This window comes from Microbacterium gallinarum, from assembly GCF_014837165.1.
Classification (GTDB): domain Bacteria; phylum Actinomycetota; class Actinomycetes; order Actinomycetales; family Microbacteriaceae; genus Microbacterium; species Microbacterium gallinarum.
The window spans coordinates 284,480-342,150 of the sequence record NZ_JACSPM010000003.1; the positions used below are offsets into that span (position 1 = coordinate 284,480).

At 69.8% G+C, this 57,671-nt stretch carries 54 protein-coding genes and 4 tRNA genes (2 of these 58 running past the window's edge); 45 read left to right on the forward strand and 13 right to left on the reverse strand.

All coding sequences use genetic code 11. The features are described 5' to 3' along the window. A protein-coding gene (pepN, locus tag H9622_RS10860) for an aminopeptidase N (protein WP_191766405.1) crosses the window boundary here: on the forward strand, positions 1–2,268 show its 3' portion. It extends 243 nt beyond the left edge of the window; 2,268 of the gene's 2,511 nt are visible here — the last part of the coding sequence; its start codon lies off the left edge, out of view; the stop codon is at positions 2,266–2,268. Positions 2,269–2,374: 106 nt separating this feature from the next. Then, positions 2,375–2,998 (forward strand): hypothetical protein, encoded by a 624-nt coding sequence (locus tag H9622_RS10865; RefSeq protein ID WP_191766406.1) that lies wholly within the window; start codon positions 2,375–2,377, stop codon positions 2,996–2,998. 66 nt (positions 2,999–3,064) lie between these two features. Here H9622_RS10865 and H9622_RS10870 read toward each other — a convergent pair whose 3' ends face one another. The 4 genes from H9622_RS10870 to H9622_RS10885 all read right to left on the reverse strand — a co-directional run bounded on the left by H9622_RS10870 (position 3,065) and on the right by H9622_RS10885 (position 8,286). Continuing rightward, positions 3,065–5,212, reverse strand: coding sequence for a 3-hydroxyacyl-CoA dehydrogenase NAD-binding domain-containing protein (locus H9622_RS10870; RefSeq protein ID WP_191766407.1), 2,148 nt, complete (start codon positions 5,210–5,212; stop codon positions 3,065–3,067). Between the two features lie 13 nt (positions 5,213–5,225). Next, positions 5,226–6,431: a thiolase family protein gene (locus H9622_RS10875; protein WP_191766408.1), complete on the reverse strand. Its 1,206-nt coding sequence runs from the start codon at positions 6,429–6,431 to the stop codon at positions 5,226–5,228. A 72-nt stretch (positions 6,432–6,503) separates the two neighbouring features. Next, the gene (locus H9622_RS10880) at positions 6,504–7,703 is read right to left on the reverse strand and encodes a ribonuclease D (protein WP_191766409.1); all 1,200 of its coding nucleotides are present in this window, start codon (positions 7,701–7,703) and stop codon (positions 6,504–6,506) included. Continuing rightward, on the reverse strand, positions 7,696–8,286 hold the full coding sequence (locus H9622_RS10885) for a DUF3000 domain-containing protein (protein ID WP_191766410.1): 591 nt from the start codon (positions 8,284–8,286) through the stop codon (positions 7,696–7,698). The genes H9622_RS10880 and H9622_RS10885 overlap by 8 nt, the downstream gene beginning before the upstream one ends. Before the next feature lie 25 nt (positions 8,287–8,311). Here H9622_RS10885 and H9622_RS10890 point away from each other — a divergent pair, with 25 nt between their 5' ends. Continuing rightward, positions 8,312–9,532, forward strand: a complete 1,221-nt coding sequence (locus H9622_RS10890) for an alpha/beta hydrolase family protein (protein ID WP_191766411.1) — start codon at positions 8,312–8,314, stop codon at positions 9,530–9,532. A gap of 15 nt (positions 9,533–9,547) precedes the next feature. Here the strand turns inward: H9622_RS10890 and H9622_RS10895 are convergent, their stop codons facing one another. Continuing rightward, a complete protein-coding gene (locus H9622_RS10895; protein WP_191766412.1) occupies positions 9,548–9,988 on the reverse strand; it encodes a SufE family protein in 441 nt (146 codons plus the stop codon). 35 nt (positions 9,989–10,023) lie between these two features. After that, positions 10,024–10,926, reverse strand: a complete 903-nt coding sequence (locus H9622_RS10900; protein ID WP_191766413.1) for a sulfurtransferase — start codon at positions 10,924–10,926, stop codon at positions 10,024–10,026. 120 nt (positions 10,927–11,046) lie between these two features. On the opposite strand from H9622_RS10900, the gene zapE reads away from it, so the two are divergent. The 3 genes from zapE (at position 11,047) to H9622_RS10915 (ending at position 14,120) form a co-directional block, all read left to right on the forward strand. Next, on the forward strand, positions 11,047–12,075 hold the full coding sequence (gene zapE / locus H9622_RS10905) for a cell division protein ZapE (protein ID WP_191766414.1): 1,029 nt from the start codon (positions 11,047–11,049) through the stop codon (positions 12,073–12,075). Between the two features lie 206 nt (positions 12,076–12,281). Further along, positions 12,282–13,523 (forward strand): ammonium transporter, encoded by a 1,242-nt coding sequence (locus H9622_RS10910; RefSeq protein WP_191766415.1) that lies wholly within the window; start codon positions 12,282–12,284, stop codon positions 13,521–13,523. Positions 13,524–13,589: 66 nt separating this feature from the next. Next, the gene (locus H9622_RS10915; protein ID WP_404802870.1) at positions 13,590–14,120 is read left to right on the forward strand and encodes a type II toxin-antitoxin system PemK/MazF family toxin; all 531 of its coding nucleotides are present in this window, start codon (positions 13,590–13,592) and stop codon (positions 14,118–14,120) included. An 84-nt stretch (positions 14,121–14,204) separates the two neighbouring features. Here H9622_RS10915 and H9622_RS10920 read toward each other — a convergent pair. Next, positions 14,205–14,277 (reverse strand) — tRNA-Val (locus H9622_RS10920). Positions 14,278–14,430: 153 nt separating this feature from the next. On the opposite strand from H9622_RS10920, the gene H9622_RS10925 reads away from it, so the two are divergent. From H9622_RS10925 to H9622_RS10935, 3 genes are all read left to right on the forward strand, one after another. Further along, positions 14,431–14,503, forward strand: a tRNA-Gly gene (locus H9622_RS10925). 56 nt (positions 14,504–14,559) lie between these two features. After that, positions 14,560–14,633 (forward strand) — tRNA-Cys (locus H9622_RS10930). 23 nt (positions 14,634–14,656) lie between these two features. Beyond that, a tRNA-Val gene (locus H9622_RS10935) sits at positions 14,657–14,731 on the forward strand. A 65-nt stretch (positions 14,732–14,796) separates the two neighbouring features. Here the strand turns inward: H9622_RS10935 and H9622_RS10940 are convergent. After that, complete coding sequence (locus H9622_RS10940; RefSeq protein WP_191766417.1) at positions 14,797–15,009, reverse strand: KTSC domain-containing protein; 213 nt, start codon at positions 15,007–15,009, stop codon at positions 14,797–14,799. A 226-nt stretch (positions 15,010–15,235) separates the two neighbouring features. Between H9622_RS10940 and thrS the strand changes: the two genes are divergently transcribed. Together thrS and H9622_RS10950 are read left to right on the forward strand one after the other, a co-directional pair. After that, a complete protein-coding gene (gene thrS, locus H9622_RS10945; protein WP_191766418.1) occupies positions 15,236–17,227 on the forward strand; it encodes a threonine--tRNA ligase in 1,992 nt (663 codons plus the stop codon). 65 nt (positions 17,228–17,292) lie between these two features. Continuing rightward, positions 17,293–17,865 carry an HIT family protein gene (locus tag H9622_RS10950; protein WP_318247089.1) on the forward strand — a complete coding sequence of 191 codons (573 nt, stop codon included), beginning with the start codon at positions 17,293–17,295 and terminating at the stop codon, positions 17,863–17,865. Positions 17,866–17,908: 43 nt separating this feature from the next. Here H9622_RS10950 and pdxY read toward each other — a convergent pair whose 3' ends face one another. Continuing rightward, positions 17,909–18,760 (reverse strand): pyridoxal kinase PdxY, encoded by an 852-nt coding sequence (gene pdxY / locus H9622_RS10955; RefSeq protein WP_191766420.1) that lies wholly within the window; start codon positions 18,758–18,760, stop codon positions 17,909–17,911. Between the two features lie 7 nt (positions 18,761–18,767). Then, entirely contained in the window at positions 18,768–20,111 is a 1,344-nt protein-coding gene (locus H9622_RS10960; protein WP_191766421.1) for an aminotransferase class I/II-fold pyridoxal phosphate-dependent enzyme, read from the reverse strand. Between the two features lie 117 nt (positions 20,112–20,228). On the opposite strand from H9622_RS10960, the gene pdxS reads away from it, so the two are divergent. From pdxS to H9622_RS11020, 12 genes are all read left to right on the forward strand, one after another. Next, on the forward strand, positions 20,229–21,119 hold the full coding sequence (gene pdxS / locus H9622_RS10965; protein WP_191766422.1) for a pyridoxal 5'-phosphate synthase lyase subunit PdxS: 891 nt from the start codon (positions 20,229–20,231) through the stop codon (positions 21,117–21,119). Between the two features lie 13 nt (positions 21,120–21,132). After that, positions 21,133–21,762 (forward strand): pyridoxal 5'-phosphate synthase glutaminase subunit PdxT, encoded by a 630-nt coding sequence (gene pdxT / locus H9622_RS10970; protein ID WP_225221958.1) that lies wholly within the window; start codon positions 21,133–21,135, stop codon positions 21,760–21,762. Continuing rightward, positions 21,759–22,280 (forward strand): hypothetical protein, encoded by a 522-nt coding sequence (locus tag H9622_RS10975; RefSeq protein ID WP_191766424.1) that lies wholly within the window; start codon positions 21,759–21,761, stop codon positions 22,278–22,280. Before pdxT ends, H9622_RS10975 begins: the two co-directional genes overlap by 4 nt. Before the next feature lie 4 nt (positions 22,281–22,284). Next, on the forward strand, positions 22,285–22,818 hold the full coding sequence (locus tag H9622_RS10980; RefSeq protein ID WP_191766425.1) for a DUF1697 domain-containing protein: 534 nt from the start codon (positions 22,285–22,287) through the stop codon (positions 22,816–22,818). 146 nt (positions 22,819–22,964) lie between these two features. Further along, on the forward strand, positions 22,965–23,723 hold the full coding sequence (locus H9622_RS10985; protein ID WP_191766426.1) for a YebC/PmpR family DNA-binding transcriptional regulator: 759 nt from the start codon (positions 22,965–22,967) through the stop codon (positions 23,721–23,723). Between the two features lie 63 nt (positions 23,724–23,786). Further along, on the forward strand, positions 23,787–24,365 hold the full coding sequence (ruvC, locus tag H9622_RS10990) for a crossover junction endodeoxyribonuclease RuvC (protein ID WP_191766427.1): 579 nt from the start codon (positions 23,787–23,789) through the stop codon (positions 24,363–24,365). Positions 24,366–24,414: 49 nt separating this feature from the next. Then, complete coding sequence (gene ruvA, locus H9622_RS10995; RefSeq protein WP_191766428.1) at positions 24,415–25,035, forward strand: Holliday junction branch migration protein RuvA; 621 nt, start codon at positions 24,415–24,417, stop codon at positions 25,033–25,035. Continuing rightward, complete coding sequence (ruvB, locus tag H9622_RS11000) at positions 25,028–26,056, forward strand: Holliday junction branch migration DNA helicase RuvB (protein ID WP_191766429.1); 1,029 nt, start codon at positions 25,028–25,030, stop codon at positions 26,054–26,056. The genes ruvA and ruvB overlap by 8 nt, the downstream gene beginning before the upstream one ends. Before the next feature lie 84 nt (positions 26,057–26,140). Further along, positions 26,141–26,584 (forward strand): preprotein translocase subunit YajC, encoded by a 444-nt coding sequence (locus tag H9622_RS11005; protein WP_191766430.1) that lies wholly within the window; start codon positions 26,141–26,143, stop codon positions 26,582–26,584. Between the two features lie 40 nt (positions 26,585–26,624). Further along, complete coding sequence (secD, locus tag H9622_RS11010) at positions 26,625–28,364, forward strand: protein translocase subunit SecD (RefSeq protein WP_191766431.1); 1,740 nt, start codon at positions 26,625–26,627, stop codon at positions 28,362–28,364. Next, the gene (gene secF, locus H9622_RS11015) at positions 28,364–29,356 is read left to right on the forward strand and encodes a protein translocase subunit SecF (RefSeq protein WP_191766432.1); all 993 of its coding nucleotides are present in this window, start codon (positions 28,364–28,366) and stop codon (positions 29,354–29,356) included. The genes secD and secF overlap by 1 nt, the downstream gene beginning before the upstream one ends. A 54-nt stretch (positions 29,357–29,410) precedes the next feature. Beyond that, positions 29,411–31,660, forward strand: coding sequence for a RelA/SpoT family protein (locus H9622_RS11020; RefSeq protein WP_191766433.1), 2,250 nt, complete (start codon positions 29,411–29,413; stop codon positions 31,658–31,660). On the opposite strand, the gene H9622_RS11025 is transcribed toward H9622_RS11020, so the two are convergent. The 3 genes from H9622_RS11025 to H9622_RS11035 form a co-directional block, all read right to left on the reverse strand. Further along, positions 31,647–32,201, reverse strand: coding sequence for a hypothetical protein (locus H9622_RS11025; protein WP_191766434.1), 555 nt, complete (start codon positions 32,199–32,201; stop codon positions 31,647–31,649). The two genes, H9622_RS11020 and H9622_RS11025, sit on opposite strands and share 14 nt — an antisense overlap. 84 nt (positions 32,202–32,285) lie before the next feature. Next, the gene (locus H9622_RS11030; protein WP_191766435.1) at positions 32,286–33,965 is read right to left on the reverse strand and encodes a DUF349 domain-containing protein; all 1,680 of its coding nucleotides are present in this window, start codon (positions 33,963–33,965) and stop codon (positions 32,286–32,288) included. Between the two features lie 100 nt (positions 33,966–34,065). Continuing rightward, positions 34,066–34,383 carry a dioxygenase gene (locus tag H9622_RS11035; protein ID WP_191766436.1) on the reverse strand — a complete coding sequence of 106 codons (318 nt, stop codon included), beginning with the start codon at positions 34,381–34,383 and terminating at the stop codon, positions 34,066–34,068. Positions 34,384–34,498: 115 nt separating this feature from the next. On the opposite strand from H9622_RS11035, the gene H9622_RS11040 reads away from it, so the two are divergent. From H9622_RS11040 to carB, 22 genes are all read left to right on the forward strand, one after another. Then, a complete protein-coding gene (locus tag H9622_RS11040) occupies positions 34,499–35,896 on the forward strand; it encodes a replication-associated recombination protein A (protein ID WP_318247090.1) in 1,398 nt (465 codons plus the stop codon). Positions 35,897–36,092: 196 nt separating this feature from the next. Next, a complete protein-coding gene (gene rpsD / locus H9622_RS11045; protein WP_191766437.1) occupies positions 36,093–36,722 on the forward strand; it encodes a 30S ribosomal protein S4 in 630 nt (209 codons plus the stop codon). A 107-nt stretch (positions 36,723–36,829) separates the two neighbouring features. Beyond that, complete coding sequence (locus H9622_RS11050; protein WP_191766438.1) at positions 36,830–37,114, forward strand: ATPase; 285 nt, start codon at positions 36,830–36,832, stop codon at positions 37,112–37,114. A gap of 61 nt (positions 37,115–37,175) precedes the next feature. After that, entirely contained in the window at positions 37,176–39,833 is a 2,658-nt protein-coding gene (gene alaS, locus H9622_RS11055; protein ID WP_191766439.1) for an alanine--tRNA ligase, read from the forward strand. Further along, positions 39,830–40,297 (forward strand): Holliday junction resolvase RuvX, encoded by a 468-nt coding sequence (gene ruvX / locus H9622_RS11060; RefSeq protein WP_191766440.1) that lies wholly within the window; start codon positions 39,830–39,832, stop codon positions 40,295–40,297. The genes alaS and ruvX overlap by 4 nt, the downstream gene beginning before the upstream one ends. Before the next feature lies 1 nt (position 40,298). Beyond that, complete coding sequence (gene mltG, locus H9622_RS11065; protein ID WP_225221959.1) at positions 40,299–42,032, forward strand: endolytic transglycosylase MltG; 1,734 nt, start codon at positions 40,299–40,301, stop codon at positions 42,030–42,032. Beyond that, positions 42,002–42,871, forward strand: a complete 870-nt coding sequence (locus H9622_RS11070; protein ID WP_318247091.1) for a shikimate dehydrogenase — start codon at positions 42,002–42,004, stop codon at positions 42,869–42,871. Before mltG ends, H9622_RS11070 begins: the two co-directional genes overlap by 31 nt. Before the next feature lie 35 nt (positions 42,872–42,906). Next, the gene (gene aroC, locus H9622_RS11075; protein WP_191766441.1) at positions 42,907–44,136 is read left to right on the forward strand and encodes a chorismate synthase; all 1,230 of its coding nucleotides are present in this window, start codon (positions 42,907–42,909) and stop codon (positions 44,134–44,136) included. After that, positions 44,120–44,665, forward strand: coding sequence for a shikimate kinase (locus tag H9622_RS11080; protein WP_191766442.1), 546 nt, complete (start codon positions 44,120–44,122; stop codon positions 44,663–44,665). The genes aroC and H9622_RS11080 overlap by 17 nt, the downstream gene beginning before the upstream one ends. Beyond that, positions 44,662–45,738 (forward strand): 3-dehydroquinate synthase, encoded by a 1,077-nt coding sequence (gene aroB, locus H9622_RS11085; RefSeq protein WP_191766443.1) that lies wholly within the window; start codon positions 44,662–44,664, stop codon positions 45,736–45,738. Before H9622_RS11080 ends, aroB begins: the two co-directional genes overlap by 4 nt. Positions 45,739–45,837: 99 nt before the next feature. Next, on the forward strand, positions 45,838–47,409 hold the full coding sequence (locus H9622_RS11090) for an MFS transporter (RefSeq protein WP_191766444.1): 1,572 nt from the start codon (positions 45,838–45,840) through the stop codon (positions 47,407–47,409). A gap of 12 nt (positions 47,410–47,421) precedes the next feature. Next, the gene (gene aroQ, locus H9622_RS11095; protein WP_191766445.1) at positions 47,422–47,880 is read left to right on the forward strand and encodes a type II 3-dehydroquinate dehydratase; all 459 of its coding nucleotides are present in this window, start codon (positions 47,422–47,424) and stop codon (positions 47,878–47,880) included. A 98-nt stretch (positions 47,881–47,978) separates the two neighbouring features. Then, the gene (gene efp, locus H9622_RS11100; RefSeq protein WP_191766446.1) at positions 47,979–48,539 is read left to right on the forward strand and encodes an elongation factor P; all 561 of its coding nucleotides are present in this window, start codon (positions 47,979–47,981) and stop codon (positions 48,537–48,539) included. A gap of 3 nt (positions 48,540–48,542) precedes the next feature. Further along, entirely contained in the window at positions 48,543–48,953 is a 411-nt protein-coding gene (nusB, locus tag H9622_RS11105; protein ID WP_191766447.1) for a transcription antitermination factor NusB, read from the forward strand. A 110-nt stretch (positions 48,954–49,063) separates the two neighbouring features. Then, a complete protein-coding gene (locus tag H9622_RS11110) occupies positions 49,064–50,638 on the forward strand; it encodes a Rieske 2Fe-2S domain-containing protein (RefSeq protein WP_191766448.1) in 1,575 nt (524 codons plus the stop codon). A gap of 172 nt (positions 50,639–50,810) precedes the next feature. Then, positions 50,811–51,350, forward strand: coding sequence for a DoxX family protein (locus H9622_RS11115; protein WP_191766449.1), 540 nt, complete (start codon positions 50,811–50,813; stop codon positions 51,348–51,350). 120 nt (positions 51,351–51,470) lie between these two features. After that, positions 51,471–52,001, forward strand: a complete 531-nt coding sequence (pyrR, locus tag H9622_RS11120; protein WP_191766450.1) for a bifunctional pyr operon transcriptional regulator/uracil phosphoribosyltransferase PyrR — start codon at positions 51,471–51,473, stop codon at positions 51,999–52,001. Then, positions 51,998–52,984 (forward strand): aspartate carbamoyltransferase catalytic subunit, encoded by a 987-nt coding sequence (locus H9622_RS11125; protein WP_191766451.1) that lies wholly within the window; start codon positions 51,998–52,000, stop codon positions 52,982–52,984. The genes pyrR and H9622_RS11125 overlap by 4 nt, the downstream gene beginning before the upstream one ends. Beyond that, a complete protein-coding gene (locus tag H9622_RS11130; RefSeq protein ID WP_191766452.1) occupies positions 52,981–54,327 on the forward strand; it encodes a dihydroorotase in 1,347 nt (448 codons plus the stop codon). Before H9622_RS11125 ends, H9622_RS11130 begins: the two co-directional genes overlap by 4 nt. Further along, entirely contained in the window at positions 54,324–54,833 is a 510-nt protein-coding gene (locus tag H9622_RS11135) for a PH-like domain-containing protein (RefSeq protein ID WP_191766453.1), read from the forward strand. The genes H9622_RS11130 and H9622_RS11135 overlap by 4 nt, the downstream gene beginning before the upstream one ends. Beyond that, positions 54,830–55,987 (forward strand): glutamine-hydrolyzing carbamoyl-phosphate synthase small subunit, encoded by a 1,158-nt coding sequence (gene carA, locus H9622_RS11140; RefSeq protein WP_191766454.1) that lies wholly within the window; start codon positions 54,830–54,832, stop codon positions 55,985–55,987. The genes H9622_RS11135 and carA overlap by 4 nt, the downstream gene beginning before the upstream one ends. After that, positions 55,980–57,671 carry the 5' portion of a carbamoyl-phosphate synthase large subunit gene (carB, locus tag H9622_RS11145; protein WP_191766455.1) on the forward strand. Its footprint extends 1,596 nt past the window's final position, so 1,692 of the gene's 3,288 nt are visible here — the first part of the coding sequence; the start codon lies at positions 55,980–55,982; its stop codon lies beyond the right edge, outside the window. Before carA ends, carB begins: the two co-directional genes overlap by 8 nt.

Sequence of the window (57,671 nt, forward strand, 5' to 3'; positions counted from 1 at the left end):
GTGGAATGGGACGGCGCCCGCGTCCGGATCACCGGACTGCGCGGGCGGCACACCGTGCGCGTCGTCGCGCGGGCGGCGTACAGCCGGTCCGGCGAGGGCATGCACCGCTTCGTCGATCCGGTCGACGGCCAGACGTACCTCTACACGCACGACGAACCCGCCGACGCGCGCCGGGTGATGGCCTGCTTCGAGCAGCCCGACATGAAGGCCCGCTACACGTTCGTCGTCACGGCGCCGGCGGGCTGGACGGTGCTCTCGAACCAGGCGGTCGCGGAGCGCACGACCGATGGTGCCGTGCAGCGTGCGGTGTTCGCCGAGACGCCGCCGATCTCGACCTACATCACCTCGGTGGCGGCAGGCCCGTATCACCGCGTGGAGGGGGAGTGGCGGCGAGGCGATCAGGTCGTGCCGCTGGGCGTCTACTGCCGCGCGTCGCTCGCCGAGCACCTCGATGCCGACGAGATCCTCGAGATCACCGGGCAGGGCCTCGACTTCTTCACCGACGCCTTCCGCTACCCCTACCCGTGGGACAAGTACGACCAGATCTTCGTGCCCGAGTACAACATCGGCGCCATGGAGAACCCCGGCCTGGTGACCTTCACCGAGGCGTACGTCTTCCGCGGCGCGGCGACGGTGGCACAGCACGAGGGCCGTGCCAACACGATCCTCCACGAGATGGCGCACATGTGGTTCGGCGACCTCGTGACGATGCGCTGGTGGGACGACCTGTGGCTCAAAGAGTCGTTCGCCGACTACATGGGCGCCCACGCCACGGCGGCCGTCACCCGGTTCCCGGATGCGTGGGTGACCTTCGCTGCGCGCCGGAAGGCATGGGCGTATCTGCAGGACCAGCTGCGGACGACGCATCCCATCGTCGCCGACATCGCCGACCTCGAGGCCGCCAAGCTGAACTTCGACGGCATCACGTATGCCAAGGGGGCGTCGGTGCTCAAGCAGCTGGTGGCGTTCGTTGGCGAGGAGGAGTTCTTCGAGGGGGCCCGGCAGTACTTCGCCGCACACGCGTTCGGCAACACCACCCTCGACGACCTGCTCCGCCACCTCGCGGCCGCCTCCGGCCGGGATCTCCACTCGTGGTCTCGCGCGTGGCTGGAGACCACCGGCATGTCGATCATCCAGGTCGAGCGCGACGGCGGGAGCGCCGTGCTCGCGCAGTCCGACCCGCGCCCGCACCGGCTGCGCGTGGGTCTGTTCGCGCTGCGAGACGGACGGCTGGTGCGCACCCGCACCGTCGACGCCGACATCGCGCACGAGCGCACCCCCCTCGGGGACATCGGACCAGCCGACCTCGTGCTGCCCAACGACGGCGACCTCACGTACGCCAAGGTGCGGCTCGACGCGGCATCGCTCGATGCCGTCGAAGCGGCGCTCTCGACGATCGACGACGCCCTGGCCCGCGGGCTCGTGTGGTCGGCGCTGTGGAACGCCACGCGTGATGGTGAGCTTCCCGCCGCGCGCTACCTCGACATCGTCCGACGCCATGCCGGGGCTGAGACGAACTCCGCGCTGCGTGCCGACGTGCTCGCGAACGCCTCTGCCGCGATCGGCCATTACGTCGCCGCAGCCCGCCGGCCGCAGGAGCGGTCAGCATGGCTCGAGATGGCATGGCAGCAGCTGAAGGCGGCCGACGCGGGCAGTGACGCCCAGCTGGCGTGGGCTCGCTCGCTCGGGTCGGCGGCGCTGTATGACGAGGGCAGGGCGGAGGAGCTGCGGGGGATGCTCGCCGGCACGACGGCAGTGCCGGACGGCCTGGAACTCGACCCCGAGCTGCGGTGGGCATGGCTCACGGCGCTGGCGACGACGGGCCACGCGACGGCCGCCGATGCCGACGAGGAACTGCGCCGCGACCCGACCGCGAAAGGCCGCACGGCGCATCTGACGGTGCTCGCGGCCCGGCCTGACCCAGACGTGCGCGCTGCCGCGTGGCACTCCGCGTGGGAGGACACGACGCTCACCAACGACCACCTCAGCGCAACCATCGCCGGGGTGCGCGCCGGTGGCCGGCGCGACCTCATCGCGGCGTTCGACGAGGAATACTTCGCGCGGATCCGCGGCGTCTGGACCGCGCGCAGCATCGAGATCGCCGCGCGCCTCGTGCGCGGGCTGTTCCCCGAGGGCGACTCGCTCGACCCCGTCGACGCCTGGCTCGCGCACAACGACGATGCGCCGGCAGCGCTGCGGCGCATCGTGATCGAGCAGCGCGATCACCTGGAGCGCGATCTGCGCGTCCGCGCGGCGCAGCCCTCCTAGCGCCCGGCGGCGGGACGGATCGCGTAGGTGCACGTCGCGGGCCGTCGAATCCGTGCCCACGCCGCGTCGTCCGTGGGCGGTCGCTCCGGTGGGGCAGGATGCTCTCATGCCTCGAGTGCGCCCGAAACCGACAGCCCTGAGCGCAGTCCTGCTCCTGGCCGGATCCCTCGCCGGGTGCGCGTCGGCGGCTCCTGGCGCCGGTCCGGCGGACCCCGGCGCGATCGCCGAGCACGCCGACGCGGTGGGCATCGCGCCGGATCTCGTCTACACGACGGAGGTGGACGGCTATGACCTGGCACCGCAGTCGGTGGGGACGGGGACGGCCGACGGGATGTCGGCCACCTGGGTCAACGGCGGCACAGGCGCCATGCTGACCATGCGCACCGACAGAGGCGAGATCACGACGGAGTCCTGCGGGGAGATGCCGCTGTGGGATGCTCCCGATGCAGCCGTCACGTGCGTCGAGGACGGTGCTCTCTGGCACCGGTCCGGCGGGGACGTCGACGAGTACATCGCGGTCCGCGACGGGTCGTTGATTCGCGTGACGGGCCTGAACGGCGCCCCGACGGTGGATCTGCGCGCCGCAGCCGACGGGGTGCGCGTGCCGTCGGATGCCGAGCTCGAACTGCTGTTCTCCGACCTCAAGGCTCCGGGCGATCCGGTGGAGCGGGGCGACCTGCCGGAGAACGGCGATGGCGCGCCCATCGACACGGTCGGACCGGGCGGCTGAGCCGCCCGGGGCCGGACGCACGAGCGGCCCCGGACCGAAGTCGGGGGCCGCTCGAGGGAGAAGGCGTCAGTTCGAGCCGATGCCCGTGATGACCGGGTGGTGGAACGTGTCGCCGAAGGCGCGCTCCGACGCCCCCTCGCGGTCGAGGTACGGCGAGGCGCCGCCGTCGATGAACGGCCAGCCCGCACCGAGGATGAGGCAGAGGTCGATGTCTTCGACCTCGGGCACCACGCCTTCGTCGAGCATGATCTTGATCTCCTGTGCGAGTCCGTCCTGCACTCGGCGGAGGATCTCGTCGGCCTTGGCCGGCGTCGAGCCCACGGCGGGCTTGAGCACCTTCTCGGCGGCCTTGGTCCAACCGGTGACGCGCCCGCCCTTGTCCTTCTCGACGACCTCGGGAAGCTCCGCGAGCGCGTGGAAGTTCTCGTTCGCGTAGAACCGCTCGGGGAAGGCGCGCACCATCGTGTCCTGCACATGCGCGGCGACCTTCCAGCCGACCAGGTCGATCAGCTGGAACGGTCCCATCGGCAGGCCGAGCGGCGCGAACGCCTTCTCGACGTCTGCCACCGGCGTGCCCTCGTAGACGGCGCGAGCTGCCTCGCCCATCACCTTGGCGAGAAGCCGGTTCACGACGAAGCCGGGCGCGTCCGCCGTGAGCACGGCGTTCTTGCCGAGGCTCTTCGCGACGACGAAGGCCGTCGAGAGCGCGGCATCCGACGTCTGGGGCGTCTTCACGATCTCGATCAGCGGCATGACAGCGACCGGGTTGAAGAAGTGGAAGCCGACGAGGCGCTCGGGGTGGGCGAGCTTGGCGCCGATCTCCTCCACCGACAGCGACGAGGTGTTGGTCGCGAGGATCGCATCCTCGGCGATGATCTGCTCGATCTCGCCGAACACCTGCTGCTTGACGCCGACCTCTTCGAAGACGGCCTCGATGACGAAGTCGCAGTCCGCGTAGAGGCTCTTGTCAGTCGTGCCGGTGACGAGTCCGCGCAGCCTGTTGGCCGCGTCGCCGTCGAGACGACCCTTGGCCTCGAGCTTGCCGATCTCTTCGTGGATGTAGGCGATGCCCTTGTCGACGCGCGCCTGGTCGAGGTCGGTGATCAGCACGGGCACCTGCAGCTTGCGCACGAACAGCAGCGCGAACTGGCTCGCCATGAGACCGGCGCCGATGATGCCGACCTTGGTGACCTTCTTGGCTAGCGCCTTGTCGGGGGCGCCGACCGGACGCTTCGCTCGCTTCTGCACGAGGTCGAACGCGTACATGGACGCCGCGAACTGGTCGCCGCTGACGAGCTCGGCGAGCGCCTCGTCCTCACGGGCGAAGCCCTCGGCCTTGGTGCCGCTCTTCGCCTTGTCGAGCAGGTCGAGTGCGACGTACGGCGACTTGGGCATCGTGCCGATCTTCGACTCGAGCATGCCGCGCGCCATCTTGATGGCGATGGGCCACTTTGTGAGCCGCTCGATCTTGCCCGGCTCGTTCTTGCGCTCGACCTTCGTCTTGCCGGCGAGCACGCGGTCGGCCCACGCGAGGGAGTCCTCGAGGTAGTTCGCCGCAGGGAAGATCGCGTCGACGATGCCGTACTCGAACGCCTGCTGGGGCTTCAGCATGCGATTCTGCTTGAGCGGGTTCGAGATCACGACCTCGAGAGCGTTCTCGATGCCGATGAGGTTCGGCAGCAGGTACGCGCCACCCCAGCCGGGGATGATGCCGAGGAACACCTCGGGAAGTGCGATCGCGGCTGCCGAGGCATCCACCGTCCGATAGGTGGAGTTCAGCGCGATCTCGAGTCCGCCGCCGAGCGCGAGCCCGTTCACGAAGGCGAACGACGGCACGCCGAGGGTGCCGAGCTTGCCGAACACGTGGTGGCCGAGCTGCGCGATCAGGCGGGCGTTGTCTTTCGAGCCGACACGCGAGATATCGGACAGGTCGGCTCCGGCGGCGAGGATGTACTGCTTGCCGGTCACCGCGACGGCCTGGATCTCGCCGGCGGCGGCACGGGCGGAGAGCGCGTCGAGCGTCTCGCCGAGCTGCGTCAGCGTGGTCGGTCCGAGGGTGTTCGGGCGGGTGTGGTCGCGGCCGTTGTCGAGCGTGATGAGCGCGAGCACCTTGCCGGAAGGGAGGCGGATGTCGCGCACGCGGGAGTGCGTCACCACCTCGCCGTCGGCGAGGGCGTTCAGCGGCGAGAAGTCGATCTCGTCGTAGTTCGTCATGGGCGGCGGGCTCCTACTTCTTCTTCTTGCCGTCGTAGTGCGGGTTCTCCCAGATGACCGAGCCGCCCTGTCCGAGGCCGACGCACATCGCGGTGAGGCCGTAGCGGACGTCGGGGCGCTCGGCGAAGTGGGCCGCGAGCTGGATCATGAGGCGCACGCCCGAGGCGGCGAGCGGGTGGCCGAACGCGATCGCGCCGCCCCACGGGTTGACGCGAGGGTCGTCGTCGGCGATGCCGAAGTGGTCGAGCAGCGAGATCACCTGGATGGCGAACGCCTCGTTGAGCTCGAACAGGCCGATGTCCTCGATCGTCAGGCCGGCCTTCTTGAGCGCCTTCTCGGTGGAGGGGATCGGGCCGATGCCCATGATCTCGGGCTGCACGCCCGCGAACGCGTACGACACGAGTCGCATCTTGGGGGCGAGCCCGAGCTCCTTCACGGCGCCGCCGCCGGCGAGCAGCGACATCGTCGCGCCGTCGGTGAGGGGCGACGACGTGCCGGCGGTGACGCGGCCGTGCGGACGGAAAGGCGTCTTGAGACCCGCGAGGTCTTCCATCGTCGTCTGCGGACGACGGCCCTCGTCTTCGGTCGCCAGGCCCCACGAGCCGTCGGCATCCTTGATCGCGACGGGCACGAGGTCGGGCTGGATCTTTCCGGCGTCATACGCAGCCTGCACCTTGTGCTGGCTGAGCATGCCGAACCGGTCGGAGCGCTCCTTGGTCAGATGCGGGAAGCGGTCGAAGATGCGCTCCGCGGTGACGCCCATGTTGAGCGCGCCCGGGTCGACCATCTTCTCGGCGACGAAGCGCGGGTTGGGGTCGGCGTTCGCGCCGATCGGGTGGTGACCCATGTGCTCGACGCCTCCCGCGAGGGCGAAGTCGTACATGCCCATGCCGATCGACCCGGCCATCGTCGTGACGCTCGTCATCGCGCCCGCGCACATGCGGTCGATCGCGAAGCCGGGGACCGACTGGGGGAGGCCGGCGAGGATCGCCACGCTCCGGCCGAGCGTGAGCCCCTGGTCTCCGGTCTGACTGGTCGCGGCGATGGCGACGTCGTCGATGCGCTCCTTCGGAACGTTCGGGTTGCGCTCCATGAGCCCGATCGTCGCCTTCACGGCGAGGTCGTCCGCTCGGGTGTTCCAGTACATGCCTTTCTCGCCGGCGCGCCCGAAGGGGGTGCGCATTCCATCGACGAAGAAGACGTCCGAGATCTCGGCCACTCTGCCTCCAAATTTAGGGATGCCGCCAGCCTAGGATCGCGGCGGAGGGCAGAAAAAACGGGTGGCGGAAACCTACGAAGCCGTTTCCGTCGCCTTCGTCGGCTCTTGCACGGAATCCACAAAGGCATCGACGATTACCTGTGCAGTCTGCGCAATCTGCCAGTCTCGGGCGCCGAGCGCAGAGAGAGCCTCGCCGAGGGATGCCGCGGTCAGCGGCTCGGGCGGAGCCCACGCGACACGGCGCAGCAGCTCGGGGGTCAGCAGATTCTCGGTCGGCATGCGCAGCGTTTCGGCCAGCTGCTCGACGGCAGGCCGTGCGGCCTTCAACCGGGCGTCGGCCTCGGGGTTGCGATCGGGCCAGGCGCGGGGCGGGGGGAGCGAGTCTCCGCCGGTCGCCCGCTCGAGCGGGAGGTCGTCCGAGGCGCGGCCCTCCTCGATCGCCGCCCACCACCGGTCGAGCTGCGATCGGCTCGCCCGGCCGGTGAACTCCTTCACACCGGCGAGCTCCTGCTTCGACTTCGGGTCCGCGAGGACCGCGGCGACGAGCGCGCGGTCCGGCACGAGCCGGCCAGGCGCGACGTCCTCGTTGCGGGCGTAGTCCTCGCGCGCCGTCCAGAGCGAGCGAGCCACCGCGAGCGCCTTGCGACCTCGAACGGTGTGCAGGCCGCTGAGCCGACGCCAGGGCTCATCGCGCGGAGGCTTGGGCTCGCGGTCGAGCACCGCCCGGAACTCCTCGTCGGCGAACGACGTCTTGCCCTGCTCCTCGAGCTCGGCCACGAGGACGTCGCGCACGTCGACGAGGTGCTCGACGTCGAGCGCGGCGTATTCGAGCCAGGACTGGGGGAGCGGCCTGGTGGACCAGTCCGAGGCGGAATGCGCCTTCGCCAGCGTGATGCCCAGCGTGTCTTCGACGACGGCGCCGAGGCCCACCCGGTCGTGCCCGAGGAGCCGGGCGGCGAGCTCGGTGTCGAACATCGACGCGGGCTCGAGTCCGAGCTCGCGCAGTGACGGCAGATCCTGGCTCGCGGCGTGCAGCACCCATTCGGTGTCGCCGATCGCGGCCTGGAGCGAACTGAAGTCGCCGATGGGCGGCGGGTCGAAGAGGAATACGCCGGCCCCACGACGGAAGACCTGGATCAGGTACGCCCGCTGCGAATAGCGGAAACCGGACGCGCGTTCCACGTCGACGGCGACGGGTCCATGCCCCTCGCCGAGGCGCCGAGACGCGTCGATCAGGTCGTCGAGTCGATCGATGACGAGGTACTCAGTCACGCGTCGCCTTACGAGAACCCAGCATTGCAATCCCTTCCGAGCCCGGCGGAAGACCCGCGAGCATGCACACCAGCTCTGCCCATGCTTCCACGTGCGGAGCGATCGCGCCCTCCGGAGACCACGAGGCGCGCAGCTCGATCTGCGCGCCGTCGCCCTCGTGCTCCAGCGAGCCGAAGCCCTTGGAGAGGGTCTTGGTCGCGGTGCCCGAGGCCGAGTGGAAGCCGGCGCGCCGCGACCGGAGGGCATCGGTCAGCCATGACCAGGCGACGTCGGCGAGAAGCGGATCGACTCCGATGTCGGGCTCGAGGGGCGCCTGCGCGAAGCAGACGATGCGCCAGGAGCCGTTCCACTGCGGATGCTCCTCGGGATTGTGGAGCAGGATGAAGCGGCCCGTGCCGTAGGCGGAATCGACGCCCTCCTGCTCGGGGCGCACATCACCGGCGAGAGCGAGCGCGAACGGTGCGAGTCCCGACGGCGCGGGGATCTCGCGGACGGCCATGTCGGCGCGGAAGTCGATCGCCCGAACCTGGTCGGCCACCTGCTCGAACGGCGTCGCAGCCGCGGGGGGACGATGCTCAGCCACGCGGACAGACTAGAGTGAGGCCTCGATGGTCGCCTCCAGGCGCGCCGCGATGAGCGGCGCATCCCCCAGTCTCGTCGCCGGGATCCGGGCCGCGCTCACCGTGATCAGCGTGGCCCTCGCCGGCGTGCTCTCCGCTCTCGCCGTCGCGTCGGTGCACATGGCGCGTCGGGTGGTCACGCCGGCCGTTCGGCTGCCCGACACCCGCATCCTTTCGCTCGACACCGCCGCGCAGACGATCACGCTCACGCGCACGCCCGACACGGAGCTGCCCGGACGCTACGGGCTCTTCACGAGCGGGACGTCGAATTACGTCAAGCTCGGGTCGGTGCTGTCCGAAGACGAGACCAGCGTCAAGCGCAAGCTCCTCACCCACATCGGCTCGGACTCGCGGCTGTCGCCCGATGCCGCGTTCAGCGGGTGGTACTTCGACCGTCCCGACGAGCTGCACCTGCCCTACACGCCCGAGCTGATCGGCTCGGCGGTCGGACCGTGCCCGGCGTGGCTGTTCCCCGCGGGGGAGGGCGAGGTTTGGGTAATCCAGGTGCACGGCCGAGGAACCTCCCGCGCCGAGTGCCTCCGGGCGGTGCCCCTCTTCCACCAGGCGGGGATCACCTCGCTCGTGGTGTCGTACCGCAACGACGGCGAGGCGCCGCGCAGCCGCGCGGGCACCTACACGCTCGGCGCAACGGAGTGGCGCGACGTCGATGCGGCCGTGGGGTTCGCGCGTCGCCGCGGCGCGAAGCGCATCATCCTCATGGGTTGGTCGATGGGCGGTGCGATCTCGCTGCAGGTCTCGCTGAACTCGGCTCACCGTGATGCGATCGCGGGACTGATCCTCGAGTCGCCGGTCGTCGACTGGCGACTCGTGCTCGAGTACCAGGCGCGCATGATGAAGGTCCCGCCGACGGTGAGCGGGCTCGCCATCGGGGCGCTGAAGAGCGAATGGGCGACGCCGATCACGCGGGCCGGCAGCGCGATCCCCTTCGACCGCCTCGACGTCGTCGCGCGCGCGGGAGAGCTGCGGCATCCGATTCTCATCCTTCACAGCGACGACGACGGCTTCGTCCCCTCCGACGCGTCGCACGACCTGGTCACGGCGCGTCCCGACATCGTCGAGCTCGAGGTCTTCGAGGTGGCGCGCCACACCAAGCTGTGGAACTACGACCAGGAGCGCTGGAGCGCGCGCATCCGCACCTGGCTCTCCGCTCACGACCTCAGTGCAGTGACGACCCCCGCTGAGGACTGATCGCCGCGCAGCCGGTCAGTCGTGGCGCTTCGCCTGCACCTGGCGCTTCGCCCGCATGAGCATGCCGGTCATGCCGGAGATCCGCAGCGGCGAGACGACCCGTGTGAGGCCGATGCTCTGGGGGAAGTCCGCGGGGATCGCGAGCACTTCGTCCGACGTGAGCCCCGTGATCCCCTGGGCGAGGATGCTCGCGAAGCCGCGAGTCGTCGGCGCCTCGGGCGGCGCCGTGGCGTGCATCGCGACCACGTCGTCGTCGTCGACGTCGATCACGATGAACACGGGGGACTGGCACTCGGCGACGCGCTCGTAGAGCTCGGGGTGCCCCTCGTACTCGGCCGGGACCGGCGGGAGCTCCTGCGAGAACTCCAGCAGCAGCTGCAGCCGCTCGGATTCGGGCAGCTCGAGGAAGTCGTCGCGGATCTCGGCGAGGCTTGCAGGCAGAACTGGGTCGGACATCCCCGCCATCATTTCACGTGCAGACGAGCGCCGGCTCAGCGCGCGGGCGCTTCGCCCGGCTCGGAGCCTGCGACGATCGGAACGCGCACCGCGCTGCCCCACTCCGTCCAGGAGCCGTCGTAGTTGCGGACGTCCTCGAAGCCGAGGAGGTGCTTCAGCACGAACCACGTGTGGCTCGAGCGCTCTCCGATCCGGCAGTACGCGACGACGGAATCGCCGTCGGACAGGCCGACCTCGTCACGGTAGATTGCGTCGAGTTCCGCACGCGTCTTGAAGCCGCCGTCCTCGGCGACCGCACGCGCCCACGGCACGCTCTTCGCCGTCGGGATGTGGCCGGCGCGCAGCGCGCCCTCCTCGGGGTACGCCGGCGCGGACGTGCGCGAGCCGTCGTACTCCTCGGGCGAGCGCACGTCGATCAGGGGCTTGCCGAGGTGGGCGAGCACGTCCTCCTTGTATGCACGCAGCGCGCGGTCGTCGCGTTCCACGACCGGGTAATCGGTCGCGGGCCGGTTCGCCGGCTCGGTCGTGATCGGGCGTCCTTCGGCGATCCACTTGTCGCGGCCGCCGTCGAGCAGGCGCACATCCTCGTGACCGAAGAGCGAGAACACCCACAACGCGTAGGCGGCCCACCAGTTGTTCTTGTCACCGTAGATCACGACGGTGTCGTCGCGGCTGATGCCCTTGCGGCTGAGCAGCTCGGCGAAGCCGGCGCCGTCGACATAGTCGCGGACCACCGGATCGTTGAGCTCGGTGTGCCAGTCGACCTTCACCGCGCCCGGGATGTGACCGGTCTCGTACAGCAGCACGTCCTCGTCGGACTCGACCACGACCAGGCCGGGGGTGTCGAGCCGCTCCTGCAGCCATTCGCCGGTGACGAGCCGGTTCGGCTCGGAGTACTCGGCGAACTTCGCGGACGATGTGTCGGGCTCGACGGTCATGGGCTGCTCCTCGGGTCGGGGCGTCAAAGGGGGACGACTAGGGTTGAACCGTCCGATCTCACCCTAGATTCCCGGGCACGGACCCCGCCTCTTCCCGTAAGACACCGACACAGGATGCGCATGACCGCTTCGACCACCCGTACCGGCATCGTGCACCTCGTGGAGCGCGCGCCGCAGCTCGCCGGTGCCGACATGGTCGCAGCCCTCGTGCCGCCGCCGCAGTTCGCCGACGCGACGTTCGAGACGTACCGCGCCGACCCCGCCTACCCGTCTCAGCAGGAGGCGAAGGATCTGCTCCTCGCCTTCGCAGGCAACGGGCAGCCGGCGAAGGGCGGCTTCTTCCGCAAGGCGAAGCGGCCCGAGACGAAGCCGGGCGTCTACCTCGACGGCGGGTTCGGCGTCGGCAAGACGCACCTGCTGGCGGCGATCTACCACGCGCTCCCGGCACGCCGGAAGTACTTCGGTTCGTTCATCGAGTACACCGCCCTCGTCGGAGCGCTCGGCTACAAGAACACGGTCGAGCTGTTCCGCGGCGCCGACCTGCTGTGCATCGACGAGTTCGAACTCGACGATCCGGGCGACACGATGGTGATGACGCGTCTGCTCGGTGAGCTCGTGTCCTCCGGCACGCGGCTGGCCGCGACATCCAACACCCCTCCCAACGCCCTCGGCGAGGGACGGTTCGCCGCCCAGGACTTCATGCGTGAGATCCACGCGATGGCCTCGAGCTTCCAGACCATCCGCATCGACGGCACCGACTACCGTCATCGCGCGGTCGACGGACACGCCCAGGTGCTGACCCAGCCCCAGTACGAAGCGGCGGTGGCGGATGCCGCGGCCTCGGGCCTGGTGTCGGACGACACGTTCGCCGACCTGGTCTCGCACCTCGCGAAGGTCCACCCGTCCCGGTACATCCGGCTCATCGAGGGGCTCAGCACCGTCGGCATGCGCGAGGTGGCGCCGTTCAGCGACCAGTCCGCCGCGCTGCGGTTCGTCGCTTTCATCGACCGGGTCTACGACGCCGAGCTGCCGATCCGTGCGACCGGTGTCTCGCTCGATCTCGTCTTCCCCGAGGAGATGCTCGCCGGCGGGTACCGCAAGAAGTACCTGCGCGCCATCTCGCGGCTCGTCGCGTCGACGCTCGCCTGACGCACACCGCCTTCTGAACGGACTCGCGGCGCGTTCTCGTCGCGCCGAAACAGGATGTTTACACGTACGGGGCCGCTGTAACGATCGGGAAACACGACACGCACGGCCGGTGAAACGCTCGCTCGCCAGACTGACGGGACACGCAGCACCCTCCCGAGTGCTTCGTGGCTCTGTCACCACCGAACCCCGATGCGAGGTATCACCCCATGGACGCACCCGGCAACATCGCCTGGGCGGTAACCGCAACCGCTCTAGTCCTGCTCATGACGCCCGGTGTGGCGTTCTTCTACGGCGGCCTGGTCAAAGCGAAGAGCGTCGTCAGCATGATGATGATGAGCTTCGGCGCGCTCGGCCTCGTCGGCGTGCTCTGGATCCTGTACGGCGCCAACATGAGCGTGGTCGACGGGACCTGGAGCTTCGCCGGCAACCCCTTCAGCGATTTCGGGCTCGCGAGCCTCGCGTCGGGGGACGATGCGAACGTGGGCCTGCTCGGCACCGCGTACGGCGCCACCTTCGCGATCATCACGGTCGCCCTGATCTCCGGCGCCATCGCCGACCGTGCCAAGTTCGGCGCCTGGATGATCTTCGCGGGCCTGTTCGCGACGCTCGTCTACTTCCCCGTGGCCGCATGGGTGTGGGGTGGTGGCTGGGTCTACAACCTCGGCACCACGCTGTTCGGTGAGGAGAGCGGCGTCGCCGTCATCGACTACGCCGGTGGCACGGCCGTGCACATCAACGCCGGTGCCGCAGCCCTCGCGCTGGCTCTCGTTCTCGGCAAGCGCATCGGCTTCCAGAAGGGCATCCTCAAGCCGCACAACGTGCCCCTGACGCTGCTGGGCGCATCGCTTCTGTGGTTCGGCTGGTTCGGTTTCAACGGCGGCGCGGAGTGGCTGTCGGAGGACATGGGAGGCGTCGGCCTCATCACCATCAACACGCTCGGTGCGACCGCGGCCGCGGTCATCGGCTGGATCCTCGTCGAGAAGTTCAAGGACGGCAAGCCCACGTCGGTGGGCGCCGCCTCGGGTGCCGTCGCCGGTCTCGTCGCGATCACCCCGGCCTGCGCCAACCTCACCCCCGGATGGGCCCTGCTGCTCGGTGTCGTCACCGGTGCCATCTGCGCCCTGGCGATCGAACTGAAGTTCAAGCTCGGCTTCGACGACTCGCTCGACGTCGTGGGCATCCACCTCGTCGGCGGCCTCATCGGAACGATCTACCTCGGCTTCTTCGCGTCCGAGACCGGCCTCTTCCTCGGCGGCGGCCCGGAGCAGCTGGTCGTGCAGGTCATCGCCGCCCTCGGCGTGCTGATCTACTCCTTCGCGGTGTCGTTCGTGATCGGGTTCGTCATCGAGAAGACGATCGGCTTCCGCGTGAAGAACGAGGACGAGATCGCCGGCGTCGACACGGTCGTGCACGGCGAGGAGGGATACCTCCTCGACGAGCGCGTCTGACGCATCGACGGAAAGAGGGGCGCCGCGGGCAGACCGCGCGCCCCTCTTGGTCGTCGCTAGGGTGACCTGGTGACGCACTCCCGCCTGCTCAGCCGTATCGCGCAGCTCTTCCGTCCGGTAGCGGCGAGCACCCGACCCTCCGACGTCGAAGGCGATGAGCCCGGCCGCTTCGGAGACACTGCCACCGTCGAGATCGTGCCTCCGGGCCCGGGCGGCCTGCGAATCAGCTACGTCCCGGATGTGGACGGCGAGCCCGACGCCGGCGAGATCATCTGGACCTGGGTGCCGTACGACGAGCGCGACGGCCGCGGCAAGGACCGGCCTGTGCTCGTCATCGCACGCGAGGACCACGACTGGGTGTACGCCGTCCGGCTCACCAGCAAGTCGCACGACGGCGACCGCGACTATCTCGCGCTCGGCTCGGGATCGTGGGATGCGCGGGGTCGGCCGTCCTGGGTCGACATCGAGCAGATCTACCGAGTGCACCGGACCGGCGTGCGGCGCGAAGCGTCCGTCCTCGAGCCGGACCGGTTCGCCCGGGTGGCGGCGGCGCTGGGCAGCCGCTATGGCTGGAGCGCGGAAGGCACGACCGCGTAGATGGCCATGCGTGGGTACCGCGGCGGCACTGTCGCACCAACGGAAAAGCCCCGGAGGACCGGGGCTTTTCACGGGGCATTTCGGTGGGCGATACCAGACTCGAACTGATGACCTCTTCCGTGTGAAGGAAGCGCGCTACCAACTGCGCCAATCGCCCGTGGCCCCGAGGGGCCGAGACTCGATACTACCGGATCCAGGAGAGTGCCTGAGACCGGATTGGGAGACACGCGCGGGCCGCGCTCGGTTTTGCACTGCGCCGTTCGTGGGATAAAGTTCTTCAAGTGCCCGGGTGCGAATCCGGGAACGAAATGCGGATGTAGCGCAGTTGGTAGCGCATCACCTTGCCAAGGTGAGGGTCGCGAGTTCGAGTCTCGTCATCCGCTCGAGTGCAGGGGCTTCTTAATAAGGAAGCCACGGCACGTGGGGTCAAACCACACGCGGTGGCGTGGCCGAGCGGCTAGGCACCGGCCTGCAAAGCCGTTTACACGGGTTCGAATCCCGTCGCCACCTCCACTCGAACTGAATAGCCTTCACAGGCGCGATTGGCGCAGCGGTAGCGCGCTTCCCTGACACGGAAGAGGTCACTGGTTCGATCCCAGTATCGCGCACCACACAGAGAAAGCCCCCGGATGCCGGGGGCTTTCGCGTTTCCGGTTCGAACCGGTTGAGGCCCGCTTCAGCGCTTCTGACGGTCGGGATACCGCTCCCGGATCCGCGACTGGAAGAAGCGTCCCGGGCTCTCGGCGGCGAGCAGCCCGTCGTGCACCGAGGGCGGAACGGCGAAGAACTCGTACACGTCACCCGACGTGAACTCGATCTCCAGGATCGCCATCGCGGGGTCGTAGCCGACCGATGCGATGGCGGTGGACTCGATGCTCCGTCGCCTCATGCTGCCGAGCGTACGACGCGGCGCCCGCGGCATCCCGCCGCCCGCGCCGGGGGAGCGGTTCGCCCGGAGCGACTGGATAGACTCGACGAATGGAACTCGCCGTGTCGACGCACGCAGTCTGGGCCGTGACGGCCGGCACGCGAACGCTCGGCGCCTGAGCGGGCAGGACGCGTCCGGCGTCCGAAGCTGAGTAGTTTTGATCCGAGCCACCTCCAGGAGAGTTTCCGTGACTGACGTGTCGTACCCCGCCGACGGGTTCGCCCTTTTCCCCGACCGCTCTGTGGTCGCCCTCCGCGTGAACGGCGAGTTGAAAGGCCTCGCCACGCGCGTCGAGGACACCGATGAGGTCGAACCCGTCACCATCGACAGCCCCGACGGGCTGAACATCCTGCGGCACTCCGCAGCGCATGTCCTCGCGCAGGCCGTCCAGCGCATCAACCCGCAGGCCGACCTCGGCATCGGGCCGCCGATCACCGACGGCTTCTACTACGACTTCGGTGTCGAGCACCCGTTCACGCCCGAAGACGTGAAGGCCATCGACAAGGAGATGCAGCGCATCATCCGCGAGGGGCAGCGCTTCGTGCGCCGCGTCGTGTCCGACGAGGAGGCGCGCGTCGAACTCGTCGACGAGCCGTTCAAGCTCGAGCTCATCGGGCTCAAGGGCGGCTCGAAGGAGGCTGCCGAGGGCGCCTCCGTCGAAGTCGGCGCCGGCGAGCTGACGATCTACGACAACGTCGACCGCGACGGGCAGACGGTCTGGAAGGACCTGTGCCGCGGACCGCACCTGCCGAACACCCGCATGATCGGCAACGGCTGGGCGCTCCAGCGCGTCGCCGGCGCGTACTGGCGCGGCAGCGAGAAGAACCCGCAGCTGCAGCGCATCTACGGCACCGCCTGGCCGACGAAGGACGAGCTGCGCGCGTACCAGCAGCGCCTGGAGGAGGCCGCCAAGCGCGATCACCGCAAGCTCGGCAAGGAGCTCGACCTCTTCTCCTTCCCCGACGAGATCGGCTCAGGCCTGTCAGTGTGGCACCCGCGCGGCGGCATCGTGCGCGGCGAGATGGAGCAGCACGCGCGGCGGCGGCACATCGAGGGCGGCTACACCTACGTGTACACGCCGCACATCTCGAAGGAAGACCTCTTCCTTCAGTCCAACCACCTCGTCACGTACAAAGAGGGCATGTTCCCGCCCATCCACCTCGACGAGGAGCGCGACGCAGCGGGCGAGATCACCAAGCACGGCCAGGACTACTACCTGAAGCCGATGAACTGCCCGATGCACATCCTGATCTTCAAGGAGCGTGCGCGCAGCTACCGCGACCTGCCAATGCGCCTCGCCGAGAACGGCACGGTGTACCGCAACGAGCTGTCCGGCGCGCTGCACGGACTCACCCGCGTGCGCGGCTTCACCCAGGACGACTCGCACCTCTTCGTCACCCCCGACCAGCTCGAGGAGGAGACCACCCGGGTGCTCTCCTTCGTCATCTCGATGCTGCGGGACTTCGGCCTCGACGACTTCGAGCTCGAACTCTCGATGCGCGACGACGAGAAGGACAAGTGGATCGGATCGGACGAGTTCTGGGAGTACTCGACCAACGCCCTGCGCAACGTCGCCCTCCAGAGCGGGCTCAAGCTCACGGAGGTCCCCGGCGAGGCCGCGTTCTACGGCCCGAAGATCGATCTGAAGACGCGTGACGCGATCGGCCGAACCTGGCAGCTCTCGACGGTCCAGGTCGACCCGAACCTGCCCGAGCGCTTCGAGCTCGAGTACACCGATCGCGACGGCCAGAAGAAGCGGCCGATCATGATCCACCGCGCGCTCTTCGGCTCGATCGAGCGCTTCTTCGCGATCCTGCTCGAGCACTACGCCGGCGCCTTCCCGGTGTGGCTGTCGCCGGTGCAGGTCGTGGGCATCCCGGTTGCCGACGATTTCGCCGACTACCTCGGCGACGTCGTGGCGCAGCTGAAGAGCGAGGGCGTGCGGGCGGAGCTCGACCACAGCGACGACCGCATGCAGAAGAAGATCCGCACCCACACCACGCAGAAGGTGCCGCTCATGCTGATCGCGGGCGCGCAGGATCAGGCCGCCGGCACGGTGTCGTTCCGCTTCCGCGACGGCACGCAGGAGAACGGGGTGCCGATCGCCGACGCGATCCGCCGGGTGAAGGCCTCCATCGCGACTCATGCCCTGATCAACGGCGCAGAGGACTTCGCGTGAGCGACGACCCGCTTGCGGGGAGTCGGGATCGCGAAGTCCCGGTTCCTGAGCTTGTCGAAGGGCGCGTGAGCGACGACCCGGTTGACGCCGACCGGGTCCACGCAGACCCGGCGCTCATCGACGCGGCGACGCTCCCGGGTGTGCCGGACGGCTTTCAGCGCCTGTGGACTCCGCACCGCATGGCGTACATCAAGGCCGGGCCCGACCCGCTGCGCGAGACGTGCCCGTTCTGCGAGGCGCCGAACAAGTCCGACGAGGACGGGCTCATCGTGGCGCGCGGACGCACCGCGTACGCGCTGCTGAACCTGTTCCCCTACAACTCCGGCCACCTGCTCATCTGCCCGTACCGCCACATCGCGACCTACGACCAGGCGACTGAGGAAGAGGTCGCCGAGATCGGCGCTCTGACGCAGCAGGCCATGCGTGTGCTGCGGACCGTGTCACGCTGCGACGGCTTCAACATCGGCATGAATCAGGGGAGTGTCGCAGGAGCCGGCGTCGACGAGCACCTCCACCAGCACGTCGTGCCACGGTGGGCGTCCGACGCGAACTTCTTCCCGATCATCGCGCGCACCAAGGCGCTGCCGCAGCTGCTCGGCGACGTGCGCCGCGCCGTGGCCGAGGCCTGGACAGTGTGAGAACAGATGAGCGGATGCCTCGAGCGAGGCATCCGCTCATCTCTCATGCGACGCGCGTGACGTCGAACTGCATCCGCGGGCTGGCGTAGGCCTCCTGCGACTCGACGAGCTGCAGCTCGCGCTGTCCTGAAGCGTGCGTGCGCTCGAGGAGTTCGAACACGCTCGACGTGGTGCGCGCGAGCGCGTAGGCCAGGTCACCCGTGCCGCGATAGTGCGCCGTGAAGAGCGCCGCGGTGACGTCGCCCGAGCCGTTGGCCTTCATCGGGATGTGCGGGGTGCGCACGATCCAGGCGCCGGAGTCGTCGACGGCGAGCATCTCGATGGTCTCATCGGGCGCGTCGGGGCGCTCGACGCTGGTGACGAGCACCGTGCGCGGCCCGGTGGCGCGGATGAGCTCGACGGAGGCGAGCGTCGTCTCGAGCGTGTCGGGCTGGGTGTCGGTGAGGAACCCGAGCTCGAACTGGTTCGGCGTGATGATGTCTGCGGCCGGTACGACGCGATCGCGCAGCAGGATCGGGATGGCAGGGGCCACGAAGCAGCCCGACTTGGCGTTGCCCATCACCGGGTCGCACGAGTACACGGCCGACGGGTTGGCCTGCTTCACGCGCTGCACGGTGTCGAGGATGACGTCGGCGATCCCCTCGCCGCCCTGGTAGCCCGAGAGCACGACGTCGATCTCGGGGAACGCGCCCCGCTCCTCGATGCCGAGGATGACCTCGCGCACATCGTCGGGGCTGATGAGCGGACCGCGCCATGCTCCGTAGCCCGTGTGGTTCGAGAAGTTCACCGTGTAGACGGGGAGCACCTCGACGCCGATGCGCTGCAGCGGGAAGACGGCGGCCGAGTTGCCGACGTGGCCGTAGGCGACGGCCGACTGGATCGAGAGGATCTTCACCGCTCGATCATCCCACCTCGGCCAGCACGGGCCGGCCGCGGGCCGCGCGGACCGCGGCCGCGAGGTCGGCGGCGAGCTGCTCGGCGTCGTCGTCTTCGAGATCGTGCACGGTCAGGCGCAGTTGACGCGAGGGCGTGCCCACAGCGAGGACGAACTCGTCGCCGGTGCGGGCGAGCCAGCCGCGCCGCATCAGCTGCTCCGACACCGAGCGGGCCGGGGTCGGCAGCGACACCCACAGGTTCAGCCCGTCGCCCGCTTCGGCGGGGATGCCGTGCGCGGTCAGCCGCTCGGCGAAGGCGGCGTTGCGCACGGCGTAGTGCTCGCCGGCGTCCTCGATCGCCGCGACGGTGGCGGCGTCCGTGACCTGCGCGTGCACCAGGCGCTGCAGCAGGTGGCTCACCCAGGTCGTGCCGGGCGTGAGGCGCATCGCGAGCCGGTCGGCGGTCTCGGGGTCGGACGCGGTCACAGCGAGGCACATGTCGGGTCCGAGGAACTTCGACACCGACCGCACGAGCGCCCACCGGCGGTGCTCCGGCCCGATGAGCGAGTGGTACGGGCGTCGCGAGAGCATCGAGAAGTGGTCGTCCTCGATGACGAGCACGTAGGGGTGGTCGCGCAGCAGCGCGCGCAGGTCGGCGGCACGTCGCGCGGAGAGGCTCGCGCCCGTCGGGTTCTGCGCGCGCGGGGTGCACACGACCGCCCGCACGCCGTCCTCGAGCGCCCGGCGCAGGCCGTCGACGGTCATGCCCTCGCCGTCGACCGGAACCGGCACCGGCCGGTAGCCACCGAGCCGGACCGTGTGGATGCTCGCCAAGAAGCACGGATCCTCGAGCGCCACCGCATCATCGCGCGTGAGCGCCTGGGCGAGCAGCCGCTCCACCGCGTCGGCCGCGCCGCTGGTTATGGTGAGGCGAGCGGATGCCGCGGCCGTCAGCCCCTCGGTCATCCACTGCTGCGCCCAGACCTCGAGGTCGGGATCGATCACGGGCTCACCGTAGAGCACCGGCCGACCCGCCGCCCGCGCGAGCGCCTTCTCGAGCCGCGGGATCCGGTCGGGATCGGGGTTGCCGGTGCCGACATCGCGCAGCACGCTGTCGGCGGCGAACCCCTCCTGGGCGACAACGGCGTGGTCGGCGACGTGTGTGCCCCCGCGTCCGCGCGTGACCACGACACCCGCCTGGGTGAGCTGGCGGTAGGCGGCGACGGCGGTGTTGCGGTTGATGCCGAGCTCGTCGGCGAGCGCGCGCACCGACGGGAGCGGGTCGCCGGGCCGGAGCATCCCGCGCTCGATGAGGGAGCGGAGGCTGTCCGCGATCTCCGACGCGGATCGCCCGCTGATCTCGAGGTCCATGGCACCGCCCTTCGCGGTCCGAGTCTAGGTCGCGGTACATGATATCTTTTGGCCTAGGTCAAACTCGATCCATATCTCCGTCGCGCGGTCGCGCGCGGCCCTCCGAAGGGAATCGCTGTGAGCACTGTCGACACGGGCACCGGACGCGTCAAGCGCGGACTGGCCGAGATGCTCAAGGGCGGCGTCATCATGGACGTCGTCACCGTCGAGCAGGCGAAGATCGCCGAAGACGCCGGCGCCGTCGCCGTGATGGCGCTCGAGCGCGTTCCGGCCGACATCCGCGCGCAGGGTGGAGTGTCGCGGATGAGCGACCCCGACATGATCGACGGCATCATCGAGGCCGTCTCGATCCCCGTCATGGCGAAGGCCCGCATCGGCCACTTCGTCGAGGCGCAGGTGCTGCAGGAGCTCGGCGTGGACTACATCGACGAATCCGAGGTGCTGTCGCCGGCCGACTACGTGAACCACATCGACAAGTGGGGCTTCACCGTGCCCTTCGTGTGCGGTGCGACCAATCTCGGTGAGGCGTTGCGGCGCATCAACGAGGGTGCGGCCATGATCCGCTCCAAGGGCGAGGCGGGCACCGGAGACGTGTCGGAGGCGACGAAGCACATCCGCAAGATCACCAGCGAGATCAACCAGCTGAAGTCGATGACGAAGGATGAGCTGTACGTCGCCGCGAAGGAGCTGCAGGCGCCGTACGATCTGGTCGCCGAGGTCGCCGAGACCGGCACGCTTCCCGTCGTGCTGTTCGTCGCCGGCGGAGTGGCCACCCCGGCCGACGCCGCGATGATGATGCAGATGGGCGCCGACGGCGTGTTCGTCGGCTCGGGCATCTTCAAGTCTGGCAACCCGGCGCAGCGCGCCGCTGCGATCGTGAAGGCGACGACGTTCTACGACGACGCCAAGGTCATCGCCGACGTCTCGCGCGGACTCGGCGAGGCCATGGTGGGCATCAATGTCTCCGACCTCCCGGCACCGCACCGCCTCGCCGAGCGCGGCTGGTGATCGGAGCGTCGTGATGCCGTCACGACCCGCCGTCGGCGTCCTCGCGCTGCAGGGAGACGTCCGAGAGCACGCGCGCGTGCTCTCGGACCTCGGCGCCGACGTGGTGCTCGTCCGGCGCCCGGCCGAACTCGCGGCGGTCGAGGGCCTCGTGATCCCGGGCGGCGAGTCGAGCGTCATCGACAAGCTCTCGCGCGCGTTCGGCATGCGCGAGCCCGTCCGGGCGGCGATCGCCGGCGGGCTGCCGGTCTACGGCACGTGCGCGGGCATGATCCTGCTGGCGGACCGGATCACCGACGGCATCGAGGGTCAGCTGACGTTCGGCGGTCTCGACGTGACGGTGCGGCGCAACGCGTTCGGCAGCCAGGTCGACTCGTTCGAGACCGATCTGGCGATCCCGGTGCTGGGCGACGAGCCCGTGCACGCGGTGTTCATCCGCGCGCCGCTCGTCGAGGAGGCCGGCGCGGGCGTCGAGAGGCTCGCCCAGCTCGACGACGGTCGGATCGTCGCCGTGCGCCAGGGCAACCTGATCGCGAGCGCGTTCCACCCCGAGGTCACCGGCGAGGACAGGTTCCACCGTCTCTTCCTCGACACCGTGCGGTCGGTCCGGAGCGCGAGGCGTCCGGCGGTAGATTCGGTGGCATGACGATCAACGACTGGTGGCGCGATCATCCTGAGGAGCGCTACTGGATGATCGCCCCGTCGCGCGGGATCGTGGGCGACGCGCTGTCGGCCCCGAAGTCGTCGGGGGATCGCCGGTTCGAGTGGTCCCATGAGCTGGTCGGGTTCACCGAGCCGGGCGACACCCTCTTCGTGTGGGACCGCACGCTCGCCGTCCCGGGCATCGCGGCGTGGGGTCGGGTGCTCGGCCCGCTCAGCGAGGAGACGCGCACGCGTCGGGGCGATGATCTGCCGCACTGGCGCATGCCGGTGAGCGACACGCTGCGGCTGGCCAACCCGATCACGCTGGCCGGGCTCCGCCGCATCGGCGGCGAGATCGTCGCCGTGCGCGACACCGTGGAGTCGTGGACCGACGGACCGGTGTACTTCCCGTTCATCGGCTCGCCGCAGACGCTCGCGCCGGCACCCGCCTACCTCACCAAGGTGCCGCGCGATCTCGTCGCGCTGCTCTCGTCGCGGTTCGGCTTCGAGTTCGCCCTCTGAGACGATGACGACCTGGGTGGCGCTCCTGCGGGGTGTGAACGTCGGCGGCATCACGATCCGCAGCGCCGATCTCGCGGCGGTCTTCGCGGCGCTGGGATTCGAGAGCGTGCGCACCGTGCTCGCGAGCGGCAACGTCGTCTTCGACGCCGGGGGAGCGGCATCCACCCGGGCGAAGCTCAAGACCGCGATCGAAGGGGCGCTGCGCGACCGCTTCGGCTACGACGCGTGGATCGTGCTCGTGACCCTGGGTGAGCTCGCCACCGCCGCGGACGGCTTCCTGTTCGACGACGCTGATGCGTCCCGGCAGCCCTGGGTGATCTTCTGCGTCGACGATGCGACCCGCGATGAGCTCGTGGGCGCCGCGGCGCAGCTGGATGCCTCGGCCGACCCGGTCGCGTCCGGACCGGGCGTCGTGTACTGGAATCCCGTCAAGGGCACGACCGTCGACACGCCGTTCGCGAAGATCCTCGCCAAGGCGGCCTACAAGCCGCGCACCACGAACCGCAATCTGCGCACACTCCGGCGCATCCTGGGCTGATCGGTCGACGACCGCAGCCCACCGCTCATCGACGGCGGCACGCGGCGGACGAGGCAGGTTTAGAATGGTCAGCCGGTGGCCGGACCCCCATGCGCGGTCGGCCGCGGCCGGGCGGGTGAGCCGCCGTCGAGCTGATCAGGAGAAGCATGTCCGGGCATTCCAAGTGGGCCACGACCAAGCACAAGAAGGCGATCATCGATTCGCGCCGTGCGAAGTCGTGGGCCAAGCTCATCAAGAACATCGAGGTCGCCGCGAAGCTGGGCGGCCCCGACCTGCAGGGCAACCCGACGCTCTTCGACGCAGTCCTGAAGGCGAAGAAGACGTCGGTCCCGAAGGACAACATCGATCGCGCCATCAAGCGCGGCGCCGGAATCGGCGGCGAGTCGGTCGAGTACCTCTCGATCATGTACGAGGGCTACGGTCCCAACGGTGTCGCCCTCATGATCGAGTGCCTCACCGACAACAAGAACCGTGCGGCGGCGGAGGTGCGCACGGCGCTCACCCGCAACGGCGGCACGCTCGCCGACCCCGGCAGCGTCGCGTACAACTTCACGCGCAAGGGCGTCATCGTCGTCTCGGACGAGGGCACCAGCGAAGACGACGTCATGATGGCGGTCCTCGAAGCCGGCGCTGAAGAGGTGGAGCCGCACGCGCAGGGCTTCGAGGTCATCACCGAGGCCACCGACCTCGTCGCCGTCCGCACCGCGCTGCAGGACGCGGGCATCGAGTACGAGTCGGCCGACGTCGAGTTCGTGCCGAACCTGAAGGTCGAGATCGACGCCGACACGGCACGCAAGGTGTTCCGCCTGATCGACGCGCTGGAAGACAGCGACGACGTGCAGAACGTCTTCAGCAACTTCGACCTGAGCGCCGACGTCCAGGCCGAGCTCGAGAACGACGAGTAGGCCTCGGCCCCGACCGTGGCGCGCCTGGAGCGTGCCTGCCTGCCACACGCCTAGCGTGGGGGAGTGACCACTCCTCCCGCGCGCGGTGTGCTGCGCGTCCTGGGCATCGACCCCGGACTCACGCGCTGCGGCGTCGGCGTCGTCGACGTGTCGCCCGATCGCTCCGCGCGGCTCGTGCACGTGGGCGTCGTGCGCTCCGACCCTGCGGCGGCGATCGAGCAGCGGCTCGCGATCATCGCCGCCGGACTGCGTGCGGTCATCGACGACCACGCGCCCGAGGTGGTCGCCGTCGAGCGGGTCTTCGCCCAGCACAACCGCCAGACAGTCATGGGCACTGCGCAGGCGAGCGGCATCGCGCTGCTGGTGGCGGGGGAGCGCGGGCTGCCCGCGGCGACGCACACGCCGTCCGAGGTCAAGGCCGCCGTCACCGGCTACGGCGCCGCCGACAAGCGCCAGGTGCAGGCGATGGTCGCGCGCGTGCTGCGCCTCGATGCGCTGCCGCAGCCGGCGGACGCCGCCGACGCTCTGGCCATCGCCCTGTGCCACGCGTGGCGCGGCGGACGGGCGGCGGCCGCGGCATCCGGCCCCCTCACTCCCGCCCAGCGGGCGTGGGCGGATGCCGAGCGCCTCGCGCGGCGATGACGAGCGTGTCGGTCGAACAAACGTCCGAACGCGCACGTAGGCTCGGAGCATGATCTCGTCAGTCCGCGGCACCGTGCTGCACATCGAGCCCGATTCGATCGTGGTCGAGGTCGGCGGGGTGGGACTCTCGGTCGCCGTGACCCCGCAGGTGGCGCGCGCGGCGCACCTCGGCGAGCAGATCATGCTGCACACGAGTCTCATCGTGCGAGAAGACGCACTCTCGCTCTTCGGCTTCGAGGGTCGTGACGAGCTGACCGTGTTCACGCAGCTGCTCGGAGTGACCGGCGTGGGCCCGAAGTCGGCGCTCGGCGTGCTCGCCACGCTCACCGTGCCGCAGATCGCCGACGCAGTGAGCGCCGACGACGACGCCCCGTTCCGACGCGTGTCGGGCATCGGCCCCAAGACCGCCAAGCTCATCGTGGTCCAGCTCGCCGGCAAGATCGTGGCCTCGCATCCGTCGCCGACGAGCCGAGCGGATGCCTCGGCCGCCGTCCCCGCGCAGGTCGTGCAGGCGCTCATCGGCCTGGGCTGGTCGGAGCGCGTGGCCGCCGAGGCGGTCGAATCCGTCGCCGGCGACGCGGCTCCGGCCGACCGCGCCTCGGTGCCGGCGCTGCTGCGGCTGACGCTGTCGGTGCTCGGCCCCGCGCGGAAGGAGCCCGTCGGTGGATGACCTCCGAGACGCCGCCGAGCCCGCCGACGAGACCGAGCTGGCGATCGAGGGCGCGCTGCGCCCGACCTCCCTCTCCGAGTTCGTCGGCCAGCAGAAGGTGCGGGGCCAGCTGCAGCTGCTGCTCGATGCCGCGCGCATCCAGCAGCGTCCGCCCGACCACATCCTGCTGTCCGGTCCGCCCGGACTCGGCAAGACGACCCTTGCCATGATCGTCGCCCACGAGAGCGCACGCCCGCTGCGGCTCTCGAGCGGGCCCGCCATTCAGCACGCCGGCGATCTCGCGGCACTGCTGTCGAGCCTCATGCCGGGCGAAGTGCTGTTCATCGACGAGATCCACCGCATGGCGCGCTCCGCCGAAGAGATGCTGTACCTCGCCATGGAGGACTTCCGCATCGACATCATGGTGGGCAAGGGCGCCGGCGCGACCAGCATCCCGCTCGATCTCGCGCCGTTCACGCTGGTCGGCGCGACCACGCGCTCCGGGCTGCTGCCGAACCCGCTCCGCGACCGCTTCGGCTTCACCGCCCACCTCGAGTACTACGAGCCCGAAGAGCTGGAGCGGGTCATCGCGCGATCGGCGGTCATGCTCGGCGTCTCGGTGCCACCCGAAGCCCGCGCCGAGATCGCGCGCCGCTCGCGAGGAACGCCCCGCATCGCGAACCGCCTGCTGCGCCGCGTGCGCGACTACCTGATCGTCCACGGCGACGGGGAGGCGGCCGACACGGCGCTCGTCGATGCCGCCCTCGACCTGTACGACGTGGACTCGATCGGCCTCGACCGGCTCGACCGCGCCGTGCTCGACGCCGTCGTGCGGCGGTTCCGCGGCGGCCCGGTCGGACTCGGCACGCTCGCCGTCGCGGTCGGGGAGGAGGCGGAGACCATCGAGTCGGTCGTCGAGCCCTATCTGGTGCGGATCGGGTTCATGGGGAGGACGCCCCGAGGCCGCGTCGCGACACCCGAGGCGTACGCTCATCTGGGCGCCCGGCCTGTCGAATCGGTGCTCGACTTCGATGACCTATAATCGCTGGAGGCTTTCGCCTACCCTCCTCCTCGCAGGCAGCGCCGCCATGGTGCATGTCTGACCCGAAAGGTCACCTCACCTCCAATGAACGAGTTCTTCACCAACTACGGCCTCATCATCCTGCTGGTCGTGCTCCTGGTCTTCATGTTCTGGAGCTCGCGCCGTCGGATGGCGAAGCAGAAGCTCGAGCAGGAGGAGCGCGCGCGCAACACCGTGCCGGGCGCCGAGGTGCTGCTGCAGGGCGGGCTCTACGGCACGATCGTGTCGTACGACCCCGAGAACCTCGACCAGCCGGCGGTCGTCGAGATCGCGCCCGGCGTCGACATCAAGGTGCACAGCCAGGCGATTCTCCGCGTCGTCACCCCGACCGTCGAGCAGCAGACCGAGGACGACTTCGTTCCGACGACCGCTCCGGCCGATGACGTCGTCGTCGAGCCGGCGCCGCTCGTGAACGACGACGTCGCCGAGAGCCCCGCGAAGGCGGACTCCGACCCGGACGCCGACAGCGGCACCAAGCCCCAGGCCTGACCACCGGCCCCTCGGGGCTGCCTTCCAGAAAGCGGAATCAGTGGCGACTTCCACTCCCGTCCGGCATGCGTGGCGCGCGCTGACCGGCCTCCTCGTCATCACGGCGCTCCTTGCCGCGATCAACGCGCTCGGCGTCTACGTCTTCCAGCAGAGTTCCTGGACGCCAGAGCTCGCGCTCGACCTCCAGGGCGGCACGCAGATCGTGCTCGAGGCGCAGACCGAAGACGGCGCTGCTCCCTCGGAGGAGCAGATGAACCAGGCGGTCACGATCATCCGCCAGCGCGTCGATGCGTCGGGCGTCGGTGAGGCCGACGTCACGACCCAGGCGGGCAACCAGATCGTCGTGCAGATCCCCGGTCAGGCCGACGAGGAGACGCGCAACCGCATCGAGGCCTCTGCCCAGCTGCAGCTGCGCGCCGTGCTGTACACGGGATCGCCCGCTACGTCGTTCGTGGGCGAGGACGGCAAGGAGACGCCGTTCCCGACGCCCGACCCGACACTGCAGGCCACCCCGACCGTCGAGCCGACGAACGGCAGCGACCTCGCGTGGATCACGCCGAAGCTCCAGGCCGAGTTCCAGTCGTACGACTGCGCCGATCCCTCCAACGATCCGGCCAACGCGCCCGCCGACCAGCCGCTCATCACGTGCGACCCTGCAGGCGAGATCAAGTACATCCTCGGCCCGGTCGAACTCGACGGGTCGTCGATCGACGACGCCAACTTCGGCCTCCAGCAGCAGAACGGCCTGTGGGCGGTGAACCTCCGGTTCGACGAAGAGGGCACGCGCATCTTCGGCGAGATCAGCCAGCGCCTGTTCGGAGCCGAGCCGCCCGTCAACCAGTTCGCGTTCGTACTCGACGGGTACGTCCTCTCCGCGCCCTCGATGAACGCGGTGATCCTGGGCGGCGACCCGAGCATCACGGGCAACTTCACGCAGGAGAGCTCGCAGGTCCTCGCCGACCAGCTGAAGTACGGCGCCCTGCCGCTGAGCTTCACCGTCGAGAGCTCGAACTCCATCTCGGCCACCCTCGGTTCGCAGCAGCTGCAGATCGGCCTGATCGCCGGTCTCATCGGCCTCGCACTCGTGGCGATCTACTCGCTGATCGTCTACCGTGCGCTCGGCTTCGTGATCATCGCGTCGCTCGCGGTGATGGCGGTGCTGACCTACCTGACGCTGTGCATCCTCGCCTGGCGCATGGGCTTCCGCCTGTCGCTCGCGGGCGTCGCGGGCCTCATCGTGACGATCGGCTTCACGGCCGACTCCTTCATCGTCTACTTCGAGCGCATCAGGGACGAGCTGCGAGACGGCAAGTCGATCACCAGCGCCGTCGAGGACGGCTGGAACCGCGCCAAGCGCACGATCTACATCTCCAAGTCGATCAACATCCTGGCGGCCGTCGTGCTGTACATCCTCGCCGACGCCACGGTGAAGGGCTTCGCGTTCACGCTCGGACTCACGACCGCGATCGACGTCCTGATCTTCATCCTCTTCACCCACCCGGTCATGCAGCTGCTCGCGCGAACACGGTTCTTCGGCAGCGGCCACCCGCTGTCGGGGCTCGACCCGACCGCGCTCGGCGCCGTCTACCGCGGGCGCGCGCAGTTCCGCGAGCCGGTCGCGGCGACCGCCACGACGGCAGCAGGGCGTCGCTCGGTGAAGTCGCGTGGCGAAGCAGTCCGCCGCCAGACCATCGCCGAGCGCAAGCAGGCTGAACTGGCCGCGACGGCCGCGTCCGACACCTCGAAACCCGGCACGACCGCCAAGGAGGGAGACGACTGATGCGCTCCATGAGCCAACTCGGCAACGACCTCTACACCGGCAAGACCTCGTTCCCGTTCATCGGACGTCGTCGCCTGTGGTTCCTCATCGCGGCGATCCTCGTGATCGGCTCCGCGCTGGTGCTCTTCGTTCGTCCGCCGCAGTTCTCGATCGAGTTCACCGGCGGGTCGCAGTTCACGGTCAACGGCGTTGCGACACCCGTCGACCAGTCGCTCGCGACCGACGCGGTGCTCTCCGTCGTTCCCGATGCGACCACGAAGGTTGTCACGATCGGTGAGGACGCCGTGCGCGTGCAGACCGATCAGATGACGGATGCAGAGAGCCGTGAGGTCTCCGCAGCCCTCGCCGAGTCGTACGACGTGCCGGCCGCCGAGGTGAGCGCGTCGTTCATCGGACCCAGCTGGGGAGCCGACGTCACACGCCAGTCGCTGTGGGGGCTCGCGATCTTCCTCGCGCTGACGTTCCTCATCCTCGCGATCTACTTCCGCACGTGGAAGATGTCCGTCTCGGCGATCATCGGTCTGGTGGACGTGCTGGTCATCACGATCGGCGTGTACGCCCTGTTCGGGTTCGAGATCTCACCGGCGGCCGTGATCGGCTTCCTGACGATCCTCTCGTATGCGCTGTACGACACCACCGTCGTGTTCGACAAGATCAGGGAGAACACGAGCGAAGACGGAGAAGTGTCGGGCCGCACGTTCGGCGAGTCGGTCAACCTCGCGGTGAACCAGACGCTCGTGCGCTCCATCAACACCACCGTCGTCGCGATCCTCCCGACGGGTGCGATCCTCTTCATCGGCGTGGTGTGGCAGGGCGCGCAGACCCTCACCGACCTCTCGCTCTCGATCTTCGTGGGAACGATCGTGGCCGCGTACTCGACGATCTTCGTGGCATCGCCGCTGTACTCGCTCCTGCGTGAGAACGAGCCCGCGGTCAAGGCGCGCGACGAGCGGGTGCGGGCGGCCCGCGAGCTCGCGGGCACCCCGGCCTGAAGCGCGTCCACGCGGGCGTAGGATTGTGAGGTCCAGCGGAGGGGAGGGGTTCGGATGACCGAGACCGTCCCTCCCGCCCAGACCTCCTCACTCCGACGCCTCGTGCCGCGCATCTTCTCGCGCTCCGCACGGCGGGACGACGTCGAGCAGCTTCTCCGCACGGTGCGCACGCACCATCCCAAGGGCGACCTCTCGATCATCGAGCGGGCGTACGCCGTCGCCGACAACGCGCACAGCGGGCAGACACGCCAGAGCGGCGAGCCGTACATCACGCATCCGCTCGCGGTCGCGCAGATCCTGGCCGACCTCGGGCTCGGGCCGAAGGCGATCGCGGCGGCACTGCTCCACGACACCGTCGAAGACACCGGCTACGCCCTTGACGCGCTCACGGCGGAGTTCGGCGACGAGGTCGCGATGCTCGTCGACGGCGTCACGAAGCTCGACAAGGTCAAGTACGGGGAGAGCGCTCAGGCCGAGACCGTCCGCAAGATGATCGTCGCGATGTCGCGCGACATCCGGGTGCTGCTCATCAAGCTCGCCGACCGACTTCACAACGCGCGCACCTGGGGCTTCGTGCCGCCCGAGAAGGCCCGCAAGAAGGCGACCGAGACCCTCGAGATCTACGCACCCCTCGCGCACCGGCTCGGCATCCAGGCGATCAAGTCCGAGCTCGAGGACCTCTCGTTCGCGGTCCTGCATCCCAAGCTGTACGCCGAGATCGAGAGCCTGGTCAAGCAGCGCACACCGCAGCGCGAGCAGTACGTGCAGAACGTGATCGACGCCGTCGACACCGACCTGCGCGAGCTCCGCATCCGCGGCCGCGTCATGGGCCGTCCGAAGCAGCTGTACTCCGTGTACCAGAAGATGGTCGTCCGCGGCCGCGAGTTCGACGACATCTACGACCTCATCGGCATCCGCATCCTCGTCGGCAGCGTGCGCGACTGCTACGCGGTGCTCGGTGCGATTCACGCGCGCTGGACGCCGCTGCCCGGCAGGTTCAAGGACTACATCGCCACGCCGAAGTTCAATCTCTATCAGTCGCTCCACACGACCGTGATCGGCCCGGGCGGACGCACGGTCGAGATCCAGATCCGCACCAACGAGATGCACCAGCAGGCCGAGTACGGCGTCGCCGCGCACTGGAAGTACAAGGAGCGGATGAACGGCGGAAAGACCGACGCGAAGGCGCTCGACACCGACATGGCGTGGCTCGCGCACATCTCCGACTGGCAGGCCGAGACCGCCGATCCCGGGGAGTTCCTCGACTCTCTGCGGTTCGAGATCGGCGCGAAAGAGGTCTACGTCTTCACGCCGAAGGGGCGTGTCATCGGGCTCCCGGCGGGCGCGACACCGGTGGACTTCGGCTACGCCGTCCACACCGAGGTGGGCCATCGCACGATGGGCGCCAAGGTGAACGGGCGCCTCGTGCCGCTCGAGTCCGAACTGAAGAGCGGCGACGTCGTCGAGGTCTTCACATCGAAGAATCCGGACGCCGGCCCCAGTCAGGACTGGCTCGGCTTCGTCAAGAGCACGCGCGCCCGCAACAAGATCCGCGGCTGGTTCACCAAGGAGCGGCGCGAGGAGGCCATCGAGCAGGGCAAGGAGTCCATCGCCCGCGCGATGCGCCGCCAGAACCTGCCGCTGCAGCGGCTGATGAGTCAGGACTCGTTCACCGAGGTCGCCCACCAGCTCCGCTACGAGGACGTCTCGGCGCTGTACGCGGCGGTCGGCGAAGGCCACGTGTCGACGCAGTCCGTGATCGAGAAGGTCACGGCGCTGGTCAGTGCCAACGACACGACCACGGGTCCGATCGAGCTGCCCGGCGTAGGCCGTCCCCGGCAGCCGCGCAACGGCGACAGCGGGATCCTGGTGCGAGGGGCACCCGACATCCTCGTCAAGCTCGCGAAGTGCTGCACACCCGTGCCCGGCGACCAGATCATGGGGTTCGTCACCCGCGGCAGCGGAGTGTCCGTGCACCGGGCCGATTGCACGAACGTCAAGTCGCTGATGGACGACCCCCAGCGTCTGATCGACGTCGAATGGGCCCCGACGACCAAGAGCGTCTTCCTCGTGCAGATCCAGGTCGAGGCGCTCGACCGCTCCGGCCTGCTCAGCGACGTGACGCGCGTGCTCAGCGAGCATCACGTCAACATCCTGTCGGCGTCGGTCTCGACCTCGAGCAACCGGCTGGCGCTGAGCCGCTTCGTCTTCGAGATGGGGGACATCGTGCACCTCGACCGCGTCCTCAACGCGGTGCGGCGGATCGACGCCGTGTACGACGTCTACCGCGTCACGTCGTCGTAGCGGCCTCTGCGGCGGCGAAGCCGCGCAGCAGGATGATCGCGGCGCGCTTGTGGGGGAGCGACCCCGCCTCGAGCCGCGCGATCGCCGCGTCGACCAGGTCGCGCCTGCCCATGGCGAGCAGACGCGCGGCGCGGGTGTGTGCGTCGTCGCCGACCCGGCAGAGATCTTCGAGCGTGCGCACCGGAGTCGTCACGAGCACTCCGCCGATGCTCACCAGGTCGGCGGGATCGACGGCCAGGTCGCGGTAGACCAGGTGGCGACTCGGCACATGGTGCAGCCGCCGCGGCACCGCGCGCTGCACTGTGTGCGGGGCCGGCGGCTCGGCGAGCACTCCGTGCACCCACGCGGCGGTCAGGTGCGTGGCGGCCAAGGTGTCGCCCAGCAGGCCGATCAGCGATCCGGCGCGCAGAGCCCGCGTCTCGACCGCGTCGGCGGGGATGTAGGCGTCGCCCAGCTCGACCACGTCGCCGTCGAGACGAGCCGCCATGAGCTCGGCGAGCGAGAGACGGTCATCGATGAAATAGAGGAACGGCGAGGCCATAGCGGCAGTGTGCCGCACCGATCAACGCCGGCGGCGCCGTTCCCGCCGGGCTGTGGACAACCCGGCGGGAGACGAGATCGTGGGTCAGCCCCCGACGGCCTTCAGCCACGCCTTGCGCGCGTTGAGCGCATCGGTCGCGTCGGCGATGGCCTTCTTGTCGCCGGACTTCTTCGCGGCGGTCAGTTCGGCCTCGAGCTTCTCGATCGCATCGGTGAGCTGGCGCGTCATGTCGTTCGCACGGGCCTTGGTCTCGGGGTTGTTGCTCTTCCAGTCGGCGTCCTCGCGCGTGCGCAGCGCCTGCTCGATCTTGCGCAGGTCGTCGTCGAGCGAGCGCTCGGCGTCGCGCGGGAAGATGCGCCCGATCTCGTCCCAGCGACGCTGCACTCCGGTGAGAAGCGAGCGTGCCTTGCCGAGGTTACGCTCGTCGGCGACTGCCCTGGCCTCGACGAGGAGCGCGCGCTTGGCCTCGATCTTCTCGCGGGATGCCTCGGCGTCGGCCGCCTCGCGCTCGACGCGTGCGCCGTACAGCGCATCGCCGGCTGCCTTGAAGCGGACCCAGAGCGCGTCGTCGACCTTCTTGCCGGCGCGGCCCGCGCTCTTCCACTGGTCGAGCAGCTCGCGGTAGGCGGGGATGCCGTCCTCGCCCTTCGGCGCGAGCGCTTCGGCCTTCTCGACGAGCTTGGTCTTGCGCTCGCGGACGCCCTTGTGGGCCTCGTCGAGCTCGGCGTAGAACTCGCGGCGGTGCTTGTCGACGGTCGAACGCGCGTCGCGGAATCGCTTCCAGAGCTGCTGCGCCGTCGACTTCGGCAGGCGGGGGCCGTTCTGCTGCTGCGACTGCCACTGCTCGAACAGCTCGTTCAGTTCCGCGGTCGCCTGCTTCCACTGCACGGTGCGCGGGTCGCGGGCGGCGAGGGCCTCGGCCTTCTCCACCAGCTCGGTGCGAGCGCGGACGGCCTCGTCGACGGCCTCGCGCGCGGCGGCGGCTTCGGACTCGGATGCCGCGGCCAGCGTCTCGGTCAGCGCGGCGACGCGCGCCTCGAGGCCGGCCAGATCGCCCACGGCTGCCGCGCCGTCGAGCTTGGCCGACACGGCCTTGGCGGCGGCGCGCAGGTCGGAGGCCGACGCCCCGCCCCGGCGCTGGCGCACTTCGAGGAGCGTCACCTCGCTGGCGAGATCGGCGTACTTGCGCTCGAAGTAGGCGAGAGCCTCTTCAGGGGAGCCATCGGGGAACTGCCCCACGACGCGCCACGTGTCGCCTTCGCGCACCGACACGGTGCCGTCGTCCTCGACGCGACCCCAGGTCTCGCTCGGCGCGGCGACCTGCGCCGCGACCGTCGCACGCGGGCGCGGCATCGGCACCGGCGCCGCCGGACGTGCCGGCGCAGGCGCCTCGGATGTCTCGGGCCCGGCGGTCTCGCCCTGGGTCGCCTCGGCGGCGGCGCCCGAGGTCTCGGCGGCTGCGACCTCGGCAGCCTCGGGCGCGTCGGGCTCAGCAGCCTCGGGCGCTTCGGCCTCGGCTGCGCCTGCGGCTACTGCAACCTCAGGAGCTTCGACCTCGGCTGCGCCTGCGGCCTCGGCAGCCTCGGGCGCTTCGACCTCCGATGCTCCGGCCTCGGCTTCGTGGACGGCGTCATCGCCGCCGGGCTGGGCGTTCTCGGTGGCCTCCGTCGCGGGGACGTCGGCGTCGACGGCCTCGGTCTCGGGCTGGGCGTCTGCGGTCGAGGGACCGGTGGACTCGGGAGTGGACTCTGCTGCAGCAGTCACGGGATGCACCTCATCGCGGCTCACGCCGCCTGTGGGGGGTTGGACGGCTCCCAAGCCTAGTACGGGGAGCCGTCTGCTCAGATGCCCGGACCGCCGTGTTCTACGGTGTCGGAGTCGGCGTGACGCTCGGTACGGGCGTCTCCGTCGGCGTCCCCGTCTCCGTGGGGGTGGGCGCGGGGGTCTCGCCGGGATTCATGGTCTGCGTCGGCTCGGGCGCGGGGGCCCCGGGACCGCTGACGAAGTACGCGGTCTGCGCGGCGAGGACACCGACGACCAGCAGACCGCCCGCGATGCCTGCGATGAGGTTGTCGCGGGTGCGACGCCGAGACTGTCCGTTGTGGAAATCCACTCGCGCCTGGTAGAGCCGAGCACGCTCCCGCGACTCGCGCGAGCCGCGATCCTTGCCGCCGTTAGCCACGGAACCTCCTCCGCTCCGGGTCGGTGCCCGGGCCGGGTTGATCCTATGGTGCCGCTTCACCGGCGGCAAAACTCCGGCCGCGCCCGCCGTCGCAGGCGCGGGCTAGCCTGGGACGGTGACTTCTCCGACCGCGCTCTTCCAGGGGCAGACGCCCCTTGCGGTGCGGATGCGTCCGACCTCGCTCGACGAGGTCGCCGGGCAAGGACACCTCCTTCGTCCCGGATCTCCTCTGGTCACGCTCGCGAATCCCGAGGCCGCGGCCCGCGCGGCGACCTCCGTCATCCTCTGGGGGCCGCCGGGAACGGGCAAGACGACGCTCGCGCAGGCCATCGCCCGCTCTTCCGGGCGCCGCTTCGTCGAGCTCTCCGCGGTGACCGCCGGCGTGAAAGACGTCCGCGAGGTGATGCAGGAGGCGCTCACGCAGCGTGACCTCTACGGGCAGTCGACGATCCTGTTCCTCGACGAGATCCACCGGTTCACGAAGGCGCAGCAGGACGCCCTGCTGCCGGGCGTAGAGAACGGCTGGGTCGTGCTGATCGCCGCCACGACGGAGAACCCCTCGTTCTCCGTGATCTCGCCGCTGCTCTCCCGCTCGCTGCTCCTGACGCTGAAACCCCTCACCGATGACGATCTGCGCCTGCTGATCGACCGCGCGCTCGTCGATGCCCGGGGACTCGCCGGTGCCGTGGCGCTGACGGATGAGGCCCGCGATGCGCTGGTGCGCCTGTCGTCAGGCGACGCGCGCCGTGCGCTCACGGCGCTCGAGGCGGCAGCATCCTTCGCCGAGCCCGCCGATGACGAGGCCGAGCCCGCCGGTGACGAGGCCGAGCCCGCCGGTGACGAGGCCGAGCCCGCCGAGGGCGGATCCGAGCCGCCGAGGATCACGCCCGAGCACGTCGCGCAGGCGGTCGACCGCGCGCTGTTGCGCTACGACCGCCAGGGCGATGAGCACTACGACGTGATCAGCGCGTTCATCAAGTCGATCCGCGGGTCCGACGTCGACGCGGCGATGCACTACCTGGCGCGCATGATCGAGGCGGGCGAGGACCCCCGCTTCATCGCCCGCCGCCTGATCATCTCGGCGGCCGAAGACATCGGGCTTGCCGACCCGCAGGCGCTGGGGATCGCGGTGGCCGCCGCCGACGCCGTGCAGCTGATCGGCATGCCGGAAGGGCGCATCCCGCTCGCCGAGGCGACGGCGTACCTCGCCACCACAGCGAAGTCGAACGCCGCCTACCTCGCGATCAACGCGGCGATCGCCGACGTGCGGGCCGGCGGCTTCGGCCGGGTGCCGGTGCACCTGCGCGACGCGCACTACCCGGGCGCGAAGCGGCTCGGCCACGGCAGGGGGTACGTGTACCCGCACGACTCCGAGATCGGCGTCTCGCCGCAGCAGTATCTTCCCGACGAGCTGCGCGGGCGCCGCTACTACGAGCCCACCAGCCACGGGCAGGAGCGGGATGTGCAGGCACGGCTCGAGAAGATCCGGCGCATCCTCGCAGGGGAGCGCTGAGGCGCAGCATCCGGTCTGCTCGTCGGCGCAGCCGCGTCTGATAAACTTGACCGGCTCGAAACACAGTTTTCGGGCATCCTCTCTCTTCTTCACCGACCTCCCGGCATGCCCCGGCGTGCATCCGGACAGGGCGAAGAGACCGAGATACGTCCGCGAGCCGTGATCGACATGGCCGCGTCATCGAAAGGAACACTTCGTGGCAACGAAGTCCCAGGACCGCCGCAAGGTCCGTCTCTCCCGCGCGCTCGGCGTGGCGCTCACCCCGAAGGCCGCCCGCTACCTCGAGAAGCGTCCCTACGCTCCGGGCGAGCACGGCCGCACCAAGCGCAAGCAGGACAGCGACTACGCCGTCCGTCTGCGTGAGAAGCAGCGTCTGCGCGAGCAGTACGGCATCCGCGAGAAGCAGATGCGCAACACGTTCAACGAGGCCCGTCGTACCCAGGGTCTGACCGGTGAGAACCTCGTCGAGCTCCTCGAGATGCGTCTCGACGCCCTCGTGCTCCGTTCGGGCTTCGCCCGCACGACCGCACAGGCGCGCCAGCTCGTCGTGCACCGTCACATCCTCGTCGACGGCCAGCTCGTCGACCGCCCGTCGTTCCGCGTGAAGCCGGGCCAGCTCATCCACGTCAAGGCCAAGAGCGAGGGCACCGAGCCGTTCCAGGTCGCAGCCGCCGGCGGTCACGCCGACGTCCTGCCGCCCGTTCCGGGCTACCTCGAGGTCGAGCTCGACAAGCTCCAGGCCCGTCTCGTGCGTCGCCCCAAGCGCGCCGAGGTCCCCGTGGTCTGCGACGTCCAGCTCGTCGTCGAGTACTACGCGGCCCGCTAGGCCCGCGAGAATCGCGCGAAGGGCGTCGGGGATTCCCGACGCCCTTCGTCGTTTCCGCCTACGATGGTGGGATGCCGCGCCCCGCGGCTCCGCGAGGAAGTGGTGACATGAAGAACGTGCTGTGGTTCCTGTTCGGCATCGCCGGCGGGTTCGTCGTCGCACACCTCATGAACAAGGACCCGCGAGGACACGAGATCCTCGCCGAGGTCGACGCCCGCATCACGGAGTTCACCGACCGCATCGGCGATGCGTATCGCGAGCAGGAGTCCCGCATCTCGGGCCTGGTCGACGATGTGAAGGATGCCGCAGCCGACGTCGCCGAGACGGCCCGCGCCACGGCGGCCGGCGCTGCCGACGCAGCGGCCGACACGGCGAACAAGCTCACCGACTGACCCAGCGCGCCGCTGCCCCGTCTCAGGGGAGTGGACCGCGCGTTTTCTGCGAGGAACCCGAATGAAGACCGCCGAGATCGCCCAGCGCTACCTCGACTACTTCGAGAAGAACGGCCACACGATCGTCCCCTCCGCCTCCCTGGTGACGGACGACCCTGCGCTGCTGTTCACGGTCGCCGGCATGGTGCCGTTCATCCCGTACCTGAGCGGCGATGTGCCCGCGCCGTACCCGCGTGCGGCCGACAACCAGAAATGCATCCGTCTCAACGACATCGAAGAGGTCGGCAAGACGCCGCGCCACGGCACGTTCTTCCAGATGCTCGGCAACTGGTCGTTCGGCGACTACTTCAAAGAGGGCGCGATCCGTTACGCGTGGGATCTGCTGACCGCGTCGGAGGCCGAAGGCGGGCTCGGGTTCGACCCGAAGGACCTCTGGGTCACCGTCTACGAAGAGGACGACGAGGCCCACGACCTCTGGCTGGAGCTCACCGACCTGCCCGCGGAGCGCATCCAGCGGCTCGGGAAGGACACGAACTACTGGAGCACCGGCCTGCCCGGCCCTGCCGGACCCTGCTCCGAGATCTTCTTCGACCGCGGTCCCGCGTACGGCGTCGACGGCGGGCCGGCCACGGACGACGACCGCTATGTCGAGATCTGGAATCTCGTCTTCATGCAGTACGAGATCACCAACGTCCGCTCGAAGTACGACTTCGACATCGTCGGCGAGCTGCCGAACAAGAACATCGACACCGGCATGGGCCTGGAGCGCATCGCGTTCATCAAGCAGGGCGTCGACAACATGTACGAGACCGACCAGGTGCGTCCGGTGCTCGACCGCGCCGTGGCCCTCTCGGGTCGCACCTACGGCGCGAACCACGACGACGATGTGCGCTTCCGCGTGGTCGCCGACCACGTGCGCTCGTCGCTCATGCTGATGACCGACGGCGTGACGCCGTCGAACGACGGGCGCGGCTACATCCTGCGGCGGCTCATGCGCCGCGCGATCCGCTCGATGCGCCAGCTGGGGGTCGAGGGCCCGACGTTCGCCGAGCTCTTCGCCGCATCGCGTGACGCGATGAAGGACGTCTACCCAGAGGTGGAGACGGACTACGCCCGCATCTCGCAGTACGCACTGGCCGAGGAGGAGACCTTCCTGCGCACGCTCGCGGCGGGCTCGAGCATCCTCGAGGACTCCGTCGCCCAGACGAAGCGCGACGGCGGCACCGCACTGACGGGTGCCGAGGCGTTCCTGCTGCACGATACCTACGGGTTCCCGATCGACCTCACGCTCGAGATCGCGGAAGAGGCCGGGCTCACCGTCGACCGCGCGGCGTTCGACACGCTCATGCAGGAGCAGCGCGCGCGGGCGAAGGCCGACGCGCGCTCGCGCAAGCGCCAGCTCGCCGACACCAGTGTCTACCGCGACTTCCGTGCGAAGGGCGAGACGGTCTTCACGGGCTATACCGACCTCGAGACCGAGTCGCGCGTCCTGGGCATCCTCGTCGACGGCGTGTCGGTCGATCGCGCCTCCGCGGGGCAGATCGCCGAGGTCATCCTCGCCGAGACGGCCCTGTACGCGGAGTCGGGCGGCCAGGTGGCCGACAAGGGCGTCATCGTCGGTCCCGGCTACGAGCTCGACGTGCTCGACGTGCAGAAGCCCGTCGCGGGGCTCATCAGCCACACCGTCGAGGTGACGACGGGCGAGGTCGCCGTCGACCAGCCGGCGACGACGGTGGTGGATGCCGCGAACCGCCGCGCCGCTCGGCAGGCCCACTCGGCCACCCACCTCGTGCACGCCGCCCTGCGCGACACGCTCGGCAGGACGGCGACGCAGGCGGGGTCGCTCAACCGCGCCGGCTACATGCGCTTCGACTTCACGTGGGGGCAGTCGCTCTCGGACGAGACGAAGAGCGAGATCGAGGAGATCGCCAACAACGCGGTGCGTGACAACCTCGAGGTGACCACCCGTGTGCTCGCCCTCGACGAGGCCAAGTCGCTCGGAGCCATGGCGCTGTTCGGCGAGAAGTACGGCGACACCGTGCGCATGGTCGACATCGGCGGCCCGTGGTCGCGCGAGCTCTGCGCAGGCACGCACGTGTCGACCAGCGCCGAGGTCGGCCTCATCAGCCTGGTCGGCGAGTCATCCGTCGGCGCCGCGAACCGCCGCGTGGAGGCGCTGGTCGGTCTCGACGCGTTCCGGTCGCTTGCGGCCGAGCGGGCGATCGTGTCGCAGCTCACCTCGACGCTCAAGACGCCCCGGGATCAGCTCCCCGCGCGCATCGCCGAGCTGACCGCGAGCCTCAAGGCCGCAGAGAAGAAGATCGCCTCCTTCGAGGCCAAGGCCCTCGGCGACCGCATTCCGGCGCTCGCGGCCTCCGCGTCGACGGTCGGCGGCCACCTCGTGGTCGCGGAGTCGCTCGGCGCCGCATCGTCGGCGGACGACGTCCGATCCCTCGCCCTCCAGGTGCGCGAGCGCCTCGGCGCCCAGCCCGCCGTCATCGCGCTCGGCGCGGAGATCGGCGGTCGCGCGGTGGTCATCGTCGCGACGAACGACGCTGCTCGCGCGGCGGGCGTGAAGGCCGGCGTGCTCGCGAAGACCGCGGCCGCCGTGCTCGGCGGCGGCGGCGGCGGACGCGACGACGTCGCCCAGGGCGGGGGGACGGATGCCTCGGCGCTGCCCGCGGCTCTCACCGCGGTGAAGGACGCGCTCAGCGCGTGAGCGGGTTCCGTCGCGGGGTGCGGCTCGGCATCGACGTCGGGAGGGCCCGGGTCGGTGTCGCACGCTGCGATCCCGACGGGCTGCTCGCCACGCCCGTCGAGACGGTGAAGCGAGACGACGGCGCGGTGGCGCGCGTCGTCGCGCTGGCGGAGGAGTACTCGGCGGCTGAGATCCTGGTCGGTCTGCCGCTCAATCTGCGCGGTGAGGACACCGCCTCGACCGCCGATGCGCGGGACTTCGCCGCGGCGGTGGCCGCGGCATCCGCTCTGCCGGTGCGACTCGTCGACGAGCGTCTGTCGACCGTCTCCGCCCATGCCGCGCTGCGTGATTCGGGCCGATCCCAGCGTTCGTCTCGTAGCATTGTGGATCAGGTCGCCGCGGTCGTGCTGCTCCAGCAAGCACTCGACGTCGAGAAGAGCACCGGCCGACCACCCGGAACACCCGTCCCCCAGGAGCCCGCCTGACATGCCCGAGACCCCGTCTGGAGATCCGTTCGCGGATCTGTTCGGCAAGCTCCCCGACCCTCGATCGCGCGACTTCCGCCGCACCGGCGGCGACGCCGGCTTCGGGTCGCGGGCGGACGGCAGCGAGAAGGACGGGGGACAGGACCCGGCACCCTCGGCGACCGGAGCTCCGCTCTCGCGCCGCGAGCTGCGCGCAGCGGCCGCCGGCCTGAGCCCGGCGACACGTCCCGCGGACGCACCGGCCGACGGGACGCCTGCCGAGGGGCCCGTCGACGCAGCGCCCACGGCGGCGATGCCGCGCCCGTCGCAGCAGGAGGCCGTCCTCGATGAGTCCGGCCTGCTCGCGCAGCCCCGCACCTACACCCCCCGCCCCGCGGAGCCTGTCGACGACGATTCCTGGATGCTCACCGACGAGTCCGACCCCGCGCTGCCCTACAGCCGCACCGGTTCGACCCCGATCGTTCCCGCGTCCTCGGGCACGCCCGCCGACCCGACCGAGGCGTTCGGGGTACGGGCGACCGCCGCCAGCACGCGCGGCGCGTCGACCGCGACGTTGGAAGACCTCTTCAGCGGCCACAGCTCCAGCGACGAGCTCGGCAGCGTGCCGCCGCCCAAAGACAAGCGCAAGCGGCGCATCGGCGGCTGGATCGCCCTCGGTGTGATCCTGCTGATCATCGGCGGCGCGGCGGGCGGCGCCTGGTACGTGTGGACGACGTACGAGGACAAGGTCCGCGAGGTCATGGGCTGGGAGCTGCCGAAGGACTTCGAGGAGGGCCTGGCGAACGGCGAGGCGTACGTCACCGTCAACGAGGGCGACACCGGCATGCCGATCTCGCAGGCGCTGTTCGACGCCGGCGTCACGATGACGCCGAACGCGTTCTACGACTACCTGATCGACACGGGCGAGAACCCGCCGTTCGTGCCGGGCGTCTTCAAACTGCAGCTGCAGATGACGTCGGAGGCGGCGCTGGCGGCGCTGCTCGATCCGGCGAACAAGATGGAGAACACCGCCCAGCTGCGGGAGGGTCTCACGGTCGAGCAGTCGCTGCCGCTCCTCGCCGAGGGCACCGGCCTCCCTGTCGAGGACTTCGTGGCCGCGACGGCCGACGCGTCCGCGTACGGTGTCACGCCCGACCCCGCGATCGTGGCAGCAGGCGGGCAGCCTCTGGAAGGCTGGCTGTTCCCTGCCACCTACACGTTCAACCCCGACGTCACCGCCGAGCAGGTCATCCAGACGCTCGTCGATCGCACCGTGCAGTCCCTCGACGCCGCCGGGGTTCCCGAAGAGGATCGTCAGCGCGTGCTGACGATCGCCTCGATCATCGAGCGCGAGGCCCGCTACGAGGCCGACATGCAGAAGGTCGCCACGGTCATCGAGAACCGACTCGACCCGGACAATCAGGAGACCTTCGGCCTGCTGCAGATGGACTCGACGGCGCAGTACGGCTTCGGCGAGATGCACGACGGGTCGGCGAGCACCTCCGAGGAGGCGCAGTTCGACCCGAACCCGTGGAACACGTACGTGAACGCCGGACTGCCTGTGGGACCGATCTCCAACCCGGGCGACGCGGCGATCTCGGCCGTCATGAACCCGTCGGGCGGCGATTGGCTGTACTTCGTCACGGTCAACCTCGACACCGGCGAGACGGTGTTCACGACGAACCTCGGCGACCACAACCGCGCCGTCGCGCAGTGGATCGCCTGGTGCGAGGACCACCCGGACTCCGGGTGCTGATCTCCGACGCCTCCCGCCTCGAGGTGTGGGGCGACCCGATCGCGCACAGCCGATCGCCCCAGCTCCACGCCGCGGCGTACGAGGTGCTCGGGCTGCCGTGGTCGTACGGCCGCCGCCGGGTGGGCGACGGCGCATTCGCGGAGGAGCTCGCCGGGCTCGACGCATCGTGGCGGGGTCTGTCGCTGACCATGCCGCTCAAGGGCGTCGCCCACGACGCCGCCCACGAGCTCGACCGGCGCGCCGAGCTGACCGGGGCCGTCAACACCCTGCTGCTCGCGGGCGGTGCGCGACGCGGATTCAACACCGACGTCGGCGGGATCGTCCGCGCCCTCGCGGACGAGGGGATCACCCGGCTCGACGAGGCCCGGATCGTCGGTGCCGGAGCGACCGCGACCTCCGCGCTCGTGGCCCTCGCCGAGCTCGGCGCGACCCGGATCGACGTCATCGCCCGGCGACCCGAGGCCGTGGCGCGGCTCGCCGATCTCGGTCGCCGACTGGACGTCGACGTCACCGCGACGCCGTTCGAGGCATCCGCTCTTGCTCCCGCTCCCGTGACGATCGCGACTCTCCCGGGAGATGCACCGGTGGCGGATGCCGCGGCCGACGCCCTCGCGGCCGCCGGCGGCCTGCTCTTCGACGTCGTGTACGGGCACTGGCCCACGCCGCTGTCCGCCGCATGGCAGCGCGTCGGCGGCACCGCGGTGTCGGGACTCGGGATGCTGCTGCACCAGGCCGTCCTGCAAGTGAGGATCTTCGCCACCGGCGCCGTCGACACTCCGCTCCCCGGCGAGGACGCCGCCGTCGCGGCGATGCGCGGCGCACTCGAGTCCGCCTCCTGACGTAACCGTCCTCCCGCACGTGGGAGACTGGACGAATGCTCCGCGTGCTCACGGCCGGCGAATCGCACGGTCCCGAACTCGTCGCCATCATGGAGGGCCTCCCTTCGGGCGTCCCCGTCTCGAGCGTCGCCATCCAGGCCGACCTCGAGCGTCGCAAACTCGGCTACGGCCGCGGATCGCGCATGAAGTTCGAGCAGGACGAGCTGACGATCTCGTCCGGCGTCGTGCACGGCACGAGCCTGGGGAGCCCGATCGCCCTGCGCATCGGCAACACCGAATGGCCGAAGTGGGTCGAGGTCATGAGCCCCGAGCCCATCGAGCTCACCGAGAAGTCCCGCGGCCGCGGCGCAGCCCTTACGCGGCCCCGCCCGGGGCACGCCGACCTCGTCGGCATGCAGAAGTACGACTTCGACCAGGCCCGGCCGATCCTCGAGCGGGCGAGCGCCCGTGAGACCGCGGCACGCGTCGCACTCGGCGCCGTCGCCCGGGCGTTCCTGTCGGAGCTCGGCATCCGCCTCGTGAGCCACACGCTCTCGATCGGTCCCGTCCGTGTGCCCGACGACGCTGCGCTGCCGACGCCCGACGACGTCGAGGCCCTCGACGCCGATCCGCTCCGCTGCTTCGACGCCGCCACGAGCGAGCGGATGGTGGCTGAGGTCGACGACGCCCGCAAGGACGGCGACACGCTCGGCGGCATCGTCGAGCTGCTCGCCTACGGGCTTCCGCCGGGCCTCGGATCGCACGTGCACTGGGACCGCCGCCTCGACGGCAAGCTCGCTCAGGCGCTCATGAGCATCCAGGCGATCAAGGGCGTGGAGGTCGGCGACGGCTTCCTCACGACCACGCGTCGCGGTTCCCAGGCCCACGACGAGCTCTTCGCCACCGGCGACGGCATCGCACGCTCGTCCGACAAGGCCGGCGGGACTGAAGGCGGCATGTCCACCGGGACCGTCCTGCGCGTGCGCGCGGGGATGAAGCCCATCGCGACGGTGCCGAAGGCGCTGCGAACGGTGGACGTGGCGACCGGCGACACCGCGTCTGCGCACCACCAGCGCTCCGACGTGTGTGCCGTGCCCGCCGCCGGCGTCGTCGCTGAGGCGATGGTCGCGATCGTCCTGGCCGATGTGGTGCTGGAGAAGTTCGGCGGCGACAGCGTCGCCGAGACCCGACGAAACCTCGAGGCGTATCTCGCCGCGATCCCCGAGGCGCTCCGCACGGCGGACGCCAGCGATGCCTCGCTCGCGCAGCATGACCTCGCCCTCTAGCGCCGTCGTCCTCATCGGCCCGATGGGCGCGGGCAAGACGAGCGTGGGCAAGAAGGTCGCCCGTGCGCTCGAGCTCCCCTTCTTCGACACCGACGCCGCGGTGTCGCGCGCGCACGGTCCGATCGAGCGGCTGTTCGCCGAGCGCGGCGAGGCGCACTTCCGCGCGCTCGAGCGGGAAGCGGTGAAGGAAGGTCTCGCCGGCGGGGGAGTCGTCTCGCTCGGGGGCGGCGCGGTGCTCGACACCGACACCCGTGCCGACCTCGCGCGCCACCGCGTCGTGCTGCTCACCGTGGCCCCGCGGGTCGTCGCCACGCGGGTGCGCGGCTCGAGCCGCCCGCTGCTGGCCGGCGAGGATCCGCTCGAGCGATGGACCCGTCTCTACGAGGAGCGGCGCCCGATCTACGAACAGCTGGCCGACGTGACGTTCGACACGTCGAGCGGCCCGCTGCAGGAAGTCGTGGAGCGCATCGTCGACTGGGTCCGCCCCGAGCACGCTGCCCCGTCCACCCAGAGCGAGGGAGACTCATGACCGACGCCACGACCATCACGGTGAGCGGCGACGCGAGCTACGCGATCACGGTGGGGCGCGGCATCCTGCCGATGCTCGGCGACTCGCTGCCTCCCGCTGCCCGCAAAGTGCTCGTGATCCACCCGCCCACCCTCGCGGCACAGGCGGAGGGGCTCCGCGAACTGCTGAAGGGCGATCGGGAGGTGCTCCTTGCCGAGATCCCCGACGCGGAGGCGGGCAAGCGCATCGAGGTGGCGGCGTTCTGCTGGCAGGTCATGGGCAAGGCCGACTTCACCCGGACCGACGCGGTGATCGGCTTCGGCGGCGGCGCGGTGACCGACCTCGCCGGGTTCGTCGCGGCGAACTGGCTCCGGGGCGTCGAGGTGGTGCAGGTGCCGACGACCGTGCTGGGTATGGTCGACGCCGCGATCGGCGGCAAGACCGGCGTGAACACGGCCGAGGGGAAGAACCTCGTGGGCGCGTTCTGGGCGCCCCGTGCCGTGCTGTGCGACCTGGACCTGCTGGACTCGCTCTCGCGCAACGAGCGTGTCGCCGGGTACGCCGAGGTCGTCAAGGCAGGCTTCATCTGGGCCCCCGAGATCCTGGACCTCATCGAGGCCGACCCCGAGGCCGCGACCGATCCGCGCAGCGACGCGTTCCGCCGCACGATCGAGCTCGCGATCGACATGAAGGCCCGGGTCGTGGGGGAGGACCTGCGCGAGGCGGGGCTCCGCGAGATCCTGAACTACGGGCATACGCTCGGCCACGCGATCGAGCATGCCGAGCGGTACCGCTGGCGTCACGGCGCCGCGATCTCGGTCGGGATGGTGTTCGCGGCCGAGTTGTCGCGACTGGCAGGACGACTGCCGGATGCCGCGGCCCAGCGCCATCGAGCGATCCTCGACACTCTCGGCCTGCCCTCGTCCTACCGGCCGGGCGCGTGGCCGCAGCTGCTCGCGACGATGCAGCGCGACAAGAAGAGCCGTGGCGGGATGCTGCGGTTCATCGTGCTGGACGACATCGCGAAGCCGACGGTGCTGCAGGCGCCCGACGAGTCGCTGCTCTTCGCTGCGTACCAGGAGGTCGCCGGCTAACGCCGGCGAATATCACCCCCGAAGTGGGACCGCCCTTCCGGCAGGATGAGGGCACCGGGTCGTCGCCGCGCCCCGGCTCCACTTGAGAGAGGCGTCGTCATGGCCACTGCTTCGACCACTCCGGCACGTTCGGTGGCGGTGCTCGGCACGCTGATCCTCGTCGCCGCGGTCGCGAACCTGCCGCTGGCGGTGGCGAACGTCGCCCTTCCCGACATCGGCATCGCCTTCGACGCATCCCAGACACAGCTCAACCTCGTCGCCATCGGATACTCCCTGGGCCTCGCCGCGTCGGTGCTGTGGCTGGGAGCGGTCGGCGATCGCCACGGCCGCCGGATGATGCTTCTGCTCGGCGTGCTCCTCTCGCTGCCGGCCGGAATAGTCGCGGCCTTCGCGCCCACCATCGAGGTGCTCATCGCCGCTCGTGTCGTGGGCGGAATCGCGGCGGGCATGGCGTATCCCACGACGCTCGCGCTCATCACCGCACTGTGGTCGGGCGCGGCGCGCACCCGCGCCATCGCCCTGTGGTCGGCCACCGGCGGGGCGATCTCGGCGCTCGGCCCGCTCATCTCCGGCCTGCTCCTGGAGACGTTCGCGTGGGGGTCGGTGTTCCTCGTGACGATCCCGCTGATCGTGGTCGCCGTGCCGCTGGTGCTCAGGTTCATCCCGGCGCATGTGAACGAGGCGACCGAACCGGTCGACAACCTCGGCGGCCTGCTGTCGGCGGTACTCGTCGGCGCGCTGATCGTCGCGATCAACTTCGCGACCGTGCCCGATTCGACCGTGCTGGTGCTGAGCATGACCGGGCTCGCGCTCGTGACGCTCGTCGGGTTCCTCTGGCGGCAGCGCCGCGCGGCGAACCCGCTGTACGACCTCGACGTCGCGAAGCGCCCGATCTTCTGGGTCGCCGCGGTGGCCGGGATCATCGTGTTCGGCTCCCTGATGGGGGCGATGTTCATCGGACAGCAGTTCCTGCAGAACGTCCTGGGCTACACCACGATCGAGGCGGGCGCCGCCATCCTCCCCGCAGCCCTCTTCATGGTGATCCTCGCCCCGCGCTCAGCGAAGCTGGTCGAGAGCCACGGCGCTCGGTTCACGATGCTCCTCGGCTATGTGCCGGTGCTGCTCGGCTTCCTCACGATGCTGCTGCTGTGGCGCGAGGGTGCGAGCTACTGGGGCGTCGCGCTCGGCTACGCGTTCATCGGCGCCGGCGTGGGGCTGGCGGGCACGCCGGCGTCGCGCTCGCTGACGGGTGCCGTGCCGGTGCGGCGTGCGGGCATGGCATCCGGCACCGCCGACCTGCAGCGCGACCTCGGCGGCGCCATCATGCAGTCGATCTTCGGCGCCCTGCTCACGGCGGGGTACGCGGCGTCGATGCTGTCGCAGATCGGGAGCTCGGCGGATGCCTCGCAGATCACCTCCAGCCAGCAGACCACGCTGACGAAGTCGTTCGCGAGCGCGGAGGCGGCGGCGAAGCAGAACCCGCAGTACGCCGACGCCATCACCCAGGCCGCCAAGGAGTCGTTCCTCCAGGGACAGGACTGGGCGTACCTCGCGGGGATCATCGCCGTGCTCATCGGCGCGGCGCTGGTGTTCTGGTTCTTCCCGAAGGCCGCGCGCGAGCGCGAGCTGCTCGCGCAGTACCACGCCGAGGACTCGGCATCCACCCGCTGATAGCGTGACGAGGTGACCACGCCGCACCGCCTGCTCCTCGTCAACGGTCCCAACCTCAACCTGCTCGGAACGCGCGAGCCCGGCATCTACGGCTCGTCCACGCTCGCCGATGTCGAGGCGCTGGCGACGGCGACGGCGGCGGCCCGCGGCTTCGAACTGCGTGCGGTGCAGAGCAACCACGAGGGGGTGCTCCTCGATGCCATCCACGACGCGCGGCGCGACTGCGCCGGCATCGTCATCAACCCGGGCGGACTCACGCACACGTCGGTCGTGCTCCGCGATGCGCTGGCCGGCGTCGCGCTGCCCGTCGCCGAGGTGCACATCTCCGACGTGAAAGCGCGCGAGCAGTTCCGCCATCACTCCTACGTGGCGGACATCGCGATCGTGCACGTCGTCGGCGAAGGAGTGCAGGGCTACGCCACCGCCATCGATCGCCTGATCGCCGTCATCACCGGGCAGGCGGACGGATGATCGGATGCCGCGTCGAGGGGTCTCTCCGCGGCATCCCGTAGAATGCACTGTCGGCCGCGATCGGCCATTTCCCCTCACGAACGGAAACCACCACCCCCATGGCATCCACCGCAGACATCAAGAACGGCGTCGTCCTGAACATCGACGGTCAGCTCTGGAGCGTCGTGGAGTTCCAGCACGTCAAGCCCGGCAAGGGTGGCGCGTTCGTCCGCACGAAGCTCAAGAACGTCATGTCCGGCAAGGTCGTCGACAGGACCTTCAACGCCGGTGCCAAGGTCGAGCTCGAGAACGTCGACCGCCGCGACTTCACGTACCTGTACAACGACGGCGACGGCTTCGTCTTCATGGACGTCGCCGACTACGACCAGATCACGGTCAACGCGGCCACCGTGGGCGACGCCGCGAACTTCCTGCTCGAGAACCAGCAGGTGCAGATCGCGCTGAACAACGGCAACCCGCTCTACATCGAGCTGCCCGCATCGGTGGTGCTCGAGATCACCTACACCGAGCCGGGCCTGCAGGGCGACCGCTCGTCGGCCGGCACGAAGCCCGCCACGGTCCAGACCGGCTACGAGATCCAGGTGCCGCTGTTCCTCGAGACCGGCACCAAGGTCAAGGTCGACACACGCACCGGGGACTACCTCGGCCGCGTCAACTGACCGTTGAGCGCCCGCAGCAAGGCGCGCAAGCGCGCCCTCGACATCCTCTTCCAGGCTGACGTCCGCGGCGACGAGCTCCCGTCGACGCTCGCCGCCGAGGCGAAGCGCGCCGCGAACGAGCCGGCGCGCGAGGCCTCCTGGCTGTACGCGCGCGAGATCGTCGACGGCGTGATCGACAACCGCGACGCGATCGACGAGCAGATCACCACATTCGCGAAGGACTGGTCGCTCGCCCGCATGCCCGCGGTCGACCGCGCCGTGCTGCGCATCGGCGTGTGGGAGATCCTCTACAACGACGAGGTGCCGGCGGCCGTCGCGATCGACGAGGCGGTGGAACTCGCCAAGGAGTTCTCCACCGACGACTCGGGCTCATTCGTCCACGGAGTGCTGGGGCGCATCGCGCGCTCCTCCTGATCCTCGGCGATGCACCGCGCCCTGCGGGTGCGGTGCATCGCCTTTTGCACGGCGGGGGCGCCCTGGCGCGCCAGGACCCCTCTCATAGACTTGTCGAGGAAGGAGCGAGAATGCGCATCACGGGCCTCGGCCACGCCGGAATGTTCATCGAGACGGCAGGGGGGAGCATCCTCTGCGACCCGGTCATCGGCCCCACCTTCTTCGGATCGTGGTTCCCGTTCCCCGACAACCGCGGGCTCGACTGGGCCACGTACGGCAAGGCCGACTTCCTCTACATCTCGCACCGGCACCGCGACCACTTCGACCCCGCGCTCATGCAGCGCCACGTGCCGAAGGACATCAGGGTTCTCCTTCCGGAGTACCCGACGGACGACCTCGAGCAGGATCTCCGCAAGCTCGGCTACGACAACATCATCTACACGCAGGCCGGGGTCCCCCTCGAGTTCGGTCCGCTGAAGGTCATGGTCACGCCGTTGCGCGCGCCCAGCGACGGCCCCATCGGCGACTCGTCGCTCTCGGTCGACGACGGCACCGCCAGCATCCTGAACCAGAACGACTCGCACCCGCTCGATCTCGAGAAGCTCATGTCGTTCTCGAAGCCCGAGGCGTACTTCACCCAGGTCTCGGGTGCGATCTGGTGGCCGATGGTCTACGACCTGCCCCAGGATGCGAAGCAGAACTTCGCCAAGCTCAAGCGCGACGCGCAGAACAAGCGCGCGATGTACTACATCGAGAAGGTGGACGCCGAGCACGTCTTCCCCATGGCCGGTCCGCCGATGTTCCTCCGCGAGGAGCTGTTCAGGTACAACGGCACAGGACTGAACGGCGACGCCATCTTCACCGACCAGCGCGAGTTCCTCGCCCACATGGCCGAGCTGCGCCCCGAGCAGAAGGGCTACGAGTTCGTGCCCGGGACGGTCGTGGAGCTGAACGCCGGCGAGATCAGCGTGACGCAGACGCTCTACACGCAGGCCGAGATCGACCGCATCTTCGACGACAAGTGGGCCTACCTGGCGGAGCAGCGCGACTCCCGGCAGGAGGAGATCCGCGCCGAAGAGGCCTCGCGCGCCGCGGTGCTGCCACCCGACGAGATGCTCGCCGCGATCAAGGAGTGGTGGGAGCCTCTGCTGCGCCGTGCCCGCACGATCCGCAACGGCGTCGGAGGCATGGTGCGCTTCCGCATCGGCGAGCTCGACATGGTCGTCGACTTCCCCAAGGCCAAGGTCCGCGAGTACGCGGGGGAGGAGTGCATCTACTGGTACACGATCCCCGCCGACCTGGTCTCGACGAACATCGCCGACCACGAGATCGACTGGTCGAACTCGATCTTCCTGTCGATGCAGTTCGAGGTCGGTCGCAGCGGCAAGTTCAACGAGTTCCTGACGACGTTCCTCAAGTGCCTCTCGCGCGACCGCATCGAGTACGTCGAGAACTGGTACGCCGAGCAGACCGACCAGACCGAGGACGCCCAGCTGGGCGAGTGGATGGTGCAGCGCCGCTGCCCGCACCTTCGGGCAGACCTCACCAAGACCGGCAAGATCGAGGACGGCGTGCTCACCTGCTCGCTGCACGACTGGAAGTGGGACCTCGCGAGCGGCAAGTGCCTCACGAGCCAGGGGCATCCGATCCGCGCGGGCAAGGTGGACGACGACGCGAAGAGCGACGCTGCGGCGCCGGCCGCCTGACCTTCCGCAGCGGCCGGCATTTGTAGCTCTCGTACAACGCCTGCGGGCTCCACCCCCGGCGCGGCTGTGCGGGGTGCGCCAATCTGTGCGGCGACGTATCACCGCGCGTCCGTTCGGATCCTGATCACCGTGCCTGCAAGCGCGGGCGCTCAGAATCCGAAGGAGTCCCGCCATGACCACCGTTCCCTTCCACGGCGCCACCGGCGTCGTCGGCTCCGCGTCCACCGGTCGTCCGAACCGGATCCGCAGCCTGTTCGCAGCGGAAGCCCGCGCCGAGGCCGCGCTCAAGGTGTCGCTGCAGCGCTGGAGCATCCCCGCGCTGCGCGTGGCCGTCGGCCTGGTCTTCGCCGTGTTCGGCGCCCTCAAGCTCTTCCCGGGTGTCAGCCCGGTCGAGGCCCTGGTCAGCCAGACCTGGGAGAAGCTCACCTTCGGGCTCGTCACCGGGCAGGTCGCGCTGATCGCGACCGCGGTCATCGAGGTCACCGCCGGAGCGCTCCTCATCGCCGGCGGGGCGTTCGCCCGCATCGGCCTGGTGGTGCTCGCCCTCGCCTTCGTCGGGATCCTGTCGCCCATCGTGCTGCTGCCCGCCGAGGTGTTCGGTCCTGCCGGCCCGACCCTGACCGGTCAGTACATCTTCAAGAACATCGTGCTGATCGCCGCCGCCCTCGTCGTCGCCTCGCGGGTGCTCCGCGGTCCGGCCGCGCGGCGCTGACGCTCATCCGACGGCGAAGGCCGATCCCGGCTCGGGATCGGCCTTCGCCGTGTCGTAGACTGGGGCTCGATCACCAGCAACCTTTAAGCCCGTCCTGTGAGGCGGAGAAGGGAGCGGCGGATGAGCACGCGCACCGTGCTGCACCAGGCCGACATCACCCGGGCCCTGACTCGGATCTCGCACGAGATCCTCGAGTCGAACCGGGGCCCCGAGAATCTGATCCTTCTGGGCATCCCTACTCGAGGAGTCACCCTCGCCCGCCGCATCGGCGCGCTCGTGGAGCAGTTCGGCGGCGCGCCCGTGGCCGTCGGCGCGCTCGACGTGACGATGTACCGCGACGACCTGCACCGCAACCCCACGCGGACGCCGCAGCCGACGTCGATCCCGCCGGGCGGCATCGACGGCAAGGTCGTCGTGCTCGTCGACGACGTGCTGTTCTCCGGTCGCAGCATCCGCGCCGCCCTCGACGCGCTGCAGGACATCGGGCGGCCGACGGCGGTGCGCCTCGCGACGCTCGTCGACCGCGGGCACCGCGAGCTGCCGATCCGGCCCGATTTCGTGGGGAAGAACCTCCCCAGCTCCCGCGACGAGCGCGTGAACGTACGGCTCGAGGAGACCGACGGTCGCGAGGAGGTGACGATCGAGTCATGAGGCACCTGCTTGACACCAAGACCCTGTCGCGTGCGGCCGCGCTGCGCATCCTGGACGTCGCCGAGGACATGGCCGACACCCAGCAGCGCGAGGTCAAGAAGCTGCCGACGCTGCGCGGCAAGACGGTCGTGAACCTGTTCTTCGAGGATTCGACGCGCACGCGCATCTCTTTCGAGGCGGCCGCGAAGCGGCTGAGCGCCGACGTCATCAACTTCTCCGCCAAAGGCTCCAGCGTCTCGAAGGGGGAGTCGCTGCAGGACACCGCCCAGACCCTCCAGGCGATGGGCGCCGACGCGGTCGTCATCCGTCACGGCGCCTCGGGCGCGCCGCGCACCCTCGCGACGAGCGGCTGGATCACCGCCGGCGTCGTGAACGCCGGGGACGGCACCCACGAGCACCCCACACAGGCCCTGCTCGACGCGTTCACGATCCGCAAGCGCCGGTTCGGCCCCGACAGCCGCGGGCGCGACCTCGCCGGTGTCTCGGTGACGATCGTCGGCGACATCCTCCACTCCCGCGTGGCCCGTTCGAACGTCTGGCTGCTCACCACGCTCGGTGCGGACGTGACCCTCGTCGCGCCGCCGACGCTGATCCCGCAGGATGTCTCTGCGTGGCCGGCGCGGGTGGTCTACGACCTCGATGAGGCGATCGCGGGCGGGCCCGACGCGCTCATGATGCTGCGTATCCAGCTGGAGCGCATGAATGCCGCGTATTTCCCCACTGAACGGGAGTATTCCCGCCGTTGGGGTCTGGACGCCCGGCGTCTGGAGGCGCTCGGTGCAGATAGCATTGTCATGCACCCCGGTCCGATGAACCGGGGACTGGAGATCTCCGCAGAGGCCGCGGACTCGCCCCGCTCAACGGTGCTCGAGCAGGTGACGAACGGCGTCTCGGTGCGCATGGCCGCGCTCTACCTGCTGCTGGCAGGGGCGGAGAGCGGCGATGATCCCCGAGCGGGCGCAGAGAAGGAGAACCCACGATGAGCCTGCCTCGATCCGCCGCGAACGGCGATTCCCCTACCGAGACCCTCCTCTTCCGCGGCGCCCTCGTCGAAGGCTCGACCGCCGCCGACATCCTCGTCGCCGACGGCACGATCGTCGAGATCGGCACGGGGGTGAGCCGTGCCGGAGCGACCGTGGTCGACGTCGACGGCCTCGTGCTGCTTCCGGGCCTGGTCGACCTGCACACGCACCTCCGCGAGCCCGGGTACGAGGCATCCGAGACGATCCTCACCGGCTCCCGCGCGGCCGCGGCCGGCGGCTACACCGCCGTGTTCGCGATGCCCAACACCTCGCCCGTCGCCGACACCGCGGGCGTCGTCGAGCAGGAGCTCGCCCTCGGCGAGGCGGCCGGCTTCGTCACCGTTCAGCCCATCGGTGCGGTCACCGTCGGCCAGAAGGGCGAGCGACTCGCCGAGCTCGGCGCGATGGCCGACTCCCGCGCGCAGGTGCGTGTCTTCAGCGACGACGGCTTCTGCGTGTGGGATCCGCTCATCATGCGCCGCGCCCTCGAGTACGTGAAGGCCTTCGACGGCGTCATCGCGCAGCACGCGCAGGACCCGCGCCTGACCGAGGGCGCCCAGATGAACGAGGGCGCCGTGTCGGCCGAGCTCGGTCTCGCGGGCTGGCCCGCCGTCGCCGAGGAGTCGATCATCGCCCGCGACGTGCTCCTCGCCGAGCACGTCGGGTCGCGGCTGCACGTCTGCCACCTCTCGACCGCCGGCTCGGTCGAGATCATCCGCTGGGCCAAGAAGCGCGGCGTCGACGTCACGGCCGAGGTGACCCCCCACCACCTCCTGCTGACCGACGAGCTCGTGCGCGACTACGACGCGCGGTTCAAAGTCAACCCGCCGCTGCGACGCGAGGAGGACGTGCTCGCGGTGCGCGAGGGCCTCGCCGACGGCACGATCGACATCGTCGCGACCGACCACGCGCCGCACCCCGCTGAAGCGAAGGCGTGCGAGTGGCACGCGGCGGCGAATGGAATGGTCGGCCTCGAGAGCGCCGTGCGGGTCGTGCACCAGGCGATGGTCGACACCGGCTTGCTCACGTGGGGCGACGTCGCCCGTGTGATGTCGCGCGAGCCCGCGCGCATCGGGCGGCTCCGCAATCACGGCACGCCGCTGACCGAGGGGCAGCCCGCATCGCTGACCTTCTACCACGCCGCGCCGGTGCGCACGTTCTCGACCTCCGACCTGCGCGGCCGCAGCGTCAACTCGCCGTACCTCGGCCGCGAGCTTCCCGGCGAGGTGCGCTGGACCCTCCACGCCGGCACCCCGACCGTCGTCGACGGCGTCGTCCTCGACGCCCCGGGGGCGCGCGCATGAGCCAGCAGACCGCCATCCTGATCATGGTGGGCGCGGCGCTCCTGGTGCTCGCCCTCGGAACGTGGGCGTGGCTGCGGCGCGGCAAGCGCGACGGCGGTCTGCAGGCCCCGGTGGGCGAGATCCCCGCGGGCGTGACGACGCGGTCGGTGCATCCTGCCCTGTATGTCGCGACGACCCGCCACGACGAGCCGCTCGAGCGCCTCGCGATCCGCGGCCTCACGTACCGGTCCCGTGCCGACCTCACCGTCACCGACGGCGGTGTCGCACTCGATCTCACCGGTCAGCCGCGCGTCTTCATCGACGCGGACCGCATCGCAGGCGCCGGTCAGGCGACGGTGGCCATCGATCGGGTCGTCGAGCGCGACGGCCTCCTGCGCCTGTCGTGGCGCCTCGACGACGGCACCGTCGTCGACTCCTATCTCCGCCCGCAGGACGCCTCGGCCCGCGCCGTGGCCGACGGCATCTCGGCGATCCACACCCCCACGCAGACGGGAACCGACGCATGACCTCCCTCTTCCAGTCCGACCCCGCGGTGCTCGTCCTCGAGGACGGCACGCGCCACGTCGGCCGCGCCTACGGCGCCCTGGGCACGACCCTGGGCGAAGTCGTCTTCGCGACCGGCATGACCGGCTATCAGGAGACCCTCACCGACCCGTCCTACGCCGGTCAGATCGTGCTGCAGACCGCGCCCCACATCGGCAACACCGGCATGAACGACGAAGACCCCGAGTCCCGGCGCATCTGGGTCTCGGGCTACATCGTGCGCGACCCCTCGCGCGTGGTCTCCAACTGGCGCGCCGACGGATCGCTCGACGACGCCCTGGTGAACGACGGCGTGGTGGGCATCAGCGGCATCGACACGCGCGCGGTGACCCGCCACATCCGGGCGGCGGGCAGCATGCGCGGCGGGATCTTCTCGGGGGATGCCGCGTCCCTCGACGCCGAGCGCCAGCTCGAGATCGTCCGCGAGGCGCCGCAGATGGCCGGGCAGAACCTGTCCGCGCAGGTGTCGGTGGATGCCGCGCAGGTGACCACCGCGACGGGGGAGCGCATCGGCAATCTCGCGGTGCTCGACCTCGGGGTGAAGCAGGCCACGATCGACAACCTCGCCGCCCGCGGGTTCGACGTGCACGTGCTTCCGCAGGACGTCACGATCGACGGCATCCGCGCCATCGACCCGGTGGCCGTGTTCTACTCCAACGGACCGGGCGACCCGGCGGCGTCGGGCGACCACGTCGAGCTGCTGCGAGGGGTGCTCGACGACGGCCTCCCGTTCTTCGGCATCTGCTTCGGCAATCAGCTGCTGGGCCGCGCGCTCGGCCTCGGCACCTTCAAGCTCCCCTTCGGCCACCGGGGCATCAACCAGCCGGTGCTCGACAAGGCCACGGGCCGCGTCGAGATCACCGCCCACAACCACGGTTTCGCCGTCGACGCGCCGATCGAGGGCGCGTTCGACAGCCCCCACGGCTACGGACGCATCGAGGTCAGCCACGTCGGGCTGAACGACAACGTCGTCGAGGGCCTCCGTGCTCTCGACATCCCGGCCTTCTCAGTGCAGTACCACCCCGAGGCCGCGGCCGGCCCGCACGACGCCAACTACCTGTTCGACCGCTTCCGTGACCTCGTCGTCGCGACCCTGGAGACCAAGAAGAATGCCTAAGCGCGACGACATCAACTCCGTCCTCGTCATCGGATCCGGCCCGATCGTCATCGGCCAGGCGTGCGAGTTCGACTACTCGGGCACGCAGGCCTGCCGGGTGCTGCGCGACGAGGGCGTGCGCGTCATCCTCGTCAACTCCAACCCGGCCACGATCATGACCGACCCCGACTTCGCGGACGCGACCTATATCGAGCCCATCAACTGGCGCGTGATCGAGACGATCATCGCGAAGGAGAGGCCCGACGCGATCCTGCCGACGCTCGGCGGCCAGACGGCGCTCAACGCCGCGATCGACCTGCACAAGAACGGCATCCTCGGGAAGTACGACGTCGAGCTCATCGGCGCCGACTTCGAGGCGATCAACAAGGGCGAGGATCGCCAGATCTTCAAGGAGCTGGTCATCGCGGCCGGCGCCGATGTCGCGGCGTCCGTCATCTGCCACACGATGGACGAGCTGCTGGCCGGCGCCGAGAAGCTCGGCTACCCGCTCGTCGTGCGCCCGTCGTTCACGATGGGCGGCCTCGGATCGGGCTTCGCGTACGACGAGGCCGACCTCCGCCGCATCGGCGGCGCCGGCCTCCACGACTCGCCGACCAACGAGGTGCTGCTGGAGGAGTCGATCCTCGGGTGGAAGGAGTACGAGCTCGAGCTCATGCGCGACACGGCCGACAACACGGTCGTCGTGTGCTCGATCGAGAACGTCGATCCGGTCGGTGTGCACACGGGCGACTCCATCACGGTGGCGCCGGCGCTCACCCTCACCGACCGCGAGTACCAGAAGCTGCGCGACATCGGCATCGACATCATCCGCGCCGTGGGCGTCGACACCGGCGGCTGCAACATCCAGTTCGCCGTCGACCCCGAAACGGGTCGCATCATCGTCATCGAGATGAACCCGCGCGTCTCACGCTCGTCGGCTCTCGCCTCGAAGGCGACCGGCTTCCCGATCGCGAAGATCGCCGCGAAGCTCGCGATCGGCTACCGTCTCGACGAGATCCCGAACGACATCACCAAGGTCACGCCGGCGAGCTTCGAGCCGACGCTCGACTACGTCGTGGTGAAGGTGCCGCGCTTCAACTTCGAGAAGTTCCCGGCGGCCGACACGACCCTCACGACGACCATGAAGTCGGTCGGCGAGGCCATGGCGATCGGCCGGAACTACGCCACAGCCCTGCAGAAGGCGCTCCGCTCGCTCGAGAAGCGGGGGTCGAGCTTCCACTGGGGCGACGAGTCACGCACGGTCGAGGAGCTGCTCGAGATCGCGAAGACCCCGACCGACGGCCGCATCGTCGTGCTGCAGCAGGCGCTGCGCAAGGGTGCGACCGTCGAGCAGGCCTTCGAGGCGACGAAGATCGATCCCTGGTTCCTCGACCAGATCGTCCTCATCAACGAGGTCGCCGAGTTCGTCCGGACGGCGGAGGAGCTGGATGCCGCCACTCTGCGTGTCGCGAAGGAGCACGGCTTCAGCGACGCCCAGGTCGCGGAGCTGCGCGGTGACAGCGAGGTGGCGGTGCGCGGCATCCGTCACGCTCTCGACCTCCGCCCGGTCTACAAGACGGTCGACACCTGCGCGGGGGAGTTCCCCGCGCTGACGCCCTACCACTACTCGAGCTACGACTACGAGACCGAGGTCACGCCCTCGGAGCGGACCAAGGTCGTCATCATCGGCTCCGGCCCGAACCGC

Bases quoted from the DNA above. Each gene is read 5' to 3' on its own strand.
- H9622_RS10865 (WP_191766406.1), top strand. From the start codon at position 2,375: ATGCCTCGAGTGCGCCCGAAACCGACAGCCCTGAGCGCAGTCCTGCTC.
- H9622_RS10870 (WP_191766407.1), bottom strand. From the start codon at position 5,212: ATGACGAACTACGACGAGATCGACTTCTCGCCGCTGAACGCCCTCGCC.
- H9622_RS10890 (WP_191766411.1), top strand. From the start codon at position 8,312: ATGGTCGCCTCCAGGCGCGCCGCGATGAGCGGCGCATCCCCCAGTCTC.
- H9622_RS10895 (WP_191766412.1), bottom strand. From the start codon at position 9,988: ATGTCCGACCCAGTTCTGCCTGCAAGCCTCGCCGAGATCCGCGACGAC.
- H9622_RS10900 (WP_191766413.1), bottom strand. From the start codon at position 10,926: ATGACCGTCGAGCCCGACACATCGTCCGCGAAGTTCGCCGAGTACTCC.
- zapE (WP_191766414.1), top strand. From the start codon at position 11,047: ATGACCGCTTCGACCACCCGTACCGGCATCGTGCACCTCGTGGAGCGC.
- H9622_RS10910 (WP_191766415.1), top strand. From the start codon at position 12,282: ATGGACGCACCCGGCAACATCGCCTGGGCGGTAACCGCAACCGCTCTA.
- H9622_RS10940 (WP_191766417.1), bottom strand. From the start codon at position 15,009: ATGAGGCGACGGAGCATCGAGTCCACCGCCATCGCATCGGTCGGCTAC.
- H9622_RS10960 (WP_191766421.1), bottom strand. From the start codon at position 20,111: ATGGACCTCGAGATCAGCGGGCGATCCGCGTCGGAGATCGCGGACAGC.
- pdxT (WP_225221958.1), top strand. From the start codon at position 21,133: ATGCCGTCACGACCCGCCGTCGGCGTCCTCGCGCTGCAGGGAGACGTC.
- H9622_RS10975 (WP_191766424.1), top strand. From the start codon at position 21,759: ATGACGATCAACGACTGGTGGCGCGATCATCCTGAGGAGCGCTACTGG.
- H9622_RS10980 (WP_191766425.1), top strand. From the start codon at position 22,285: ATGACGACCTGGGTGGCGCTCCTGCGGGGTGTGAACGTCGGCGGCATC.
- H9622_RS10985 (WP_191766426.1), top strand. From the start codon at position 22,965: ATGTCCGGGCATTCCAAGTGGGCCACGACCAAGCACAAGAAGGCGATC.
- ruvA (WP_191766428.1), top strand. From the start codon at position 24,415: ATGATCTCGTCAGTCCGCGGCACCGTGCTGCACATCGAGCCCGATTCG.
- H9622_RS11005 (WP_191766430.1), top strand. From the start codon at position 26,141: ATGAACGAGTTCTTCACCAACTACGGCCTCATCATCCTGCTGGTCGTG.
- secF (WP_191766432.1), top strand. From the start codon at position 28,364: ATGCGCTCCATGAGCCAACTCGGCAACGACCTCTACACCGGCAAGACC.
- H9622_RS11020 (WP_191766433.1), top strand. From the start codon at position 29,411: ATGACCGAGACCGTCCCTCCCGCCCAGACCTCCTCACTCCGACGCCTC.
- H9622_RS11025 (WP_191766434.1), bottom strand. From the start codon at position 32,201: ATGGCCTCGCCGTTCCTCTATTTCATCGATGACCGTCTCTCGCTCGCC.
- H9622_RS11050 (WP_191766438.1), top strand. From the start codon at position 36,830: ATGAAGAACGTGCTGTGGTTCCTGTTCGGCATCGCCGGCGGGTTCGTC.
- alaS (WP_191766439.1), top strand. From the start codon at position 37,176: ATGAAGACCGCCGAGATCGCCCAGCGCTACCTCGACTACTTCGAGAAG.
- mltG (WP_225221959.1), top strand. From the start codon at position 40,299: ATGCCCGAGACCCCGTCTGGAGATCCGTTCGCGGATCTGTTCGGCAAG.
- aroC (WP_191766441.1), top strand. From the start codon at position 42,907: ATGCTCCGCGTGCTCACGGCCGGCGAATCGCACGGTCCCGAACTCGTC.
- H9622_RS11080 (WP_191766442.1), top strand. From the start codon at position 44,120: ATGACCTCGCCCTCTAGCGCCGTCGTCCTCATCGGCCCGATGGGCGCG.
- aroB (WP_191766443.1), top strand. From the start codon at position 44,662: ATGACCGACGCCACGACCATCACGGTGAGCGGCGACGCGAGCTACGCG.
- H9622_RS11090 (WP_191766444.1), top strand. From the start codon at position 45,838: ATGGCCACTGCTTCGACCACTCCGGCACGTTCGGTGGCGGTGCTCGGC.
- efp (WP_191766446.1), top strand. From the start codon at position 47,979: ATGGCATCCACCGCAGACATCAAGAACGGCGTCGTCCTGAACATCGAC.
- H9622_RS11110 (WP_191766448.1), top strand. From the start codon at position 49,064: ATGCGCATCACGGGCCTCGGCCACGCCGGAATGTTCATCGAGACGGCA.
- H9622_RS11115 (WP_191766449.1), top strand. From the start codon at position 50,811: ATGACCACCGTTCCCTTCCACGGCGCCACCGGCGTCGTCGGCTCCGCG.
- pyrR (WP_191766450.1), top strand. From the start codon at position 51,471: ATGAGCACGCGCACCGTGCTGCACCAGGCCGACATCACCCGGGCCCTG.
- H9622_RS11125 (WP_191766451.1), top strand. From the start codon at position 51,998: ATGAGGCACCTGCTTGACACCAAGACCCTGTCGCGTGCGGCCGCGCTG.
- H9622_RS11130 (WP_191766452.1), top strand. From the start codon at position 52,981: ATGAGCCTGCCTCGATCCGCCGCGAACGGCGATTCCCCTACCGAGACC.
- H9622_RS11135 (WP_191766453.1), top strand. From the start codon at position 54,324: ATGAGCCAGCAGACCGCCATCCTGATCATGGTGGGCGCGGCGCTCCTG.
- carA (WP_191766454.1), top strand. From the start codon at position 54,830: ATGACCTCCCTCTTCCAGTCCGACCCCGCGGTGCTCGTCCTCGAGGAC.